This window comes from Spirulina subsalsa PCC 9445 (assembly GCF_000314005.1).
Taxonomy (GTDB): domain Bacteria; phylum Cyanobacteriota; class Cyanobacteriia; order Cyanobacteriales; family Spirulinaceae; genus Spirulina_A; species Spirulina_A subsalsa.
Window position 1 is genome coordinate 4,724,269 of the sequence record NZ_JH980292.1, and the last position, 56,056, is coordinate 4,780,324.

At 48.4% G+C, this 56,056-nt stretch carries 54 protein-coding genes, 2 tRNA genes and 3 pseudogenes (2 of these 59 running past the window's edge); 31 read left to right on the forward strand and 28 right to left on the reverse strand.

Going from position 1 to position 56,056, the window contains the following annotated elements:
* Positions 1–65, forward strand: partial view of a family 10 glycosylhydrolase gene (locus SPI9445_RS0121510; protein WP_017306859.1) — the end only. 1,393 nt of this gene lie to the left of the window's left edge; only the last 65 of its 1,458 coding nucleotides appear in the window; the start codon falls outside the window, past its left edge; it ends in the stop codon at positions 63–65.
* A gap of 106 nt (positions 66–171) precedes the next feature.
* On the opposite strand, the gene SPI9445_RS0121515 is transcribed toward SPI9445_RS0121510, so the two are convergent.
* From SPI9445_RS0121515 to SPI9445_RS0121530, 3 genes are all read right to left on the reverse strand, one after another.
* Entirely contained in the window at positions 172–510 is a 339-nt protein-coding gene (locus SPI9445_RS0121515) for a hypothetical protein (RefSeq protein WP_017306860.1), read from the reverse strand.
* 137 nt (positions 511–647) lie between these two features.
* Positions 648–830, reverse strand: a complete 183-nt coding sequence (psb35, locus tag SPI9445_RS0121525) for a photosystem II assembly protein Psb35 (protein ID WP_017306862.1) — start codon at positions 828–830, stop codon at positions 648–650.
* 410 nt (positions 831–1,240) lie between these two features.
* Positions 1,241–1,768 (reverse strand): outer membrane beta-barrel protein, encoded by a 528-nt coding sequence (locus SPI9445_RS0121530; RefSeq protein WP_017306863.1) that lies wholly within the window; start codon positions 1,766–1,768, stop codon positions 1,241–1,243.
* Positions 1,769–2,022: 254 nt separating this feature from the next.
* On the opposite strand from SPI9445_RS0121530, the gene SPI9445_RS0121535 reads away from it, so the two are divergent.
* Positions 2,023–2,727 (forward strand): hypothetical protein, encoded by a 705-nt coding sequence (locus SPI9445_RS0121535; RefSeq protein WP_017306864.1) that lies wholly within the window; start codon positions 2,023–2,025, stop codon positions 2,725–2,727.
* Here the strand turns inward: SPI9445_RS0121535 and SPI9445_RS0121540 are convergent.
* From SPI9445_RS0121540 to purD, 5 genes are all read right to left on the reverse strand, one after another.
* Positions 2,724–3,563 (reverse strand): MBL fold metallo-hydrolase, encoded by an 840-nt coding sequence (locus tag SPI9445_RS0121540; RefSeq protein WP_017306865.1) that lies wholly within the window; start codon positions 3,561–3,563, stop codon positions 2,724–2,726. The genes SPI9445_RS0121535 and SPI9445_RS0121540 overlap by 4 nt on opposite strands.
* A gap of 39 nt (positions 3,564–3,602) precedes the next feature.
* Positions 3,603–5,846: a CHASE2 domain-containing protein gene (locus tag SPI9445_RS0121545; RefSeq protein WP_026080001.1), complete on the reverse strand. Its 2,244-nt coding sequence runs from the start codon at positions 5,844–5,846 to the stop codon at positions 3,603–3,605.
* A 329-nt stretch (positions 5,847–6,175) separates the two neighbouring features.
* A complete protein-coding gene (locus tag SPI9445_RS0121550; protein WP_164674573.1) occupies positions 6,176–6,919 on the reverse strand; it encodes a DUF928 domain-containing protein in 744 nt (247 codons plus the stop codon).
* A 205-nt stretch (positions 6,920–7,124) separates the two neighbouring features.
* Positions 7,125–9,116 carry a two-component system sensor histidine kinase NblS gene (gene nblS / locus SPI9445_RS0121555; RefSeq protein ID WP_017306868.1) on the reverse strand — a complete coding sequence of 664 codons (1,992 nt, stop codon included), beginning with the start codon at positions 9,114–9,116 and terminating at the stop codon, positions 7,125–7,127.
* Positions 9,117–9,173: 57 nt separating this feature from the next.
* On the reverse strand, positions 9,174–10,613 hold the full coding sequence (purD, locus tag SPI9445_RS0121560; protein ID WP_017306869.1) for a phosphoribosylamine--glycine ligase: 1,440 nt from the start codon (positions 10,611–10,613) through the stop codon (positions 9,174–9,176).
* Positions 10,614–10,976: 363 nt separating this feature from the next.
* Between purD and SPI9445_RS0121570 the strand changes: the two genes are divergently transcribed.
* Complete coding sequence (locus SPI9445_RS0121570; RefSeq protein WP_017306871.1) at positions 10,977–11,516, forward strand: Uma2 family endonuclease; 540 nt, start codon at positions 10,977–10,979, stop codon at positions 11,514–11,516.
* 600 nt (positions 11,517–12,116) lie between these two features.
* On the opposite strand, the gene SPI9445_RS0121575 is transcribed toward SPI9445_RS0121570, so the two are convergent.
* A complete protein-coding gene (locus SPI9445_RS0121575) occupies positions 12,117–12,647 on the reverse strand; it encodes a phosphate-starvation-inducible PsiE family protein (protein WP_017306872.1) in 531 nt (176 codons plus the stop codon).
* A gap of 425 nt (positions 12,648–13,072) precedes the next feature.
* Between SPI9445_RS0121575 and SPI9445_RS0121580 the strand changes: the two genes are divergently transcribed.
* The 5 genes from SPI9445_RS0121580 to SPI9445_RS0121605 all read left to right on the forward strand — a co-directional run bounded on the left by SPI9445_RS0121580 (position 13,073) and on the right by SPI9445_RS0121605 (position 19,281).
* Positions 13,073–14,917, forward strand: a complete 1,845-nt coding sequence (locus SPI9445_RS0121580; RefSeq protein WP_026080002.1) for an NAD(P)H-quinone oxidoreductase subunit F — start codon at positions 13,073–13,075, stop codon at positions 14,915–14,917.
* 165 nt (positions 14,918–15,082) lie between these two features.
* Positions 15,083–16,567, forward strand: a complete 1,485-nt coding sequence (locus SPI9445_RS0121585) for an NADH-quinone oxidoreductase subunit M (RefSeq protein WP_017306874.1) — start codon at positions 15,083–15,085, stop codon at positions 16,565–16,567.
* Positions 16,568–16,588: 21 nt separating this feature from the next.
* Positions 16,589–17,887: a CO2 hydration protein gene (locus SPI9445_RS0121590; protein WP_017306875.1), complete on the forward strand. Its 1,299-nt coding sequence runs from the start codon at positions 16,589–16,591 to the stop codon at positions 17,885–17,887.
* Positions 17,888–18,332: 445 nt separating this feature from the next.
* The gene (locus SPI9445_RS26555; protein ID WP_164674574.1) at positions 18,333–19,049 is read left to right on the forward strand and encodes a DUF4230 domain-containing protein; all 717 of its coding nucleotides are present in this window, start codon (positions 18,333–18,335) and stop codon (positions 19,047–19,049) included.
* 10 nt (positions 19,050–19,059) lie between these two features.
* Positions 19,060–19,281, forward strand: a complete 222-nt coding sequence (locus SPI9445_RS0121605) for a hypothetical protein (RefSeq protein WP_017306878.1) — start codon at positions 19,060–19,062, stop codon at positions 19,279–19,281.
* 9 nt (positions 19,282–19,290) lie between these two features.
* Here SPI9445_RS0121605 and SPI9445_RS0121610 read toward each other — a convergent pair whose 3' ends face one another.
* The 4 genes and pseudogenes from SPI9445_RS0121610 to SPI9445_RS0121630 form a co-directional block, all read right to left on the reverse strand.
* Positions 19,291–21,129 (reverse strand): ABC transporter ATP-binding protein, encoded by a 1,839-nt coding sequence (locus SPI9445_RS0121610; RefSeq protein WP_017306879.1) that lies wholly within the window; start codon positions 21,127–21,129, stop codon positions 19,291–19,293.
* Between the two features lie 233 nt (positions 21,130–21,362).
* Entirely contained in the window at positions 21,363–21,527 is a 165-nt protein-coding gene (locus SPI9445_RS30800; protein WP_017306881.1) for a hypothetical protein, read from the reverse strand.
* 86 nt (positions 21,528–21,613) lie between these two features.
* Positions 21,614–21,769 (reverse strand): annotated as a pseudogene (locus SPI9445_RS32250) (RNA-guided endonuclease TnpB family protein); the annotation flags it as partial.
* A gap of 112 nt (positions 21,770–21,881) precedes the next feature.
* The gene (locus SPI9445_RS0121630; RefSeq protein ID WP_017306883.1) at positions 21,882–22,232 is read right to left on the reverse strand and encodes a sll0565 family protein; all 351 of its coding nucleotides are present in this window, start codon (positions 22,230–22,232) and stop codon (positions 21,882–21,884) included.
* Positions 22,233–22,307: 75 nt separating this feature from the next.
* Here SPI9445_RS0121630 and SPI9445_RS0121635 point away from each other — a divergent pair, with 75 nt between their 5' ends.
* The gene (locus tag SPI9445_RS0121635) at positions 22,308–22,586 is read left to right on the forward strand and encodes a DUF6439 family protein (protein ID WP_017306884.1); all 279 of its coding nucleotides are present in this window, start codon (positions 22,308–22,310) and stop codon (positions 22,584–22,586) included.
* A gap of 57 nt (positions 22,587–22,643) precedes the next feature.
* Here SPI9445_RS0121635 and SPI9445_RS0121640 read toward each other — a convergent pair whose 3' ends face one another.
* The 6 genes from SPI9445_RS0121640 to SPI9445_RS0121665 all read right to left on the reverse strand — a co-directional run bounded on the left by SPI9445_RS0121640 (position 22,644) and on the right by SPI9445_RS0121665 (position 29,477).
* Positions 22,644–23,105: an ATP-binding protein gene (locus SPI9445_RS0121640; protein WP_017306885.1), complete on the reverse strand. Its 462-nt coding sequence runs from the start codon at positions 23,103–23,105 to the stop codon at positions 22,644–22,646.
* Between the two features lie 603 nt (positions 23,106–23,708).
* Entirely contained in the window at positions 23,709–25,079 is a 1,371-nt protein-coding gene (gene rlmD / locus SPI9445_RS0121645; protein WP_017306886.1) for a 23S rRNA (uracil(1939)-C(5))-methyltransferase RlmD, read from the reverse strand.
* A 289-nt stretch (positions 25,080–25,368) separates the two neighbouring features.
* A tRNA-Ala gene (locus SPI9445_RS0121650) sits at positions 25,369–25,441 on the reverse strand.
* A 233-nt stretch (positions 25,442–25,674) separates the two neighbouring features.
* Entirely contained in the window at positions 25,675–27,006 is a 1,332-nt protein-coding gene (gene dnaB, locus SPI9445_RS0121655) for a replicative DNA helicase (protein ID WP_017306887.1), read from the reverse strand.
* Between the two features lie 389 nt (positions 27,007–27,395).
* On the reverse strand, positions 27,396–29,006 hold the full coding sequence (locus tag SPI9445_RS0121660) for an adenosine deaminase family protein (protein ID WP_017306888.1): 1,611 nt from the start codon (positions 29,004–29,006) through the stop codon (positions 27,396–27,398).
* Between the two features lie 135 nt (positions 29,007–29,141).
* Positions 29,142–29,477, reverse strand: a complete 336-nt coding sequence (locus tag SPI9445_RS0121665) for a tRNA-binding protein (protein WP_017306889.1) — start codon at positions 29,475–29,477, stop codon at positions 29,142–29,144.
* Positions 29,478–29,641: 164 nt separating this feature from the next.
* On the opposite strand from SPI9445_RS0121665, the gene psbX reads away from it, so the two are divergent.
* From psbX to SPI9445_RS0121675, 3 genes are all read left to right on the forward strand, one after another.
* A complete protein-coding gene (gene psbX / locus SPI9445_RS28930; protein WP_071525320.1) occupies positions 29,642–29,761 on the forward strand; it encodes a photosystem II reaction center X protein in 120 nt (39 codons plus the stop codon).
* 141 nt (positions 29,762–29,902) lie between these two features.
* A complete protein-coding gene (locus SPI9445_RS0121670) occupies positions 29,903–30,817 on the forward strand; it encodes a Ycf66 family protein (RefSeq protein ID WP_017306890.1) in 915 nt (304 codons plus the stop codon).
* A gap of 60 nt (positions 30,818–30,877) precedes the next feature.
* Positions 30,878–31,429 (forward strand): TolB family protein, encoded by a 552-nt coding sequence (locus SPI9445_RS0121675; protein WP_017306891.1) that lies wholly within the window; start codon positions 30,878–30,880, stop codon positions 31,427–31,429.
* Positions 31,430–31,509: 80 nt separating this feature from the next.
* Here SPI9445_RS0121675 and SPI9445_RS0121680 read toward each other — a convergent pair.
* Positions 31,510–31,580: transfer RNA gene (locus SPI9445_RS0121680), tRNA-Gly, on the reverse strand.
* A 396-nt stretch (positions 31,581–31,976) separates the two neighbouring features.
* On the opposite strand from SPI9445_RS0121680, the gene SPI9445_RS0121685 reads away from it, so the two are divergent.
* The 6 genes from SPI9445_RS0121685 (at position 31,977) to SPI9445_RS0121715 (ending at position 37,260) form a co-directional block, all read left to right on the forward strand.
* Positions 31,977–32,303: a hypothetical protein gene (locus SPI9445_RS0121685; protein ID WP_017306892.1), complete on the forward strand. Its 327-nt coding sequence runs from the start codon at positions 31,977–31,979 to the stop codon at positions 32,301–32,303.
* Between the two features lie 2 nt (positions 32,304–32,305).
* On the forward strand, positions 32,306–32,497 hold the full coding sequence (locus SPI9445_RS0121690; RefSeq protein ID WP_017306893.1) for a hypothetical protein: 192 nt from the start codon (positions 32,306–32,308) through the stop codon (positions 32,495–32,497).
* Positions 32,498–32,896: 399 nt separating this feature from the next.
* Positions 32,897–34,378 (forward strand): glutamate synthase small subunit, encoded by a 1,482-nt coding sequence (gene gltD / locus SPI9445_RS0121700; RefSeq protein ID WP_017306895.1) that lies wholly within the window; start codon positions 32,897–32,899, stop codon positions 34,376–34,378.
* 42 nt (positions 34,379–34,420) lie between these two features.
* Positions 34,421–34,633 (forward strand): hypothetical protein, encoded by a 213-nt coding sequence (locus tag SPI9445_RS0121705; protein WP_193379266.1) that lies wholly within the window; start codon positions 34,421–34,423, stop codon positions 34,631–34,633.
* Between the two features lie 143 nt (positions 34,634–34,776).
* Entirely contained in the window at positions 34,777–36,681 is a 1,905-nt protein-coding gene (gene mnmG / locus SPI9445_RS0121710; protein WP_017306897.1) for a tRNA uridine-5-carboxymethylaminomethyl(34) synthesis enzyme MnmG, read from the forward strand.
* Positions 36,682–36,960: 279 nt separating this feature from the next.
* The gene (locus tag SPI9445_RS0121715; protein ID WP_017306898.1) at positions 36,961–37,260 is read left to right on the forward strand and encodes a DUF5132 domain-containing protein; all 300 of its coding nucleotides are present in this window, start codon (positions 36,961–36,963) and stop codon (positions 37,258–37,260) included.
* Between the two features lie 94 nt (positions 37,261–37,354).
* Here the strand turns inward: SPI9445_RS0121715 and SPI9445_RS0121720 are convergent, their stop codons facing one another.
* From SPI9445_RS0121720 to SPI9445_RS0121730, 3 genes are all read right to left on the reverse strand, one after another.
* Entirely contained in the window at positions 37,355–37,603 is a 249-nt protein-coding gene (locus tag SPI9445_RS0121720; protein ID WP_026080004.1) for a hypothetical protein, read from the reverse strand.
* A 113-nt stretch (positions 37,604–37,716) separates the two neighbouring features.
* Positions 37,717–39,915 carry a heavy metal translocating P-type ATPase gene (locus tag SPI9445_RS0121725; protein ID WP_017306900.1) on the reverse strand — a complete coding sequence of 733 codons (2,199 nt, stop codon included), beginning with the start codon at positions 39,913–39,915 and terminating at the stop codon, positions 37,717–37,719.
* Positions 39,916–40,018: 103 nt separating this feature from the next.
* Positions 40,019–40,552 (reverse strand): HMA2 domain-containing protein, encoded by a 534-nt coding sequence (locus SPI9445_RS0121730; protein ID WP_017306901.1) that lies wholly within the window; start codon positions 40,550–40,552, stop codon positions 40,019–40,021.
* Positions 40,553–40,933: 381 nt separating this feature from the next.
* Between SPI9445_RS0121730 and SPI9445_RS31495 the strand changes: the two are divergent.
* A pseudogene (locus SPI9445_RS31495) lies at positions 40,934–41,494 on the forward strand (RNA-guided endonuclease InsQ/TnpB family protein); the annotation flags it as partial.
* Here SPI9445_RS31495 and SPI9445_RS0121740 read toward each other — a convergent pair.
* Complete coding sequence (locus SPI9445_RS0121740; protein WP_017306903.1) at positions 41,469–42,224, reverse strand: hypothetical protein; 756 nt, start codon at positions 42,222–42,224, stop codon at positions 41,469–41,471. The pseudogene SPI9445_RS31495 and the gene SPI9445_RS0121740 overlap by 26 nt on opposite strands.
* A gap of 176 nt (positions 42,225–42,400) precedes the next feature.
* Between SPI9445_RS0121740 and SPI9445_RS0121745 the strand changes: the two genes are divergently transcribed.
* Together SPI9445_RS0121745 and SPI9445_RS0121750 are read left to right on the forward strand one after the other, a co-directional pair.
* The gene (locus tag SPI9445_RS0121745; RefSeq protein WP_017306904.1) at positions 42,401–42,967 is read left to right on the forward strand and encodes a photosystem I assembly protein Ycf4; all 567 of its coding nucleotides are present in this window, start codon (positions 42,401–42,403) and stop codon (positions 42,965–42,967) included.
* Positions 42,968–42,980: 13 nt separating this feature from the next.
* Positions 42,981–43,733, forward strand: a complete 753-nt coding sequence (locus SPI9445_RS0121750) for a peptidylprolyl isomerase (protein WP_017306905.1) — start codon at positions 42,981–42,983, stop codon at positions 43,731–43,733.
* An 88-nt stretch (positions 43,734–43,821) separates the two neighbouring features.
* Here SPI9445_RS0121750 and SPI9445_RS0121755 read toward each other — a convergent pair whose 3' ends face one another.
* Positions 43,822–45,003, reverse strand: coding sequence for an aldo/keto reductase (locus SPI9445_RS0121755; protein ID WP_017306906.1), 1,182 nt, complete (start codon positions 45,001–45,003; stop codon positions 43,822–43,824).
* 110 nt (positions 45,004–45,113) lie between these two features.
* Between SPI9445_RS0121755 and SPI9445_RS0121760 the strand changes: the two genes are divergently transcribed.
* The 6 genes and pseudogenes from SPI9445_RS0121760 to SPI9445_RS31500 form a co-directional block, all read left to right on the forward strand.
* A complete protein-coding gene (locus SPI9445_RS0121760; protein ID WP_017306907.1) occupies positions 45,114–45,389 on the forward strand; it encodes a TMEM165/GDT1 family protein in 276 nt (91 codons plus the stop codon).
* Between the two features lie 239 nt (positions 45,390–45,628).
* Complete coding sequence (locus tag SPI9445_RS0121765; RefSeq protein WP_164674575.1) at positions 45,629–46,270, forward strand: hypothetical protein; 642 nt, start codon at positions 45,629–45,631, stop codon at positions 46,268–46,270.
* Positions 46,271–47,089: 819 nt separating this feature from the next.
* The gene (locus SPI9445_RS0121770; RefSeq protein WP_017306909.1) at positions 47,090–49,765 is read left to right on the forward strand and encodes an MGH1-like glycoside hydrolase domain-containing protein; all 2,676 of its coding nucleotides are present in this window, start codon (positions 47,090–47,092) and stop codon (positions 49,763–49,765) included.
* A gap of 6 nt (positions 49,766–49,771) precedes the next feature.
* Positions 49,772–50,674, forward strand: coding sequence for an Rpn family recombination-promoting nuclease/putative transposase (locus SPI9445_RS0121775; protein ID WP_017306910.1), 903 nt, complete (start codon positions 49,772–49,774; stop codon positions 50,672–50,674).
* Between the two features lie 29 nt (positions 50,675–50,703).
* A complete protein-coding gene (locus SPI9445_RS0121780) occupies positions 50,704–51,558 on the forward strand; it encodes an Rpn family recombination-promoting nuclease/putative transposase (RefSeq protein ID WP_017306911.1) in 855 nt (284 codons plus the stop codon).
* 4 nt (positions 51,559–51,562) lie between these two features.
* Positions 51,563–51,685 (forward strand): annotated as a pseudogene (locus tag SPI9445_RS31500) (DUF2887 domain-containing protein); the annotation flags it as partial.
* Positions 51,686–51,697: 12 nt separating this feature from the next.
* On the opposite strand, the gene SPI9445_RS0121785 reads toward SPI9445_RS31500, so the two are convergent.
* Positions 51,698–52,288, reverse strand: a complete 591-nt coding sequence (locus SPI9445_RS0121785; protein WP_017306912.1) for a Uma2 family endonuclease — start codon at positions 52,286–52,288, stop codon at positions 51,698–51,700.
* Positions 52,289–52,499: 211 nt separating this feature from the next.
* Here SPI9445_RS0121785 and SPI9445_RS0121790 point away from each other — a divergent pair, with 211 nt between their 5' ends.
* The gene (locus SPI9445_RS0121790; RefSeq protein ID WP_017306913.1) at positions 52,500–53,969 is read left to right on the forward strand and encodes a leucyl aminopeptidase; all 1,470 of its coding nucleotides are present in this window, start codon (positions 52,500–52,502) and stop codon (positions 53,967–53,969) included.
* Positions 53,970–54,528: 559 nt separating this feature from the next.
* On the opposite strand, the gene SPI9445_RS30805 is transcribed toward SPI9445_RS0121790, so the two are convergent.
* Positions 54,529–54,675 carry a hypothetical protein gene (locus SPI9445_RS30805; RefSeq protein ID WP_017306914.1) on the reverse strand — a complete coding sequence of 49 codons (147 nt, stop codon included), beginning with the start codon at positions 54,673–54,675 and terminating at the stop codon, positions 54,529–54,531.
* Positions 54,676–54,694: 19 nt separating this feature from the next.
* Positions 54,695–54,784 carry a cytochrome b6-f complex subunit PetN gene (petN, locus tag SPI9445_RS28940; protein ID WP_071525321.1) on the reverse strand — a complete coding sequence of 30 codons (90 nt, stop codon included), beginning with the start codon at positions 54,782–54,784 and terminating at the stop codon, positions 54,695–54,697.
* Between the two features lie 53 nt (positions 54,785–54,837).
* Here petN and SPI9445_RS0121800 point away from each other — a divergent pair, with 53 nt between their 5' ends.
* The 3 genes in view from SPI9445_RS0121800 to rpmG are tightly spaced (at most 41 nt apart) and all read left to right on the forward strand, a layout consistent with a single transcriptional unit that may run on beyond the window.
* Positions 54,838–55,287, forward strand: coding sequence for a hypothetical protein (locus tag SPI9445_RS0121800; protein ID WP_017306915.1), 450 nt, complete (start codon positions 54,838–54,840; stop codon positions 55,285–55,287).
* Positions 55,288–55,308: 21 nt separating this feature from the next.
* Entirely contained in the window at positions 55,309–55,842 is a 534-nt protein-coding gene (locus SPI9445_RS0121805) for an RDD family protein (protein ID WP_017306916.1), read from the forward strand.
* Between the two features lie 41 nt (positions 55,843–55,883).
* Positions 55,884–56,056: the 5' portion of a 50S ribosomal protein L33 gene (rpmG, locus tag SPI9445_RS28945; RefSeq protein ID WP_071525322.1), read on the forward strand. 22 nt of this gene lie beyond the right edge of the window; only the first 173 of its 195 coding nucleotides appear in the window; the start codon lies at positions 55,884–55,886; its stop codon lies off the right edge, out of view.

The window sequence follows — 56,056 nt, forward strand, 5'->3', positions numbered from 1 at the left end:
GCCATTTTGCCTACTCTTGGCAAGAACCCCAACGCGATCGCGAACGCCAAGCTTGTCGGTTGTGAAAGAGGGAACGGGGGGCAGGGGAGCAGGGGAGAGGGAAAGACGAGGAATTAAGACTTATTCCCTATTTCCCATTCCCTATTCCCCAACCCAGTTATTCAGCAAGCCCTAAATAATACCGGGACCTTTCCCACCGGACTCGTTCACTTCCTGCAATTCCGCCGCACGCTCTTGGATTCGCTCAATTTCTTGAGCGCGTAGATCCCCCGGTTCATCAACATACATTTCTGGTTCCACCGGGAAATTATTCGCTAATCCTTCCCGGTCTACCGTATAACCGCCCGTAGTATCAATTCCACCTTCCGGGGTAGGGGTATTTTTGAAATTTTCCCCTTCTCGTTCCATCCGTGCCGCCGTTTCTGCCGATACTAAATTAGGGTCGTAGTTTGCGCCTTGATTCTGGAGATTTTCGGGCTTGTGAATCTTTTTTTGTTCTTGGTTTACCATAAAGAACTCCTTAATTTTGTTCCAATTCTTGCCAATTTTTCAGGTTAGGTTGCACAGTCTCCCCGGTTTGCATCCGGTTGGGATCTCGCTTGCTCATCATGCTGTGCCATGCTCTTGCACTGAGCAAGAACCTAAGCCTAACGATCTACCTTGGGGAGAAAATCAGGTCGTTCTTTATCTTTCCAACCAATGGGACGCTTAGAATTATACCAAGCTAGAGATCCAAAGGTAATAGCGGCTAAAAAACCAATTAAGGTAATGGCAATTAAACCATAGGGAAATGTCGCTGTCCCTACTGACGTTTCCATTACTAAAGGCATATATTGGATTATCCTCCTTTGCCTTACTTCACTTTCTAGTATGGGGGAAAATCAAAATTATTTCAAGTTTTATTCAAGATTTATAGACATTTTTTATTTTAATGAAGCAATTGTAATCCTTTTATAGCAAGGGTTTTGCTGCCATAAGATATTTTTATAAAAATTGCCGGAAAAACCCCATCCCCTTGTGGGTGGGGCAGTTGACGTTAAAGTTGTTTTTCCAGACTAACTGACAGCGAATCTCCAGACGAAAAAGGCAAGAGAGCTAACAATCTTATGATCGTGGGGGGAATTCCTGAATTCCCTCTACCACAACCTATCGAGGATTGTTAGAAATTCTCTTGCCCGGTAGATTACCCTAAGCGGAGCAAAACTTATCCTAAAAGAAACGCTCTAACTCTCAAACAACCTTAGAAACGATAACCCATCCCTGCTTGAAAACTAAGTGCATCTCCTTGGCTGTTTTGATAGGCATTAATTCCCCATTTCCCATCACCATAGACCACAATATTAGACCCTAAGTGTGCTTCACCCCCAACGGTGACAACGGGGGCGTTTCTGTTGCCCAAGGGAGTAGATTTGCCATCCCGTTCTACGAAAGAATAACCGCCACCCACATAAACGTTGACATTGTTAGCAACGGGAATATCGTAAGAAACAATAGGCATAATGGCACTGGTTTCACTGCTGAATAAAACAGCACCCCGAGCGGAAATGGGAACATTAGGAATCGCTAATCGTCCTTGGATGTTACCCCCGAATGTGGCTGAATTTCCGGGCTGTCCATCATGGGTAACACCCGCAGAAATCCCACCCCCAACATAGCTGGCATCTGTTCCTTTTTGTGGAGCATCTTGTGCGGCGGCCATCGTTGCAGAAACAGCAAGAATGGAGGCAGTAGACATCACCATTGCAGCATTTTTCAATAATCCTTTCATCTTCACACCTCAATTTGTAGAGTGAGCAGAACACTGATGGCTTAATAGTCGTTGGACGGAAGGAAAAAGTTCCGAGATTAAGTTTTTTGCCGCAAAAAAGACTGTACAGGTTGGGGAAACAGGCTTTGAATTTAGGAATGTATGAACAAGGAAATGATGGTTTTGAGTAATCTAGCAACCACATCTTCCCCTAGGGTCAGGAAGGATTGTATACTTTCGGGATATTGTAACAATTCAGCAAGGAGAAAACTCGAATGATTTCCTTTTCTTGGGTTTCTATGACAGTCCATCCGCCCAGAATGGCATCGTGGGGATTAATCACTCTCCTCCTGTTGGGGGGGATGGGCTGCACCATTAACCTGGATTTAGGGGGGAATAGCCCCGTTTCTGTCTCACCCGCAGAGGAAACCACCCGCAATAATGGAACGCCGGGGATAACTCCCCAAGGGGAAACATCCTCTCGTCCATCCGGAAACCCCTCTGTGGCAGAAGTCGCCAATCTGCCTGATGATAACCCCCAATTGGTAGACGGGGGCCCCATGATCTCTATATCAACCCGCTATCAGAATCAACCCTTTTCCAGAGAGCTTTATCAACAAATTCCCTGGTGGGGTGAGGCCTGCACAGTCTATCCGGTCAAAGAAGTCGTCGGGTCTAATATTTGCAACTATAGCCGAGATTATGAATTTGCCGATGGGCTGTTGTTGATGGCGGGCTATGGAACAGAGGGAGTAACGGCCACCTTCCGACCTCACCAACCCATGACCCTAGAAGCTGCCAAAAATTTAGGCTGGATTCTCGCTAGAGGTGAAATCAACGAAAACCAGATGACCGAACAAAAGGAAAACCAGATTGTCTACAGTGACCTAAGTCCCCTAACAGAGGCTGGCCCCATGTTGGTTTTTGACTTAGAAGGAGGTCAAGTGGTAAAAATTATTTTTGGTGTCTCAACCCCCTAGGTTATCCTGAGTGACGAAGGTCGGGTTTTCTCTCTCTCCCCCGAAGAATCTAATAAGCACATTGTCCCCTGTTCAAAGCCAAAACGCTGGCCTTTCTTCACAAACCCCAGAAAACCATCCTGTTGGGCATCGGGCAGCTTGCCGGGTTGATAGCCATATAGCCACATTTTTTGTTTAAGATATAGGGGGAGTTGTCGCAGTTCTTGATAATGGACATGAACCGGACTGGGAAACTGAGAGGTTTCGCAATCATGGAAAATAATATCTGCGGCTTCGTAATAGTTCCCGTTTGTATCTAGGTGTAATTGAGTATCTGTGGTTAAAAAAACTTTCACCCCGGCCAGTTCGACAAATAAGCCATAACTGGGCATTAAATACTCATCGGTTAAAATATGAACCACTTGGACTAACTGAAAGGTGAAACCTTGCCAGTTAAAGCATCCAGTATTCTCAATAAAATGTGGATTAAAATAAGTGTCAAAGGTGGCACTTTTGCCAGAAATTGCCTCCATTCCTCCCGCCAGTGTTTTCGACCACAGATCCTGACCTACATCCTGACTGGTGTATAAATTCGGTCGGGAACATTGGGAATTAAATAAAGTCGTAAAGCCTACATACTCCAATCCCCCTACATGATCGGCGTGGAGATGACTAATATATATATCTGTAATATCTAAATGGGAAAATCCCGCATCATGGAGGGAAAAGCGAATATCTGAACCGCAATCAATTAAGAGTTTATTTTTTTCGGAATCAATTAATAAAAGGTTAGAATGATAATTGTCTTCGCCGACGGTAAATGCCGAGCCAGAGCCTAAAAAAAGCAGTTCGATCATGGGAATGATTGGTGAGAAAAATCTAGGGAAGGGACAGGGTTAGGGTTGCATCTGATGATAAAGGTCTTGCAAAATTTGGCTAACGTTAGGGGGTTTCGATGTAAATTGGATGTAAAATTTACCCGGTTCTGAATCTTTTTCTAACACTTTGGCATAGACATCTTCACTCAGCACAGGAAAGCGGGGAGAAGCCAAAAAGTTTAACTTGATGTTGGTTAGGGGGAGGGGGGCGGTGTGGGCATCCATATTATAGGTAATTTCTCCACGATTTTTAGACAGTTGGCTTAAGTGACCCTTAAAGTCGGCTTGTCCTACATCTTTACCGGAAACAATGGCATATTGTAGAGGCAGTGGCTCAGGGAGAACAAACAATTCTTCTTCGTCTTGCTCTAAAAAGAGGTTGTATTCTCCTCCGATGCCGCCAATGTCGTAGATGGTGATGGGTTTTTTGACTCCTTTGGGGGAGACTTCTTTTTGTCCGTTGATTTTGATCTCGTCTCCGGCGGCTTGGAGGGTGGTTTCTGAGACAAGAACTTGTCCGCCGATGGTGTAGCCTTCAATGCGATAGGTGAGGTTAACCTGAGAGCCGACAACGCCGTATTTTGTGCGTTTTTCTGAGCCAATATTCCCGACGACGACTTCTCCGGTATTGATGCCAATCCCCATTTCCAGCAGGGGTAAGCCCCATTCTTCCATTTTCTCGTTAACGGGAGTCATGGCTTGCTGCATGGCGATCGCACAAGCAATGGCTCGACGGGGATCATCCTCCCGTACCGTCGGCGCACCAAATAACACCAGAATCCCATCCCCCATAAATTCATCAATAGTGCCTTGATAAGCCGTGATGGTGTCGGCCATGTATCCCAGATAGAAATTGAGGATTTTGACCACTTCTTCCGGGGGAAGGCGTTCCGATAGAGCCGTAAAACCCCGTAAATCCGAGGTGAGGATGGTAATTTTCCGCCGTTCTCCCCCCATTTTCAGCCCTTCGGGGTTTTCCAAGAGGGTGGCCACCACTTCCGCCGTCAGATAACGCCCGAAGGTTTTGCGGATATCTCCGGCACTGCGGGCAATATAGGTCGTAATGGCGGCGGTACTGCCCAAAAAGGCGAGGAAAGGAGGAACAACAGGAATCCACCAGCCATAGAGGAGAGCAACGTAGGAACTTCCTACCAAGACTAAACCTAAGCCGAGGAGAACCGCTATCCGTTGTAGGGTAAAAGTTTGAGTTCCCCCAGTATGACGCATTAACCAGGTGCTGGTAGACCCGAATAAAGCCCACAAAGCAATCCACGCCCAATCCCACGGTTCCGCCCAACTGGTGATAAAAGTGCGGCCCTCCAGAACTGTGCTGAGGATTTGGCTAATAATATGACCATGGAGTTTCACACCGGGGATGGGAACGGGGGGAGAGAGGAGATCACTACTGTAGGGCGTGAAAAAGAAGTCTTTAGAACTTTCGCTAACGCTGCCAATGAGAATAATGCGATCGCGTCCCCAATCCTCCGGCAGTCGATCCTGTAACACATCCCGGAAAGGCACCACCTCAAAGGGCTGGGGATGGGCGCGATAGTTCAGCACAATCTGATATCCCCCCACATCCGCCCCCACATAGCCCCCAATATTGCCCCCAATGCGTCGAAATACCCTGTCCTTAAACTTCCAGTCCCCCGTGGCCTCCTCCGCTTCCGGTGCAATGCCTTCTGCGGCGAAATATAAAGCGGCCAAATAGGTGGCAAAGGAGGGCATCGTGTTCCCCTCCTCATCCTCTAGGGAAATCAGCGCCCGTCGGACTCGGCCATCTGGGTCTAAAACCAAATCATTAAACCCCACCCGACCCGTAGCGGCCAAAGCAGGAGGGGGAGGAACCGTTTCGCGATCGCGATCGCCCACCACCTTCTGAATCCCAATTAAATTCGGAGTCGTCTCCAACACCTCCACCAACTCCTCATAGCCCGGATTCACAGGCTGATCCCGGTAAATATCCCAACCAATCGCCCGAGGATTCTGCTCTCGTAACTTGCCAATCAACTCCGCATAGACCGCATCCGGTACAATTCCCTGACCGATTGCCTGAATATCCCCCTCATCCAACCCCACCACCACAATCCGCTCATCCGGCGGTTCCCCCGGTCGCCAGCGCAGAAACTGGTCATACACCCCCCACTCCCAGGCCTGCAATACTCCCACAGTCCGCAATAAAATCACCAACACCGTCACCGTAGGAGTTGCTATCCAAACACCGCGCCATTGCCAAGCCAGTTTCTTCCAATTTTTTGTCATCATGGGAAATTTCGGGGGAAAAGCAAAAACGACACCTAAACAAATCTTATCCGCTAGGTTGTCTCGATTTTTAACAAAAATGTTGCGGAATTCCCCTTCCTCGCTTGCAGGGACCGGATGGACTTGACCACTAACTCCCAAAGCGAAAACCAAGCTAAAAAGGGCTGTGTTGCAAGAGAAAATTTGGGTCTTAGGAACTAGGACTTCTGCCTGGGGAGGGAAGATAAGACTCGCTATATTTCGGTATAGAAAGCACTTCCCATTGAATCAGGAAGCTCCACCCTCGCGCCTAGGCAGGGTGGGGTAGTTCACAAGAACAAGCTGGAACCCTAATTTGCAAACGGAATATTAGCCAAATCCTCTAACTCCACCGCACTTAATAAATTCGCCCACTCTTGGGCATTAAATTCCCGCAATTGAGCCGCATAAATCAGGGTTTCATTCCAGATCCCGGCTTGAGCAAAACGAGTCGCTGCACTGGCCAGTTCCGCCGCCCCCAACTCATCAGGACTCGGAGTTGCTAGATTGCTCTCCACTCGTTCAAAAACCCCCGTCACCACCTCATCATTACTGCGGTCATCAACATTACACATAAGCGAGAAAATCCATTCATACTTCTGCCCAGCTTGTAAGTCCGCCCCCGTCACTTGGAAGCGAACAATACCCCCTTCCGTCTTCAAGGACTCAGGTAAGGTAAACTCATCATTAAAGTAGACCTCTTCTCCCGCCTCATCTAAAATCACCACTTCCCCACCGACAGCCGTTGTCGGGGGAACATATAAAAATAACGTTGGTTCAGCCGCCACAGTTTTACCAACATTATTACTCGGAACAATCACCGTCAGGGGTTTATCATTAGGCCCTTTGGGAACACAAGGCTGTCCGGTGCGAGTAGCCCCCCCAGCCGTCCGACTAGGACTGCCACTGCCAGCCGGAGCATTAGGGAAGTTGACGCTCACTTGTAAAGGAAACAAGCCCGGACTCGCCATTGCCGGAGCAATGAGGCTTAAACTCATCAACAAGGGCGCACAGCAGCGACCCATCCATCCTGATTTAACTTGCGGAAAACCCATCTTTTTCATTACCTCTACCTTATGTCTTACCTTGTGTCTGCTTAGTCTCACCTCACCGGATTCAGTGACGAGTCCGGATAGATCAAGACCTGAAAATTTAAGACGAACAATCCTGATCAATAGTTGCCTACTTCTCATTGTAGGGTTGGTTTTCCGTCGGTGTCATCCCTTGATGCCCCCCAAGCCCGGTTTTATTCAGCAAACCCTAAATTACACTCGAATCCGTCACATCAATGGGAATCCCTGCCTGCGCCAATAAATCATCATCTTTGTACACTTCTAAATCAAACCAGAAAGTACTGCCTAGACCCACTTCACTAATTAAATGAACGCGGCTATGGTGTTTTTCTATAATATTCCGCACAATGGATAAACCTAACCCCGTTCCTTCTAAAGTATGCACGCGGTTTTCCACCCGGAAAAAGCGTTCAAAAATCGCCTGTTGATCTTCCGGATCAATGCCTGTCCCGGTGTCTGAGACTTCCACCCGTACCTTCTGCACCTCTTCCCTCACGCTAGTTTCCGGCTCAAGGGTATAAGCGCGAATGGTCACTCTCCCCCCCTCATCGGTAAACTTCAAAGAATTGCCCACTAAGTTAGCGAAAACCTGCAACAGTAAATCATAATGCCCCAAAACCGAGGGAAGTTCCTCCTCAATTTCTTGGGTTAATTCAATGCCCTTATCTTTGGCGTTCAACTGATACGTTCTGAGGGTTTGCTCAATCGGTCTAGCTAACTCAACGGCCTCTAATTTGTAGGTTTTAGATGACTCTAACCGGGATAAATCTAACACATCATTCACTAAACGGGTGAGTCGATCGGTTTCATTATTAGCTGTGTGAAGGAACTCTCGCCGTTCTTCTTCACTTAAATCCTCGCCATATTCGTAGAGCGTTTCGATAAAGGATTTGATATTAAATAAGGGCGTGCGCAATTCATGGGAAACATTACTAATAAATTGGCTTTTAGCCTCATTTAACTCGACTTCTCGGGTAATATCCTGAACCGTCATGGCAATCCCTTTGATATTTTCCCGATATTGATCAAAAACTTGGGTTAATAAAATGCGAATCGTGCGTTCTGCGGGTTCAGATAACGTAATGCGGAACTCGTCCCCCTCCCGGTCGCGAGTCATTCCCTCGCCCACTTCTTCCGATTTATGGGGGAGACGATGGGCAATTTGATAGAGAGGACGGGTTAATTTTACCGTGACGTTAGGAGGGAGGTGGTGCAAGACATTTTTTCCCGCGACTTCTTCCCCTTCCCAAGCAAAAATCCGGCGAGCCGTTGGATTAACTAAAATAATTTGTAGGTTAGTATTTAATAGCACCGCACCGTCAGCAATGGTGGAAACTAAGGTTTCTAATTTGGCTTTTTCGGCGGTTAATTCTTCAATATTTTGTTCTTCATACCGTTCCAAACGTTCGGCCATGTCATTAAAACTATTGATTAATTCTCCCAACTCTCCTCCGAAGGGTAAATTAATCCGTTGTTTAAAGTTGCCCGCCGCAATATTTTTCACTCCCACTAATAATTCTTTAATAGGTTTGGTAATGGTCAGGGCATTAAACACCACTCCTAACATCACCATTGACCAAATGGAAATAAACACAGCAATGGTGACATCGCGGGTTAAGTTAGAGGAAACCACGACGGTGGGATTGGGGTTAATGCCTACTGCTAACACGCCTAAATATTGCCCTTCGTGATGAATGGGAACAAAAACATCTGTCACTTCTCCATCCGGGGTTAAATGTTGCCGCACCATTGGCAAGTCGGAATTCGCCGCATAGGTTTCGGGGAGTTGAATCCGTCGTTGAATGGTTAAGGAGTTTTGAACGGCGGCCTCGGAGTAGGGGATGCCAAAGAAAATCCGGCCTTCTCCATCGGCATAGAGGAGGTAGCGCACGCTGGAGGTGCTGCTATAGAACCGACTGGAGAAGCGGGACACTTCAGTTAGGTTGTTCTCGGCAATCAAGGGGGCAACATTGGCGGCCAGTAATAATCCTAAATCTCGACCGAACCGAGTATCATTCATCCGGGCATCTTGTTGGATGGTGTTGACAGCCCAAAAGGTCAAGCCGCTCATGACGAGGGACACAACCAAGGTTGCGCCAGCCATGAGGCGGGTTTGGAGGGTGAACTCTGACCACCAACGATTGATGACTTGTCGAATCGTCTTGAGTAAGGTTAACAAGATCGTCTGTGGGAAAGGAAAGAACTATAAGGTATGATTACGCTGCATTATACCGAATTAATCGGGGGTTGCTGGTGGTTTGGGGGGGGTGGATTCCTCGGGGATAGAGGGGGTTTCTGATGCCGGGGAGGGGGTTGGGGGGATTTCTTCGGTTTTGCTGTCTTCCTCTGTGATTTCTGGGGTTTTGATGGCTTCGGGGGTGGGGTCAACAACGGGGGGCGGGGTGACTTCGGGGGGTTTCGATTTGACCCGATAGGCGATGTCGGGGCGGTAATAGATGCCTTCAAAGTCAATCTGGTGGATAGTCCGATAAGCTTTGGCGATCGCACTATCAAAATCCTCCGCCAAAGCGGTCACCCCCAGCACGCGCCCCCCATCGGTTACAAAGTCCTTGCCCTTCTGTTTAGTTCCTGCATGGAAAATAAACACATCCTCGGCCTCTAACTCTAATCCACTAATCCCTTTTCCCTTTTGGAAACCCCCCGGATAGCCCCCAGAGGCAGCCACCACACAAACAGACCGTTGCTCTTTCCACTCAATGGGCGGGAAGTCGGCCAGTTTCTGCTCCACACAGGCGAGGAGAAGTTGATGTAACGGGGTTTCAAGCAGGGGTAAAATGGCCTGAGTTTCCGGGTCGCCAAAACGACAGTTAAACTCTAAAACCTTGATATCTCCTTGGGGGCTAATCATTAACCCCGCATATAAGACCCCACAATAAGTAATTTTCTGCCGTTGGAATTCCGCCAAGGTAGGATCCAGCACCTCCCGTTCAATGCGCTGCATTAACTCGGGAGTTACAAGAGGAGCCGGAGAATAGGCCCCCATGCCTCCGGTATTTTCCCCCGTGTCCCCTTCCCCGATGCGTTTATGATCTTGGGCGGTTAATAGAGTGCGATAGGTTAGACCATCCGTGACCGCAAAAACCGACACCTCTTGCCCGGTGAGATATTCCTCCACCACCAATTTCCGCACCCCTTGATCCCAGAGGGAATCAACGGCCCCATAGGCTTGAGTAATGGTTTCGGCGACAACCACCCCTTTACCCGCCGCTAAACCATCGGCCTTGACCACAATCGGCGCGCCCTGTTGAGTAATATATTCTCTCGCCTTAGCGGTATCAATAAAGGTTTTAGATTGAGCCGTGGGAATCCCCGCTTTTTTCATGAAGAGTTTCGCCCAGGACTTGCTCGATTCAATTTGCGCCCCGGTTTTCGTCGGGCCAAATACCTTAAGGTCTTGGGTTTGGAGAAAGTCCGTAATTCCCCCGGCTAGGGGAACTTCCGGCCCCACCACTACGAGGGACACCCCTTGCACATTGGCAAAACGGGCAATCCCTTCAAAGTCATCCACACGCATAGGCAGATTTTGGCAACGTTCTAGGGCGGCAGTCCCCCCATTCCCCGGCACACAAATCACTTTGCTTACCTTGGGGGATTCTAATAATTTCCAGACCAAAGCGTGTTCACGACCGCCATTTCCGACCACTAGAATTTTCATTACCTTTTTTCACTCCAGACGAAACACATTAAACCCCAAGGGTAGAATTTTGATTTTGAGCAGACTATGCCCCACTGTACCCGCAAGTCACTATAAAACGGTTCTTGGGGAAATTCAAGCGTCCCGATATGGGGATCGGGGAATCCCGAGGAGGAAAGGGGAGAAAAGGGTTGAACGGTCTTGATTTGGGGCTTTTTTTAGCTGGGGAGGAAGGCCCAAGCCAAAAACGTTAAAATAGGGCTTGCTAAATAAGTCGGAGAGTTGGGGAGTTGGGAGTCGGGAATAGGGAATTGGGAATAGGTAATAGACATCTCCCCTGCTCCCCGTTCCCTGTTCCCTGTTCCCTGATTCAGCCAGAAAGATATGTCGCCCTCCCTCACCACAACCCCTCTCGCAGAGTTTTTGACTCAAGAAAATATTGAGTCTTCGCCCGCGTGGGAATTGATTGATGGGCGTGTTGTTCAGAAACCCATGCCGACTCTTTTTCATTCCCGCTTACAGCGCAATCTGATGAATTACATCAACGAGCAAACCGATCGGTTTGAAGCCATACAGGAGTTGCGCTGTATCATCCCACCCTACTCACCTGTTCCCGATATCGTGGTGATTGCCACTGAACGTTTATCCAATGAGGATGGCCCATTTAATGGCTCTCCCGACTGGTTGATTGAAATTCGCTCCCCAGACCAAAGCACCTTAGACCTACAGAATAAGATTCTCCACTGTCTTCGCCACGGGACACAACTGGCTTGGCTAATCGATGGCAACAGTCAGCAGATTTGGGTCTGGGAAGGTGAGAGTTTGCCGCGCATTTTTTCCGGCACAGACCTTTTACCTGATTGTGGTCTGGGTCTAGAACTCACGGTGGAGCGCATTGTGGCTATGACTCGGCAAAAATCCTGAGTGAGTTTATATAATTTTTATTTATATAGGGTCTGCTGAATATCCCTCTAATCACTGTTACTAGGACTTTCGATTGGGAGCGAGAACGTGCAAGGTTTTAGTGATAAAGAATCAAAAAGGCTTGCCTTTTTCCGGCTCCCCCTTCCTGTTCCCTGTTCCCTAGCCCCACGAGCAGAGTTATTCAGCAAGCCCTACATAGGGTCTGCTGAATAACACCAGATGCTAAGCTAGGCTCAACAAGGGAACAGGGAACTCTTAACAGGGAACAGATCATCTAAAACTGGCACGATTGCCTATTCCCGACTCCCGACTCCCGACTCCCGATTCCCCAACTCTCGGACTTATTCAGCAAGCCCTACATAAAAATTATGGGTTTCTCTCTCTCGAAAGGGACAACTCACGGTAGAGCGCATTGTGGCTATGACCCAGCCAATCAGGAAACCCGTGTTATATGGGTAGAATTAACGTCTGGTAGTTCACAATAGCCATTCTTTTACTGGAGTGCAATACTTGGGGCTTTGGCGCATTTTTTGTTCAAAAGGGCAGCAATCCCGGATTTTAGCAAAAACCGGGTGGCTGGTCTATCTTTATGGGTTTAACTTAGTCCAAGTCTTGGGGGCGTTGTTGGTCTGAGATTATCGACTTTTTGACCGCTTTTTGGTAACGCTTAGTCACGATTCTTTCTGGGTCGATCCCTTCAAATGTTGGTGGAATCCAAGCCCGCACTAAGAGCAGTCCGGCTAAAACGATTAAAAATGAGCCTGTGGCCAGAATTTGCACCCAAGGCGTTTCTAGAGCTCCTCGCACAATCACTTCTCGGAGAACCGAAACAATCGAAACCTCCACTGCAACACCAATTGAAACCCGTTGTTCTTGTAGGTAAATAATCAGTAAGCGGAATAATTCAACTAAGATTAATAAAAACAGAATATCAGCCGTTACCGCTTGAAATTTTATGGGAGGCAAAAGGGAGAAAAACATTTCTCGCAATTCCAAGACCATGAAACAGAATAAACCAATACACAAAGAAATCACGATTAAGTCTTGGATCGTTTCTAAAATTCGCACAATTTTGGTGCGATTTAACCAAGCGTAGGATTTAGCAGAAGGATTATCTAAGAAATTTTGCATGGATGCAACCTTGAAAGCAGGATGATTTGATCATAATTCAAGGGGTGGTTATTTTTTATAGGTTGAATGTTTAATTTAGTTATAGGTTTGATTACCAAATAACAACTTTGTGTTCGCTTTTGTCCCGACCGCTCACCTGTTATGCCTGACTGTGAAACAGGGCTTTCTGGGGTTTCTCGCGCCTTCCCCCACCTGCGAGGGAGCGAGGCGGGGGGTAAGGAGCGGTGGGCGAGAATCATTAATTAATGGCTAATTTGTTTATTGATAAGTTTTAATTATTTAAAAAATAGTGGGTTTCTTTCTATCGAAAGAGACAAAAGTCTAGACGATTGTCTATGATAAAACCATTAAAATTTCCTAAAATTGTCCCCATTTATCCCCCAAAGTGGTGGATTCCCAGCCCCAAATCATGAGGTAGTGATTCTATGCCTGATTTTTTCAGCCAGACCATTTGGCTCATTCCCTGCTATGCGCTAATTGGCGCGGGACTTGCTCTGCCGTGGTCGCCGGGATTTATTCGCCGAACTGGACCGAGGCCGGCCGGATATGTGAACGCCCTGATGACGTTTATGGCGTTTGTTCATAGTCTGATTGCCCTGATCCAGACTTGGAAGCAGCCCCCTTATAGTCTTTCCTTCGAGTGGCTCAATGCCCCCGGATTAACTATTAGCCTAGACTTGGAAGTGTCCAGCGTTGCTCTAGGGGCTTGTGTTTTGATTACGGGCTTAAACTTGGTCGCTCAAATTTATGCGATCGCCTACTTAGAGATGGATTGGGGCTGGGCGCGTCTTTACTCCCTCCTCGGACTGTTTGAAGCGGGAATGTGTCTGCTAGTCCTCTGTAGCTCCCTCTTCTTTAGCTACGTCATCCTAGAAATCCTCACCCTAGGAACTTATCTCATCGTCGGGATTTGGTACAATCAATCCCTCGTGGTCACTGGGGCAAGAGATGCTTTCCTCACCAAACGGGTGGGCGACCTCATTCTGTTGATGGCCGTGGTCGCCCTCTTGCCCCTCTCAGGAACATGGAACTTTAGGGAACTAGCCCTCTGGGCGCAAACGGTAGACCTTGACCCTACCGTAGCCACCCTGTTGGCCTTGGCGCTAATTGCCGGCCCGGTGGCAAAATGCGCTCAGTTTCCCCTCCACCTCTGGCTGGATGAAGCCATGGAGGGGCCTTATCCTGCCACCATTCTCCGGAATACCGTCGTGGTGTCTACCGGGGCTTGGGTATTAATTAAAGTGCAGCCCATTCTCGCCCTTTCTCCTTTGGGGTCTAGCGTTGTGTTCGCCATTGGGGCGGCGACGGCGGTAGGAACTAGCCTGATTTCTGTGGCTCAAATTGATGTGAAACGGGTCTTGTCCTATCTGACCAGTGCCTATCTGGGAATTATCTTTATCGCGGTGGGTGTTGGGGCCACTCAAGCGGCACTGGTCTTACTACTCGCCTATGCTCTGGCCATGTCTCTGTTGATTATGAGTACCGGGGGAATTGTTCTCAACAACATTAGCCAAGACCTCACCCAGTATGGGGGCTTATGGTCCCGTCGTCCCATTTCCGGCCTCTGCCTGATGGTGGGGGGTCTTTCCCTGATTGCTCTCCCTCCCTTTGCTGGTTTTTGGTCGTTAGTCCCCATTGCCGATGCACTCTGGGACAATCATCCCCCCCTGTTTGCTGTGGTGTTGGCGGTTAATGCCATCGTCGCCTTTAGTGTGACTCGTCTGTTTGGGCGGATGTTTGCCGGAGTCGTGACGGACTTTACCCGTCGTTCCCCGGAGGGGCTTTGGTTGCTAGTTCTGCCCATGACCGTGGTTGCAGGTGTCACCCTCCATCTGCCCTTACTGTTTGTTCAATGGCAAATGCTCCCCGATTGGGCGGTGGTCAATCCGGTTCTGGCGGTCTTGCTTACGGGGTCAAGTGTAGCGGGGATTGGTTTAGGGGCTTTGGTTTATCTCAATCCCAACTGGCCTAAACCTGTCAAACTGAGTTCCCAAGCCTTACAAGATTTCTTTGCCTATGATTTCTATACTCCCCAACTGTATAAGGGAACGATCATTTTTGCGGTGGATCGGATTTCTCGGGCGGTGTATTGGTTAGACCGCTACATCATTGATGGGGCGGTGAATTTGGTGGGCTTGGCGACGGTGTTTAGTGGGGAAACGCTCAAATATAACACCAGTGGGCGATCGCAATTTTACGCCTTCTCTATTATCCTCAGCGTCGCGATTTTCATTGTTCTAACCATCTTCCCCTATGTTTCCAGCCTCTAATCCCCATCTTGTCCCCCCCCATCTTCTTCCCCCCTTCCAAAGGGGGGCTAGGGGGGATAAGTCCCTTGAAAGGGGGGCTAGGGGGGATAAGTCCCCAACGTGGCAACTAGGAGGGATACTCCCTTAGCAATCCCGCTCATCTCTATCACATCTTGTTAATCAACCATGCTCACAATCCTAATCCTGATTCCGTTAATCGGAGCGTTACTGATTAGCTTCGTCAAATCTGGCACCACAGCCCGCAAGGTTGCCCTAGGGACAGCTACAGTAGGGTTCTTCTGGACACTCTGGCTCTTAAGTCAATTCGACTTGAACAATAGCGGCCTGCAATTTTCTGAATATATCCCCTGGGCCAATACCATTGGCTTAAGTTATAGCCTCGGTGTAGATGGTCTGTCTCTGCCCTTATTAGTCTTAAATGCCTTTTTAACGGCTGTTGTGGTTTATAGTAGTACCGCCGCCATTGGACGTTCTCAACTCTACTATGCCCTCATTCTTTTAGTGAACGCCGGAGTGGCTGGCGCCTTCCTCGCCCAGAATCTGCTGCTTTTCGTCCTCTTCTTTGAATTGGAGTTAATTCCCCTCTACCTGCTCATTGCCATCTGGGGGGGCGAAAAACGGGGCTATGCGGCGATGAAATTCCTCCTTTATACGGCGCTGTCGGGAATTTTAATCCTAGCGGCGTTCTTAGGGGTGGTCGTCCTCAGTGGTCGCCTCAACTTTGATTATGATAGTCTCGCCAGTCAAAACCTCTCCCTCCAAGCCCAATTGATTATCCTAACCCTCCTATTAGTGGGGTTAGGGATTAAAATTCCCTTGGTTCCCCTCCATACTTGGTCACCCGATGCCTATGTGGAAGCTTCTCCCCCGATTGCCATTCTCTTGGGGGGGATTCTGGCTAAACTCGGCACCTACGGCTTAATTCGCTTTGGCCTCCAGATGTTCCCTCAAACTTGGTCAATTGTCGCCCCCGGATTAGCCGTTATTGGGGCAATTAGCGTCATGTATGGGTCTTTGAGTGCGATCGCCCAACAAGATATCAAGCGCATGGTTGCCTATAGTTCCATCGGTCACATGGGCTATATTCTCGTGTCGGCCGCCGCCGGAACCGAATTGAGCATTTTAGGTGCGATCGCCCAAATGATTGCTCATGGTCTAATTCTCGCCCTACTCTTTAACCTCGTCGGTATCGTAGAAGCCAAAGTCGGCACCCGGGAACTCTCCAAACTCAATGGTTTAATGAATCCCATTCGCGGCCTACCCCTCGTCAGTGGTTTACTCGTGGCGGCCGGGATGGCCAGCGCGGGAATTCCGGGGTTAGTGGGATTTGCGGCTGAATTTATCGTGTTTCAGGGCAGTTTTCCCGTCTTTCCTCTGCCTACCCTCGTTTGTATCCTCTCTTCTGGGTTAACCGCCGTCTATTTCGTCATTCTGCTCAATCGTACCTGTTTCGGCAAACTCGACAACAACCTAGCCTATTATGATCGTCTGACTTGGGCGGAACGCTGGCCGGCTCTCGTGTTGTGCGCCACGATCTTCTACTTTGGTCTACAACCCAACGCCCTAATTCGTTGGATGCAGCCCACAGCCGTGGCCATTGCCTCCACCGTACCCCCCACCCCGGAACTCATCGCCCAACAGCCCCAATAACCTTATTTTTCCCTAAACATTATGGTTCAATCCCCTCCCCAACCTACCAAAAACCCCCTCCCCCCCTCCCAGCATCCCTATGCTGAGATTGTCCACCGTCTGGAAGCCGGGGGCTCCATGCTTCCCGACACCCCAGAAAACCTGATGCAAATTATCGGCATTTATAAAGCCTATGCCGTCCCCATGGACTTCTACTGGCGGGACTTACTCTATATTGCCGAGCAAGTCTTTCTCAATCCCCTACCCGCCTTTAAATATTTTCTCCCCCAATCCTACTTAGACCGTCCGAATAGTTATGCTGGAGAACAGTCAGAACTGCGAGTCTGGCGGGGGGAAGCGGGGGCGCATCCTGAACTGTTGGAATTTATGCAACGGGGCGAAACGCGCCAGATGCCTAAGCTATTCCATCACCTCTGGCATGATCGGATTAACATGGAATTTGCAGAAGCCTGTATGCGGGCTATGCTGTGGCATCAAGGCATGGGGGGCGGCTTTTATGACTACCTCGAAAGTGAAGAGTATATCGCCAATTGCGATCGCGCCATCCGAGCCTACTTTAAAGGGAATCCCTTGATGCTCGGACTCTATAAACTCTTCCCCACCCTGTTCTTAGAACAGGTGCGCCAACTCTCCTACTATGCCAATCTCGGACTCTTCTGGGAAGTCATGGCCCCCGTCTTCTTTGAAATGTCCGACCTCTACGACGAAGGCCAATTAACCAGCGTCCCCGCCGCCATGGAATTCCTCGTCAACGGGATTTTTGCCGTCGCCAGTCGTCCCATTTACCATCACGTTTATATCCGAGGGGAATGTTACGAAATCATCCCCAAATCCCAAGGATTTACTTGGCTCTATGAAGCCGCCCTGCCCTATGTAGAAGCCGTGTTTTACCGCACCGCACCCTTCCGAGGCACAAAATCCTACAACGCCCAAGCCAAACAAGTTCCCTCAGAACAAAAAGACTTTCACTATGGCATTCTCTACGCCGATGTTTTCCCCGTCGGCAGTGCAGGCATTCCCCCCACCTTACTAATGCAGGATATGTCCCATTTCCTGCCCTCCTATTTACGGGACTATTACCAACAACATTGTCGGGGAGAAGATGACCAATTAATCCAGTTAGGGATTACCTTCCAGCGTTCCATGTATAACGTCACCTCCGCCGTCATCCAAGCCCTACGTCAAGCCACCTGCTATCCCCTTGATGACCCGGATCCTGAGCATTTACAAAAAAATCGGGAATTCTTCGAGGCCCAGTTAGATCGTTTTCTGCGTCCTGAAGCTCGATTAGCCGATATCCAGCGTCCCGACTATCGTTAAAATTCCCTATTCCCTATTCCCTATTCCCTATTCCCTATTCCCTCTCCCCTGCCCCCCTGTTCCCCGTTCCCCGTTCCCTGTTCCCTATTTTGAACAGATAGAGACGTTGCTGCTACAATGGTTGTGGAGCGACGTGGACTTACAGCCCTTGAACTGGGGGTCAAACTGCTTGAGTCCGAAACGGTGATTGCTACGCAACGCTTCGCTACGCAACGCTTCGCGTTCGCGAAGCGTCACGAAGTGAACGCGAACGGGGATCTCCCGAAAAAGGCATCTAGAACCTCCCGTAGAAGCAGGAAAGCCTCATAGCAATATGAGGATTCCGCCCTGTACAGCTTGCGGTCAACGTCGAGAGGAAGTTTACAGCAAGTTGGGTCTATGAATGAAGAATCCCCTAGCCTTTAGGCTCGGGAGTGTCAACAAGCCCCAAGTATTAGGTAGAACCATGAATACTACTCCCCCCCCTCCCACTCGTTTCCCTCAAAAATTGCTCCTGAGTTTCGCTAAAGCGGGATTTAATACATTTTTAATTATCTTGACGGTGACAGTTTGGCAATCTGGCAGCAGTTTAGTGAATGAGGTGGGAAAATTCTTCTCATGGCACAAAACAGAACCGGAAATTGATATTTCTAACCTGCTGATTGAAAAGTTGCGTAGTGCCAGCGAGTTGACTACAGCAGTCTATGCCATGGAAACAGTAGTTCCGGCCTACCAAAGTCGTGAAATTTTGGGCGTTACCCTAGGCACGACACGACTCCTCTATGTGGCCTATGGGGAAGTGAAAGCCGGGGTGGATCTCAGTCAATTAACGACTGAGGATGTTCAGGTGGAAAATGGCAGGGTTATTGTCACCCTGCCCGCTCCTGTAATTTTAGATAGTAAGATTGATGTCAACCGTTCACGGGTCTATGATTATAGTCGAGGGTTTTTAAGTCTCGGGCCGGATGTGGGGCCACAACTGCAAAGTCAGGCCGCCCAGGAAACCCTAGATCAGATGATAGCGAGCGCCTGTCAAGAGGGGGTTTTAGTTCAAGCAGGCGATCGCGCCGAATTAGCGGTAAAAGAACTGTTAACTCTCTCGGGTCATGAACAAGTGGAGATTACAACCGCCCCCCCGAATCTCAGTGCTTGTCCGACCCTAACATCTTTCTCTAGTCGGTAACTTGATAACTATGCAAACGACAGGAAAAATTGAACATCGCGGCATGGGGCCGGGTGCTTGGGCATTGGTTGCGGATACGGGAGAAACCTACGAACTGCGCAATGCCCCTTCTGAACTGTGTCAAGCGGGATTAAAAGTGAAACTCAAGGGGGAGGTGCGACGGGATATTATGACCTTCGCTATGATTGGCCCGGTGTTTGAGGTGCAATCCTTTGAGGTGATAGGGGAGTAAGTTCTGAGGTTAAACACAAACTTCTCCCAAAGGAATCGAAGCAATAAGTTGACGAGTATATTCGGTTTTAGGGTTCTCATAAATCTCGTCGGCCCGGTCGAGTTCTTCAATTTTCCCTTGATTCATAACCATAATGCGATCGCTCATAAACTTAACCACACTCAAATCATGGGAAATGAAAATATAAGTTAACCCGAACTCCCCCTGTAACTCCTTCAGAAGATTTAAAACCTGCGCTTGCACCGACACATCCAAAGCCGACACCGACTCATCACAAATAATAAACCGAGGATTCAGCGCCAAAGCCCGAGCAATACAAATCCGTTGCCGTTGTCCCCCAGAAAACTCGTGAGGATAGCGATTCACCCAATCTGGATTTAATCCGACCCGTTCCAATAAATAGACCACCCGTTCCCGACGTTCCTTGTCTCCTTTCCCCACTTGATGCACTTCCAAGGGTTCTAAAATCGCCTTGCCGATACTGATCCGGGGATCTAGAGAATTATAGGGATTCTGGAACACAATCTGCATTTCTCGACGCAGACGACGCAAACGGCGCTTAGAACATTTCGTAATCTCTTCCCCATCAAAATAAATCCGACCTTGTAATTCCGTCGTCAAGCGTAACAACGTGCGCGCTAAGGTCGATTTCCCACAGCCTGACTCTCCCACCAATCCCAACGTCTCCCCAGGGTACACCTCAAAGGAAACCGCCTTGACGGCCATCAAATAACGCTTTGAGAAACCAAACATCCCCCGCACCGGAAACCCCACGCTTAAATCCTGCACCTCCAACAAGGGTTTCGTCGTGGGGGGAATCGTCGTGACTTCCTCCACCTCTGGAGAAATGACCGTAAAGGGTTTTTCCTGAATCACCTCCTCCCCATTGTCCCCCCGCACCACTTCCATAAAATCCGACACCGTGGGGAGAAAGGTAAGTTTTTGATCCAAACGCGGCCGACAAGCTAATAAACCTTTGGTGTAGGGGTGTTGAGGATGTAAAAAGATTTGACCCACCCGGCCTCGTTCAACCACCTTGCCTTTATACATCACCGCCACCTGATCCGCCACTTCCGCAATCACCCCCAAATCATGGGTAATAAAGATTAAAGACATCTGACGCGCTCGGCAAAGCTCCCGCAAAAGGTCTAAAATGGTCGCCTGCACGGTCACATCCAGCGCCGTTGTAGGTTCATCGGCAATTAACAGGGTAGGATTGCAGGAAATGGCCATAGCAATCATCACCCGTTGTAATTGTCCCCCCGAGAGTTCATGGGGATAGCGCTTGAGAATCGTCCGTTTTTGGTAGTTGATAGACTCGCTGATGTCACGCTCCGGAATCCGGGTGGGATCTCCCCCCACTTCTTCGAGATATTGCGCCCTTAACTGCTCATCAGAAGGCAATAAGCGCACTTCTTGCAAGGTCAGAATCGCTTTGCGTCGAGCGTCGCTTTCAGATACCCCTTGATGGAGTTGAATCGCTTCGACCAGTTGAAAGCCAATGTTATAAACGGGGTTTAAAGAACACATGGGATCTTGGAAAATCATGGCAATTTTCCCACCCCGTAAAAGACGGCGTTTTTCTTCGCTGAGGGTTAATAAATTAATGGGATCTTGGTTAGGTTCTGGGGTAAACCAAATTTCTCCCTCGGTAATGCGTCCGGGTGGGGGAACTAATCCCAATAAAGCCAGAGAGGTGACGGATTTCCCCGATCCTGACTCTCCCACAATCCCCAAGGTTTGACCCCGTTTTAATTCAAAATCGATCCCATCTACAGCGTTGATGGTTTCTTCTTCGGCGAAAAATTGAACTTTGAGGTGACGAACATCTAATACGGAATCAGTCATTGGGGATTGATCAGTTTAAGGTTTAACAGGACAAAGGTTTCTAGCCCCTCTTCCCACAGACTCAACGGGAGGGAATTTGTATCGGACAAAAATCCATGATTTATCTTAGCAATCGTCGGAAAAAACCGCTCGGTTAACAGGAGCTCGTCCCCCATTGTCCTACACCCTGCTCTCCCTTAGATCCTTCTCCCCAATGCTCCTGAACTAGCGGGGAGGCTTGGAGGGAGGGTCGGTCAAAGTTCCGGTTCTGGTTTAGAATCCGGCAATTCTGGGCAATGTTGAATCTGATTGAAGGAATACCCCTGTTGCTGGAGTTGTTCGACAAATTGAGTATTGCTGGGGGGGGGTGGGGGTGGGGTGACGCTACGGTTTTTTTTCAGTTTGGCTTTTCGTCCCATAAGGCTTGCTCCTGTCGTGACATCCTCCCGACACCGACCCTACGGGTACGGTGCGGGCTTCCCCATATTACTATGAGGTCTTCGGTGCTTCTACGGGAGGCTCTAGATGTCTTTTCAGGGACATCCCTGATAACCTTGTCCTCAACAGGCAGCTTGACCCCCAGGGCTGCAAGTCCACGTTGCTCAACAACCATCGCCGCCGCAACGTCCCTATCCGTTACAAACCCACAATGAGAACATTTGCTACGCAACGCTTTGCTACGCAACGCTTTGCGTTCACTTCGTGACGCTTTGCTACGCAACGCTTCGCGAACGTGAACGCGAACGTACAGTGCGGGGCTTCCCGACGATGAGCTAACTGGTACAAGATTTTAGCAACCAGCCTAGCACAATCCCTAAGCCCCCAAAGCGGACGGCTTGCCAAAAGGGTTCTTGTAAGGATTGCCAACGGAATAGACGACTTTCGAGTTGAACTTCAAGGAGATGTATCTGCTCCTCGATTTGCTCTAGTTCGGTTTTGAGGGGATGGTGTTTGGGGAGTTTTTGCCCTTTTAAGGCCTGTTGTTGCTGTTGGAGGTCTTTTAAGGTGTCGCTGTCCTGTTGGACTTGTTGGCGGCGCTGTTTGAGGTCTTGGAGACTTTGTTCTACTTGAGCGAGGGCGGTATTAAATTCTTCTTCCCAAAGGGGTTCGTCGGTTGGGGGCATCTTACATTACACTGGAAATCTAACCCGTGGATGGGTGTTTTTAAGCCTAATGTTATACCTATTTTGAGGTGTTTTATGTCTTTAGTTCCTCCTTCGGTTCAGTCGGAAGCGTTACAAGAAGTCAGTACGTTGGAGTTGGCGCAGGTTTTGGCGGAACGGTTAGCGATCGCACCCCAAGACTGGCATCGTCTCAAAGCTAATCGTAAAGCCCAAGCCAGCCAACAAATCGCCGCCGCGTTGGTGTTTCTGCTCAAGGATCAACCCCAAGAGGCGATCGCACGACTCCAACAAGCGACAGGATGGTTAGACCGCTCAATCTCGGCCCCCCCCTGTCCCACTCACGGCAAACCTTAACCCGCCTTTGGGTGATTCCGATTTCCCAAAACAATTTAAGGAAAACTTAATAGAAATTTAGGAAACTAAGGCTGTATCTTGGGGTTTGACTTCCTTCGAGAGTCGGAGTTGAGTTCCTCCCAGATTCCAGTGGACGTGATCAAAAATTTGGTATAGAATGCACAGACCTCGACCATGATCAAAGTCTTCTGGGGGTAAGAGGTCTTCCGGTTCAGGCCAATGGTCATAATTGGGACAGGTACAGGTGGGGTTAAAACCAGAACCTTGGTCAGAAATCACCCAAGAATAGAGGTTTTCGGTCACGGAAAACTGTACAGAAACGGTCTTACTGGGGTCTAGTTTGTTGCCATGTTTCGCAGCATTCACTAGCGCTTCTTGCAGTCCTAAACGGATTTCAGGTTGCCATTCTGGGGGAATTTTGGCTAACAGGAGGTCTAGGATAGGACATAAATAAAGCGTAGATGCGAAGCTCATGGTTTCCCAGTTCTGTTTCTTCGCCGGTAAAGAGATCGCAATCACAAAACTTACCTCTAGCTTGTTTCAAAATGAGCGGGTTGCAAAATTAAGTTGCATCATCTACGTTTGACCCCTACGTTCGACCCCTACGTTCGAGTGAATTGCTATGGGGTGAATTGCTATTGGATAACTTGGTAGTGGGTGGTCTACAGGCATGAGGACTCATAAACTATCACCAAAAAGAAAAAACACTAAGAATAAACAGGAAAGTGTTAAAAGCTAACCCATTTGAAAACGGATCCATCCCACATTTATGAGCGTTGATTGAATTGAGCTTGATTGAGCGGTACTCACGGCATGATTTAGGTTATCGTGGTTATCGGGTAACAGGGGGGTCAAAAAGCCCCGTGCTTGACCCCAGAGAATTGTTAGTGTGAGGAAATAGTGCCATTGCGGGTTTCGTGGTCAACCGAGCAATCGACGGCGAAATCCCTAGCCAAAAACGAACAGTTTTTAAAATCTTGTGTCTGCTCACGGTAAGCAAACCTTATCTAATGATTATTATAGCAAACTTTCAAGCCAAGATTGTCGGTTTCCCGTCTTGACAAAAAGTCTTAAATAAGCATTAAGATTTGATGAAGGGGGTCTAAAATGGACGAAAACCGCCTAATCTCGGCTTAGAAAGGCAACGGATTCAACGTGAGCAGTTTGGGGGAAAAAATCCGCAGGTTGAACTTTTGTCAGGTGATAGCCTCCCTCACAGAGAATTTTCAGATCCCGGGCGAGGGTAGCGGGTTTGCAGCTAATGTAAACAAGGCGAGAGGGGGAATAGGCTAGGAGAGAGTCTAAAACCCGGCGATCGCATCCCTTGCGGGGGGGATCCAAGATTACAACGTCGGGGATCACGTCTAGATGGGGGATCACCTCCTCCACCGCCCCCGTGTAAAACTGAACATTTTCAATCTGGTTTAACGCCGCATTGGTTTGAGCTTGGGCAATGGCAGCAGGCTGTAACTCAATGCCAATTGCTTGTTTAACATAGCGAGCAAAGGGGAGAGTAAAAGTCCCAATCCCACAATAGGCATCCACCAAAACCTCGGATCCCCGGAGATTTAACTCCCCTAAAATCGCCTCATACAACGCTTCTGCCCCCTCTGTGTTGATCTGAAAGAAGGGATCCGCCCCCAATTGGAACACTAAACCCGCGAATTCCTCCCGCAAGTAGGGTTTTCCGGCAATGCAACGGGTTTGTGAACCTAAAATCGTATTCGTGCGTTCTGGGTTGCTATTCACACAAACTCCTACTAAATTCGGATACCTTTGCATCCATGCTATGGATTGATCCCCAATGTGTTTTAGTTCAAAGTTAGTGGTTATTAGTGTAATTAGCATCTCTCCTGTCCGGCGACCAATCCGCAAAGAAAGATGACGCAAGCGCCCTTGATGACGTTCCTCGTTATAAATTGACCAGCCTTGAGCTTGAATATCTTGTTTAATCTCCGCCAGCAGAGGGTTTAACCGCTCATCCTGTACCGGACATTGATTCAAATTAACCAACAAATGGGATCCCTTACGATAATAGCCCGCTTGTACTTGACCTTGGCCCGAACGAGCGAGGGGATAGGTGGCCTTGTTGCGGTAGCCTAACATAGCAGAGGCAGGGAGGAAGGGCTCCAGAGGGGGATCACTAAACCCCCCAATTCTTAGGAGGGCTTGACGGATGATATTGAGTTTCAGGGTGTGTTGATAGGAGTCCTCAATATGTTGCCACTGACAGCCCCCACATTTATCCGCCACAATACACCGGGGACGAATGCGGTGGGGGGAAGGGGTTAAGATTTCTTGCAATTTGCCCTGAGCATATTGGCGTTTCACCTGAACTAGACGCACTAAAACCTGATCCCCCGTGACAGTATCCGGCACGAATACCACTCGATCCTGCCAACGTCCGACTCCTTCGCCGCGATCGCCCACATCCTCAATTTCCACCTGCAACAAGCTCCCCTGTTGCCATTCCTTAACGGCTTCCCCTACCATAATTTCTCCTCAATGTGATGCAGTATCTCAAAATTGTTAACTTTTCCTTGTCCTCAAACGGCGAAGATTTCCCGGATCCCAATCGAGAAACAAGAGAATCTAGGGAACACCAATAGGCCAATTCAAACAGATTACCTCAAACTCTTGTTCTCTCAAGAATGGAGGTAAGCATCCCCTTGACAGAGCAATTGTCCAGTGCCACTATGAGGAGTAAACATTGAGTAATTTAGGGCAAGTAAGGATTGAGTAAATCCCTTCAGCCCCAGATTCTATAACGTTCCAAGTCTCATGGAGGTAAGCGGACTCGAACCGCTGACATCCTGCTTGCAAAGCAGGCGCTCTACCAACTGAGCTATACCCCCGAAAAAAACCGCGCTCTTTTTTTGCGCGCATTTACTATTATACATCCTCTCTCAAAAATGTCTAGAGTTTAAGCAAAATTTTTTAGATGTGGGCTGTGGGGAGAGGGGGAGAGGGGGAATAGTGGCTAGTAGCTAGTGAATAGCCAAAACTCCTGACTATTGCCAATTCCCGATTCCCGACTCCCTAGGGCGCAAGCATTGCGCCCCTACACCGATTCCCGACTCCCGACTCCCTAAGCTAAATTGGCAAACTTCGTTAACTCCGGTTGGAATAACAGCTTAATTGTTCCCGTTGGACCATTGCGGTGTTTCGTAATAATCACCTCAGCCAGATTGCGATCTGGAGAATCGGGATTATAGTAAGAATCCCGATACAACATAATCACCATATCCGCATCTTGTTCAATAGATCCCGATTCCCTTAAATCTGACATCATAGGGCGTTTATTCGTCCGAGACTCCACACTCCGACTCAATTGAGAAAGAGCAATCACAGGAGCATTTATTTCCCGAGCTAACCCTTTTAAAGAACGGGTAATTTTTGCAATTTCTTGTACCCGATTATCTCCTCCCCCTTCCATTAACTGTAAATAATCCACCAAAACTAAACCAATTTTACCCCCTTTTTCAGCCTGTAATCGACGCACCTCTGAACGCATTTGCATGACGCTCAACGTTGCACTATCGTCAATATAAATAGGCAAATCTACTAATTCGCCAATCGCCCGAGAAATAGCCTCCATTTCTGTTCCCGAAATAGTCCCTGAACGTAAACGATTGCTTTCAATTCCGGCTTCCCCAGCTAAAACCCTTTGAGCTAACTGTTCTTTAGACATTTCTAAGCTAAAAACGGCCACAGGTAATTGATGTTGTTTTGCCACATTCGTGGCAATATTTAAAGCAAAACTGGTTTTCCCCATAGATGGCCGTCCAGCTACCACAATAAAATCCGACCGTTGGAAACCACTGGTCATGGCATCTAAATCATAAAAACCACAGGTATATCCGGGGAGTGATGTAGCCTCCTGTAAGCTAGATAATTCAGAAAATGTCTCAATTAAGGCATCAGAAAGAGGAGCTAAACCTTGTTGTGGGCGTTTTTGGGTAATTTGAAAAACTTTCTGTTCTGCTTGGTCTAGAACTTGTTCTAATCCTTGGGTAGTATCAAAACCCAATGTGCCAATTTCATAACTCACGCTAATGAGTTGACGACGGACATATTTATCCATCACAATGGCAGCATAACGGTCAATATTGACAGCAGAAACGGTTCTTTCTAACAGTTGGGTTAGTTTGGCAATACCGCCAATTTTATCAAGCAGACTGTGATCTTGTAACCAACTGGTGACGGTCATTAAATCCGTCGGTCTACCTCCATTATGTAAGGCAACGGCTGCTTGATAAATGGAACGATGGGCTTCTATATAAAAGGCATCGGCTTGTAGGGTGTCTAAAATCCGTCCAATGGCTTCAGGATCTAGTAAAATTCCCCCTAAAATAGCCTCTTCGGCTTCAATATTTTGGGGAGGGAGAACATCCCCAAGACTACTTAAATTGCTAATCATATCAGTAATTAGGGCTTGCTGAATAAGTCGGAGAGTCGGGGAATCAAGAATTATTACTTATTACCCAATCTTGACAAGTTAAGGCTCAATGTTAGAAGTCTAGGGAACGGGGGAGTCGGGAGTCGGGAATCGGGAGTCGGGAGTTGATTAGTATTCTCCATTACCTATTACCCAATCTTGACAAGTTAAGGCTCAATGTTAGAAGTCTAGGGAACGGGAAGGAACAGGGGAGGTGGGAAAATCCGGTTGTGTCCAAAATTGAAGTCAAGGGAACAGGGAACGGGGAACAGGGGACTTGACAAAATGCACACAAGCTTAACTTGTTCAAGTTGCTTATTACCTATGACCTCTTGCCTCTGGCCTGTTCCCAGATCCGGCGTTCCCTGTTCCTAGGGCCAAGGCGCCGCTTCAAACTGAGAAAATTGAGCTTCCAACAACCATTGTTGATTGGCTCGTTCATGATTGGCTAAAAAATTAGCACATCCGCTTGATATAGTCCCACTGCCGGGATTATCGCCTTGACAGGGAGCAACCAAAGAACGGTACTCTGGACTAGACCAGAGACTGTCTCCGGGCAGAAAACTATATTCCAAACTATTGCGAGCTAAACGTTTTAATTCTACATAACCTAAACCGTAGTGAATGGCGGCCTGCCAATACTCATGGCTGAGATCAATCCGGCCAATTCCTTCGTCATCTGTGGCTAACGTTACGGGGACTCCAGCTTTTAAATAATCGAGGAAGGGATGAGCGGGTCCGGTCACATTTAAAATCACGTCGTTACTGGTGAGACAAATTTCTACTAGGACTCCCCGTTGTGCCATAGTCGCAAGGAGATCCCAAGGATCATTTTCATAAAAAATGCTCACCCCATGCCCAATCCGCTTGGCTTGGGCGACTTCGACGGCTTCACGAATATGAAAACGTAATTCGCTGGGGGGGACTAAACCAAGGGTCAATTCTCCGGCATGGAGGGCAATATTGAGATCAGGTTCTTGACGATGGAGAAAGCCTAACATGGCCATCTGGAGGCTGTAGTCTCGTAGGGCGACGGGATGATCTTCTGGGGCGACTAGGTTTAAGCCGACGATATCGGGATGGGCTTTGATTAATTCTACGGCATAGACGAATTGAGCAAAAACCTGTTCGGGGGGGTTGAGGCGGTTGGTTTGCTGGATGTAGTTGACGGTGACGTTACAATGGCTGGGGCGGTTGGAGTGGTGACAACCGAGGGTTAGAAATAAGTCTTGTTGGAGGGTGTCGAGTTCGGCGACTCCCTGTTGAATGAGGGCTTGAAATTGGGGATTTTGTAGGAGTTGACGACGGGCGAGGGCAAAGGCTTGTTCGTCTCCTCGGCTGAGTTGTAATTCTGGGGCTAGGTCGCGGATGGCACGTCCTTGAATGGTGAGCATTAGCTCTAAATATTGGATATTTTGGGCGGCGGCGCGACGAATGACTTCGGCTACCATTCTAGGACGCATGGCGGTGTCACTGGAGAAGGCATCAAAGCCATCAAAGGCGGAGAAAAATTGGTTGTGTCCGGTTTGTCCGGCAAAGGGGAGATTGCGGACGGACCATCGGTCAATGAGGGCGTTGTAGAGGGGGATGTTGCGGAACACTTGGTCGGCTTGGATGTGACCGTTGGTGGAGCGGCAATCGGCGGGGGCGACTAAAACGAGGGCGTTGGGATCGACGCAATAGTTTTCTGAGGCAGCCCATCCAAGATAACTTTCGGCATAGACGGCTCCGGAGAGGTGGGAGTGGAGATCGGCGCCTTTGGGCATCCGCTGGACAAAGGCGCGGATTTGGGTGTGGCGATCGCGGTTGGCTTCAAACCAGTTGGCAATGTCTCGCTCTCTGGGGGTTTGGGGGGTTTCCTGGACTAGGGTGGGGGAGGGGGTTTCTGGGGTTAGGGTGCGTTGGGTGAGTGCGGGGCGGGGGGTTAATCCGGTGGTGAGGAGAACGGTCAGGAAGACCAGAAGGTGATGGGGTTTGAGCATGGATGTCTTGGATCAAGAGATGCTTTAGTTTAGCTCATCGTCGGGAAGCCCCACACTGTAGGAATGTCAGTGTCGGGATGAAAGACGGTTAGGGGAAGCCCGCACCGTACCCCTAGGGTCGGTGTCGGGAGGATGTCACAGGATTCTTTGACCGGGGGGAACGGTTTGATCCGGTTGCAGGAGAACCACTTGTTGATCGTCTAAAACTACTCCAAGCACTAGGACTTCTGAGCGAAAATCGGCGATTTGTCGGGGGGGGAAGTTGGTAACGGCGACAATCAGGCGATCGCGTAAATCTTCCTTAGAATAGCGTTGAGTAATTTGCGCACTGGATTTTTTAACCCCCAACTCCCCGAAATCAATCCACAGTTTATAGGCAGGTTTGCGGGCTTTTGGGAAATCCTCAACGCGGATAATTCTCCCCGTATGGATTTCGATTTTCTCAAAATCAGCGTAGGTGATGGTGGACATAAGCGGTGATTCCTGAGCATCACTCAATCCTACACAAAATCAGAGAGCGTTTCTGTCCCCTCTCTATGAGATCGGGGAGAGTCCAGTAGCCCTCCCCACCCCCCATACGTTAAAATTGGCGAAGTAATGTTTCACTCCTTAACAAAACAAAGGTCAAGAAGACTATGACACCATCTTTAGCTAACTTTCTGTACAGCCTACTGGCTGGTGCGTTAATCGTTGTTATCCCGGCAACGGTTGGTTTGGTCTTTATCAGTCTCAAAGATCGAGTGATCCGCTCTTAAATGGGAGTCAGGGTGCGATCGCAGATCCCCCAGAGATCCTGATCAGCTATACCTAACAGGAGTTGGGGAATCCTCCCAAACTCCTGATTTTGTTGTCAAGACTTGCTAGGATAAGAGTGACCGAGGAGAGCAGTAGTAATAATGGTTAATTTTGGCTGGAATTCCGCAAGCATCTTAGGGTTATTTTTAGCAGTGGCCGGGGCAGGTCTTTATTTTTTGCGCTCTGTCCGCCCTGAACTGTCGCGAGATTATGATATTTTCTTTTCGGCGGTGGGTTTAGCCTGTGGGATTATTCTCCTAACCCAAGGTTGGCGACTAGACCCGATCCTACAATTTGGGCAGTTTTTACTGGCCCTATCTACCGTCTTTTTCGCCTTTGAAACCATTCGGTTACGGGGTTTAGCCACAGAACAAGCCAAACGCAGCACTCCGGTAGTGGATGAAGATCGTCCCGTGAGTCGGTCTTATCAGGCCTATCGAGAACCGGAATATGACCAAATCGAGGCCTACGCGGAAGAACGCTATACCAATCCCCGACAGTTACGGGGGACAAAAGACCCTCGCAGCAATCGCCGAGATGCCTATGAAACGGAACCACCCCGCAGTCGGCGCAGTCGTCCTTCGGAGCGCCCGAGTACAGAACGACCCAGCGCAGAACGTCGCTCCCGTCGGTCGTCTCGTCCCACTCCCCCCACTTCTGAACGCTATGATCGCACGGATTCCTATACAGAGCCTTACAATAGCCCAGATGCCTATGATGCTTGGGGGGATGATTACAGCACCAGCGAGGAGGGCTATTCCTCCCGTCGTCCCCGTCGTTCTCCCTCGGAAGACTCTCCAACGGAACGACCGACTCGTTCCCGTCCCAGTCGCAGCAGTGAAGCCCCCAGTCGTCGTTATCAAGACGAGGAACCGGCTCCCTATGTGGATTATGTAGATTATCAACCCTATGATTCCGGTGAGGATGATTATTCTGAATCCGGGGAAGATAGGGATTCTGGCGGGACTTCCGGTTATGAGGAAGAACCTCGCACTGGGGGGAATTTTGATTATTAAGTCTGAATTTGTTGGGTATCCGCAACTTGGGCGCTAAAGCGCAATTACGAACCTTTTTCTGTGCAATCCTCGATCGGCTCTGGACTCTGGCAAACTTTCCGCTTTTGGGGGGTGGGAGTCTCTCTCCTAACGCTTTTAACAGCTTGTGGTGAGGCTCCCGCCCCACCTTCGGCGGTGTCTCTCAATAGTTTGTATAATGACGAGCAACCTGCTTTAAGTGGAGATGGTCGTCTGTTGGCGTTTATTACCAATCGTAATGGGGGGACGGAAATTGCGGTTTATAACCTACAAACCCGGCAATTTGTACAATTACGGGGGTTAAATCGGACGGGTGCGATCGCCCAAAGTCCAAGTCTGAGTCGCACGGGTCGTTATATTGTGTATTTAGTGAGCGATCGCGGTCGTCCAGTCATTGCCCTTTATGATCAAGCCTTAGAACGGTCAGAAATCCTCAACAATAGTTATCGTCACTGGATTCGCAACCCTAAAATTAGCCCCGATGGTCGTTATATTGTCTTTGAAACCTCCCGACGGGGACAATGGGATATTGAAGTGTTAGACCGTGGCCCCAACATTGAATTTGATATTGAGGATGGTAGTTTACTGCCATGACCTCCTCCCGACGACATCCCCCAAAGGTACCGTGCCAGACTTCCCCCAGCAAAAGCCAAGAGCAATATTCTTGAATCTTAAGCGGGTGAGGGGAATCGAACCCCTATTATTAGCTTGGAAGGCTAAAGTTTTACCACTAAACTACACCCGCTGGTTTTTCACTGAATTATCACTATAGCACAAGACTGAGCCGCAGACAACCCCTTGACCAACAATTTGGGTGCAAGCCCCATCATAAAAGTTTAGCGCAAGAAGGCTTTCTAGTTTAGCGGATCTGCGATAGGGTTGTGGAGTCAAGCGGCTTGTAGAAGAAGGATTGATCGGGGATGTCCCTAAAAAGCGGAAAGCCCCCACGCCATCGCACGGCACAAGGGGACGTACCAAGCAGAAATCTAGAACCACCCGTAGAAGCAGGAAAGTCTCATCATGATCGGGGGAAGCCCACGCTGTACCGCTTGCGGTCAGCGTCGGGAGTAAGTCACCTTCTCAGGAACAAGTCCCCTGCGGACTGTAGTGACAGATAGGGCTATTCTAGGGGATTGTTGCGATGTCAGATATTTTCATTATGGTGCGAAATCAAAGAAATAACGCGCTGACCTCAATTAGTGGGATTCCGTTTGTTACTATGTTGGAGCAAACGGGAATAATATTAGGAACAGAAACGGTAGATTTAGTATACGCCGATGCAGGTTTTGATGACTTACCCCAAGGACAGTACACTGTAATTGTCACCCATGAGAAGGTTACTCCTCAGTGGGTAAAACAGGATGTAGTCATTCAAGACATTGATGATGTTGTCTTATTAACGTTTATTTATTACGAACCTGAGCGAATTTTCCAGGGTGTAAAAGCGACTACCGAAAAACGATTATAACTATGACCATTAAGAGCATTCCTTCCTATTCTATTAAGGCTTTTCGCTATCGCGTCCATTGTTTAGGACAGGAATTATGGCGGGAAAAAGATCCCCAATCTCGGGCAAATTTGGCGTTACAGTTAGCAGATGTTGCCACCAGTTTAGCCCGTTTAGAAGCCCAAGAATTAGAGCGTTTGCTTGAGGAAGATTGAGTGAAGCGAGCCACCCCAACCGCAAGGGATGGGGAATTTTTGGGAATTTTTTTTAACAAAAATGTTGCGCAATTCCCCGTCCTCACCAAGAGAGGGAGGGGATGGATAGCACACCAGCCAACTGAGCGACAGTAAATCCAAAGGCAGCATTATAACACAATTAACCGCGAAAGTCAAAGCCAATAAACTTAAAAAAATCTTAAGAAAGTAACAAGAATTAACAGATTTCTCCGGCAAAATCTAAAACTTTGTTGCAGAAATGAAGCCCTTCCCAACAAACTGGCTAAACTGACTAAGTAACCCCATTCTGAATAGAGAATTGGTCAAACTAAGACTTGATCAAGGGGAATCGACCATTCACTGACCTTCACTATAGAGGACACACTAGAGGATATAACTATGGGAAAACCAACGGGTTTTATTGAATATCTACGCGAAGTCCCCTCAGAACTCTCCCCTTCAGAACGTATTCAAAACTGGGACGAGTTCCATTTATCCATGCCCGAGGAGAAACTCCGCACCCAAAGTGCGCGGTGTATGGACTGTGGAACGCCCTTCTGCCATACAGGTACAATTATTAGTGGGATGGCCAGTGGTTGCCCGATCAATAACCTAATTCCCGAGTGGAATGATTTAGTGTATCGGGGTTTGTGGGAAGAAGCCCTCGATCGTCTGCACAAAACCAATAATTTCCCCGAATTTACTGGCCGTGTGTGTCCCGCCCCCTGTGAGGGATCTTGTGTGTTAGGGATTCATAACCCCCCTGTTACTATTAAGAATATTGAATGTTCTATTGTTGACAAAGGTTGGGATGAAGGTTGGATCACCGCAGAACCGCCCAGCAAACGAACCGGGAAAAAAGTGGCTATTGTCGGATCGGGTCCAGCAGGTTTAGCCGCCGCTGCTCAGTTGAATAAAGCCGGGCATTGGGTCACAGTGTATGAACGGGCAGATCGTCCCGGTGGATTGTTAATGTATGGCATTCCTAATATGAAACTGGATAAGCGGGACGTGGTGTTACGTCGAATTGAACTCCTCGAACAAGAAGGGATTAAGTTTGTTTGTAATACCGAAATCGGCAAAGATTTATCGGCCGAAACCTTGCTCAATGAATATGATGCCGTTGTGCTTTGTACTGGAGCAACAAAACCCCGAGATTTACCCATTGAAGGGCGGGAACTATCGGGGATTCACTTTGCTATGGAGTTCTTAACGGCGAACACACAAACCTTGCTCGATGGAACCGGAATTCCCCCCATTTCGGCACAGGGGAAAGATGTAGTGATTATCGGGGGGGGTGATACGGGAACTGACTGTGTGGGAACTTCGATTCGTCATGGCTGCAACAGCTTAGTTCAGTTGGAAATTATGCCTAAACCCCCCAACGAACGGGCGGCGAATAATCCCTGGCCGGAGTGGCCGAAGGTTTATCGGATGGACTATGGTCAAGAGGAAGCGGCCGCTAAGTTTGGCGATGATCCTCGTTTTTACCTGACGACGGCCACGAAGTTTGAGGGGGACGAACAAGGTCAGGTGAAGGCCGTGCATACGGTGGATATTGAATGGCAGAAGGACGAACAAGGTCGTTTTAGCCCAAAACCGATTGCGGGAACTGAAAAGGTGATTCCTACCCAGTTGGTGTTACTGGCGATGGGTTTCTTGGGACCAGAACAACCATTGTTAGATGCCCTGGGACTGGAACGAGATGCCCGCAGTAATGTTAAGGCAGACTATGGGCAGTATGAAACCAGTTTACCCGGTGTGTTTGCGGCGGGGGATTGTCGGCGTGGTCAAAGTTTGGTCGTGTGGGCGATTAATGAGGGGCGGGGTGTTGCCCGTCAGTGTGACCTGTATCTGATGGGAGCTTCGGATCTACCGTAGCTTTTACTGATTATTTGTTTTATTGATTTTTGGAGGGATTGGATGATGTTATTATCTCCGCGCAAGGTTTACCATAATTTGGCGTTGTTGGAAAAGGTAGATGTGGCGACGAGCGCCCTTTACCGTCAACAGGCCCAAGAGGTGTTAGCGGATGAGTCGGTTAGTTTGACTTGGCGGCAGGCGATCGCACATCGTTTGAATGACGCGAATCATCGTCTGGAACTCAAGGTGGTGAGTCCTAACGATAGTTACTAATCAAAGACGGGGATTCTTCATTCATAGACTCGCCATAATTTGGCAGGATTTCTCCAACCAAACTAGAGGGCAAATCTTCTGAAGCGTTTGGGGTGTGGCAGAATTGATAATTAATTCCCCACACCCCCTATTCCTCATCCCCTATGACAAAACCCAACTTTCAAGACGAATTCGACATCATCGTAATCGGAGGCGGTCATTCCGGTTGTGAAGCCGCCCTAGCCGCCGCCCGCTTAGGCTGTCGGACTCTCATGCTCACCCTCAACCTCGATAAAATCGCCTGGCAACCCTGCAATCCCGCCGTCGGAGGCCCCGCTAAATCCCAACTGACCCATGAAATCGATGCCTTGGGCGGGGAAATCGGGAAAATGGCCGACCGTACCTACCTCCAAAAGCGCGTTCTCAATATCTCTCGCGGCCCCGCCGTTTGGGCCTTGCGCGCTCAAACCGATAAACGACAATATGCCCGCGTGATGAAAAATATTGTCGAACATCAAGAAAACTTGGTCATCCGTGAAGGCATGGCCACCGACCTCATCCTAGGCAAAAACCAAGAAATCCTAGGCCTAGAAACCTATTTCGGAACCTGTTTCGCGGCCAAAGCCGTTGTTCTCACCACCGGAACCTTTTTAGGGGGGAAAATTTGGGTCGGGACTAAATCCATGCCAGCCGGACGCGCTGGGGAATTTGCCGCCGTCGGTCTGACCGAAACCCTCAATAAACTAGGCTTTGAAACCGGACGACTCAAAACCGGAACCCCCGCCCGCGTCGATAAACGCTCGGCGGACTACTCCAAAATGGAAGTCCAACCCCCTGATGAACAAGTCCGTTGGTTCAGCTTTGACCCAGAGGTGTGGGTTGAGCAAGAACAAATGAATTGCTATCTCACCCGCACCACCCCAGAAACTCATCGTTTAATTCGGGAAAACCTGCACCTTTCCCCAGTTTATGGGGGCTTTATTGATGCCAAAGGCCCTCGCTATTGTCCCAGTATTGAGGACAAAATCGTGCGTTTTGCCGATAAGGAATCTCACCAGATATTCATTGAACCGGAAGGCCGAGATATCCCAGAACTGTATATTCAAGGCTTCTCAACAGGTTTACCGGAAACCTTACAATTGGCGATGTTACGCAGTTTACCCGGCCTAGAAAACTGTGTAATGTTGCGCCCTGCCTATGCGGTGGAATATGACTATCTCCCGGCGACTCAGTGTTATCCAACCCTGATGACTAAGTATATTGAGGGGCTATTTTCGGCGGGACAAATTAACGGGACAACGGGTTATGAAGAAGCGGCCGCTCAGGGGATTGTGGCGGGCATTAATGCGGTGCGTTTTGTCCGAGGGGAGCAGATGATTGTTTTTCCTCGGGAGCAAAGTTATTTAGGAACGTTAATTGATGATTTATGTACAAAAGATTTGCGTGAACCCTACCGGATGTTAACCTCTCGGTCTGAATATCGGCTCTTGTTACGGTCTGATAATGCCGATCAACGGTTAACGCCTATTGGTCGAAAAATCGGCTTAATTGATGACCGTCGCTGGGCATTATTTACGGAAAAATATGCCAAAATTGCGGCGGAAAAAGAACGGCTACAAACCACTCGGGTTAAGGAGAATGACCCGGTAGGATTGAAAATTGTGGCGGATACTCAGCAAAAAATTAAGGGGTCTATTACCCTAGGAGATTTACTCCGTCGTCCCGGTTTCCACTATGAGCATTTAGAACAGTATGGCTTAGGAGATACTGGGTTAAAACAAGCGGAAAAGGAAGGGGCGGAAATTGATCTTAAATATTCCGGTTATATCCAACGTCAGCAAAATCAAATTGATGAAATTGCTCGTCATGCCAATAAAAAACTACCGGAAGATTTGGACTACATGATGATTGATACTTTGTCAATGGAAGCCCGAGAAAAATTAACAAAAGTTCGTCCTTTAACGGTGGGTCAGGCTTCTCGCACGGGGGGCGTTAATCCGGCGGATGTTAACGCTTTGTTGATTTATTTAGAGGTACAAAATCGTCAGGCTGTAGCGGGGGCGAAATAATCGGTTCTATGAGGGGGGATTCATGGATTCCCCCCAAGATAGGGGCTGAAACTCTACAATCTCTCTCCCAGTCTCGGCGAAGGAATTTTAGGGCGTACTCCATTGTTGCTGAAAGAGTTATATAATAGAAAGAATGGGTCATCTGCTGGGTTGATTTATTCGGTTAAGTTCTATGAATAAATAAAGTGAAAGTCTTACACGGTTGTATGTGGGGGGACTCCCCCCACACCCCCCAATAAGCAGACTCCCTACCCTATCACTGTATTCTCCACAAAACCCATGTTAGAACAAGCTAGACACATCTATCAGAGAACCTCTCCCGCTAAAGCCATTGCTTTGGGGATTGGTGCGCTCGTCTTAGCCCCTACTGTCGCCTCATTACTAAAACCTGTGGCTAAGGCAACCATTAAAACGGGTTTGGTTTTATACGATAAAACGAAAGGAACTATTGCCGAGGCCGGAGAAGTTTTGGGGGATATTGTGGCGGAAGCTAAGGCGGAAGTGGTGGCGGAACAAGCCCAAAAAGAATCCCAAAATGCTCAACTGACAAGTCAAGCGAGTGGCGGTGAATTGTCTTAGTTCTTGATTGTTTTTTACCAGTTTTCCAATCAATTTTAGAGGAGTAGAATGTGCCAACACACTTTCGTTCTACTCCTTTTTTGTGTTGGTTGGCCTAGGATGCGCTACGGGACGCATTTCCTGCCGATTTAGGGGCTTGGGACTCCTGATAGAGAGATAAGCCACTTTTGATAATTCCTTTCAATACGGGTTTACCGAGTTTGACGGCGGCTGGTAAAACAATTGTTCCGGCGACGAGCGCTCCTAAGCCGAGTAGGGCGGTGGGGCTGCCTGTCTGACGATCTTCGATCATTTCCCTTAAATGGAAGGTTAAAACAGATTTATCCCAGTGAATCAATGACATGGTTAAGCGCGAGTATAGAATGGGTAAAGAGTAATTTAAAGCTTGGGGAGAGTTCCCCTTTGCTCCATATTATTGCATAAGTTTCTCAACAATTAACCGAGATCAGGAAAGATTTACAGGACTATATTGGTTTCGATGTGATGCTGGACGAGGGGGCGTAAACTGTTCAATCCGGCGGCGATCGCGGTTCCATTGTGGATAATCGTTGCCCAGAGGGGATTGAGTCCCACCGTTGCCGCCAAACCTAAGCCCAAGAGATTGGGCGCTACAACTAAAAAGGTATTCTGTTCAATCAAAGCGCGAGTTTCTTGGGCAATGGCGATCGCCTCCAAAACACTCCCGAGATCATTATTCATCAACACCACATCCGCCGTTTCCCGCGCCACATCTGACCCATCCTCAAAAGAAATCGACACATCCGCATAGGCCAAAGCCACCGAATCATTCAACCCATCCCCCACAAAAGCCACCGTCCGCCCGCCCCGGTGCAAATCCCGCACAATCTTCGCCTTGTCCTCCGGAAACGCCTCCCCATGCACCTGAGAGGGCGGAATATTCAACACCTGAGCCACCTCCCGCGCCCGTTGTTGCTTATCCCCCGTCAAGAGATGAATCCTCATCCCATAGTCCTCCTGCAACTTCTGAATCACCCGCGCACTCTCCGGCCGGAGGGGATCCGTGAACTGCATCACCCCCTCCAACCTGCCATCACAGGCCAGATAAATCAACGAGAACCACTCCGAAAGACCGCCCAGGGGAAAAACATCCTTTTGGGCCTCTCCCCAGTCCAAGCCCTGTAAATCCCCCAGCACCACACCCTGTTCTTGTAAAAACTTCTCACTCCCCACCAACACCCACACCCCATCAACCACCGCATCCATGCCTAACCCCAGTTCATAATGCCAGTGATCCCGAGGTAACAGATCAACCCCCTGCCCTTGGGCATACTCTACAACCGCCTCAGCGATGGGATGGGTAATTCTCTGTTCCGCCGAAGCCGCCAACTGAGCCAAACGCTCAAAGGAAAAACGGTCAGTCAGTCGCCCCAACCCTACCACCTTAACCTGACCTTGGGTGAGGGTTCCGGTTTTATCAAAAACCACCGTATCCACTTCCGCTAATAACTCCAACGTCCGCCCACTACGGACTAAAATCCCGTGACGGGTAGTATGACTTAAGGCCCCTAAAAAGGCCGTCGGCATCGATACCCGAATCCCCGTCACAAAATCCAACGTTAGAATCGAAGCCGCCCGCGCTGCGTCTTGGGTCGTCAGCCACACCAACCCCGCTAAGGTCAGAGAGGGCAGAATCAACCGATCCGCCACCTTAGCCGCATAGTTCGCCATACGGGTATCATGGACGGGGGCTTTTTGTAATAACTCAATACTGGCGGCCGCCCGGGTTTTTTCTCCCACCCGCTCACAAGTTAGGCGAATTTGACCAGACCGGACTAGGGTAGAAGCATAAACTAAGGTACCAGGCACCGCCACAATGGGCATAGATTCCCCGGTGAGTTGTTGCTGGTCAATGGTCGCTTCTCCTTTGATGACAACCCCATCCACGGGAATCCGTTCTCCGGGATAAACCACCACCGTTTCCCCCACCTGCACCGCATTACTGGGGATTTGGGTAATTTGTGCGTCTCGTTCCACCCAAGCAAAACGCCCAATGGTATCTAACAAGTCGGCTGTTTCCTTTTCTGTCGAACGGGCGGTTTTTTCTCGGATCAAGTCCCCCAGTTCATGGAGGGTAATCACGAGGGAGGGGGTGATTAATTTGCCTTGAAAACTGCTTAAAATCAGGGCGAGGAAGTCCAGACCGTCAATATTTAGTTTTCGGTCTACCCATAAGCTCTTAAAGGCTCGTTGGGAAACGGGAAAGGCGGCGGCAACGAGGGCGGCACGGGCGAAGAAGCGTAGGGGTAAGCTTGCCCATCGGTAACTGGCAAAGGCTAAGAGGGTGGCTGTGGTGGGTAGGGCGAGACTAGACCATTGTTCTAGACCCTCGAAGCGGGGGGGATTAAGTTTGGGGGGGGATGGGAGGAGGGGGAACGCCTCAAGGACGGGTTGCAAGACTTGCCAAAATCGCCGACAAACTTCTGTCGGGTCTGAGGTGGAGTGATAAATCACCACGGAGGCGGCGGAGGGGTTAATTCGGCAGTTTTCCACCCAAGATTGTAGGCGTAACTTGGCCTGTAAGGACTCGGTGAGGGGCTTATTTTTTTGGACTTGCGGCACTCGTAAGCGTACCCGACCGGGGACGGTGTGAATGAGGGTGGGGGCGGTTAGGTCAGGGGAGGAGGGGGAGGACATGAGGGGGGGAGGGGGAGCAGGGGAGTGGGGAGTGGGGGGTAGGGAGTGGGGGGTAGGGAGAGGGGGAATTAAGACTTATTCCCTATTCCCTGTTCCCTATTCCCTAGTTAGATTCGGAATCTTGACTAGCGGTTTCTAGAATATTCATTAAACGCAGACCTAGTTCTAATTCGCTCAAATTACCCGTGTGGTAATGAATGACGATGGAGGAGGCTGCACGGTTGACGCGCACATGGATCACTTGCTCCTCGGCGTTGAGGAGTCGTTCTAAGCGTTTGGCAAAGGCGGAATTACTACTCAGTTCGGGGATGCGTAGGCGAATGCGGCCGGGGACGGAATGAATAATCGTAAATCGATCATCGCCAAAGCTGGGGGGAGTTGGAGTGGGGGCGGGTTGAGGAGGGGTGGGGGTGGCGGCGGAGGGTTTTTTCAGTTCTCGGAATACCTGTCGAGAAATACTTGCAACAGCTAGGTTCACGAGGAGGGCATTGGCTCCCCGCAGTTGAAAACGACTGGTAACAAATAATCCTAAGATGACGGGTAGAATCATCTCGACTTCTCCGTGTTCTTGGAGAAACTCAGAGATTTGCTGGGAGTTGGGGGAGGTTTGTTCTAAGGTGGCAATGGTTTGTTCCATAGTTCGGCTAACTGAATCTGAGGGAGTTTCTGGATTATAATCCAGAGAGCAGGCTGGGCTGAATCTTGTCTTAAAGCTTGTGCTACAAGGCTTTGGGGCAAAATTTAGACCGTTTAAAACGACAGGTTTTTAACAGATTTTTGGGTTTGTATTGAGAATCTATTGCAAGAGTCTTTCCTGAGAATAGCAGGAATAATTAGCAAAAAGCAAGTTTTCCTTATTGAGAAATATTGCAAAAATGAATAGGTCTGAACCGCCGAGAAGCGCCGCGCTATATCGTGAGGTGATTACGGGAAAATAGCGGGAGCATGAAAGCCTCCCTTTTAAGTGGGGGATGAAATGCGACACGAGCGGTTTTAACCGCCGTGATGTTAATTTCTTTCCAACGATGTGATAGCCTACGTTGGCGCAGCCTGCGCGAAGCGCATAGATTTAAGAGTCAAGAACTTAGTCAAGAATCATTGTCTAGCTAAATCAATCAATGATGCGGCGTGGTATCAGTTTCGAGAATGGATAGAGTATTTTGGGGCTAAATTTGGTAAGATAACGATTGCTGTCGCACCGAACTATACAAGCCAAAACTGTTCAAATTGTGGTGAAACTGTTAAAAAATCTCTATCGACTAGAACCCATCAGTGTAAATGTGGGTGTGTTTTAGATAGGGATGAAAACGCCGCTATCAACATTCTTAAGAAGGGGTTGAGTACCGTAGGGCATACGGGAACTTTTGGGATAGACCCAATAAACGCTTGGGGAGAGAATACCTCTACTTTTTCAGAAGTGATTTTGTCTAAGCAAGTAATCTCAATGAACCAAGAATCCCCGTCTATGCAAGAGCGGGGAGTGTCAATGGGCAAGCAAAAAGCCTTGGAAACTCATGTTTTCAAGGCTTTAAGGGGGATTGCTGCGAGGAGGGTTAGGAGCCTAATTCTAAAGTTTTAATACTTTGTTCAAATTCGGGTAATAAGCGGTTAAATTCTTCGGAAGTGGCGGCGTAGGTGACGATCCAAATTTGCTCGCCTTCTTGAATCATGTAGAAAAGCTGTTTAATTTTGGCGCTGTCGGTGTCAATTTCTCCCACGAGTCGGCCGGCTTTTTTTCCATTTTGAAGATCGACCATTTGGGGTTCTTCTAGGGTGTAGAGGGCGGCTAATTGTTCTTTGGCGGCTTCCATGTAGGTTTCGATGCCAATTTCTGAGGGGATGTTTTCGGTGGCGATATTTACATTGGTTAGAAAGCCCGAGGTGGCGGCACTTTGGGGGTCAAAGGCGAGGAAGGCGATCGCATCGGGATTTTCCTTAATCCCGGCCAATCGGTCGGCATAAGCGGGATTAATGGCGGTTAATTGGGCTTCGAGTCGGTTTAAATCGGTTTTAGGATTGCCCCCTTGATACCGTGCGGGGAGTTGGAGGGCTAAACCATTGCCTTGTATGGTTTGCCACCCATTTTGAGTTCCTTCCTCCTCGGTGGGGGTGCTGTCTGCTGCGGTGGTGTCAGGATTGGTCAGTGTGGCACCTGTGTTAGGGGATTCCACCTCTGAAGGGGTTGCACCATTTTGGACGGTTTCCCCCGGAGAGGTAGCGTCGCTGGTGTCTGGTGTATTGCCACTACAAGCGACTAAGCTGGCTAACACGAAGGTACTCAAGAGCGATCGCTTAACAAATTGAAGCATAAAAAAATGTCCTCGCTGGGTTCAACTCTTCTCAGCTTAACCTTTCTTCAGAAAAATTATCATTTTGAGACTAGGGGACACAAGAGTTGCACCCTTGGTCGAGAGGATGGATTCGCACCAGATGTGTCAAACTAATTAAGGTGAGTTTTTAAGCCTGAAGCGGCGATATTTCATAGATGACAGCAGAGACAATCAATAATAACGATTTGATATTACGCAAGGACATTTTAGGCTCCCGTCGGTTTAGTAATTACTTTTGGGCTGTGATTTCCGCTATTGGTGGCATTGGCTTCTTACTGGCGGGACTGTCGAGTTACTTCCACGTCAATCTTTTAGTGGTCAGTGATACCAGTGGATTGATTTTCTTTCCCCAAGGCGTAGCCCTTTTGTTTTATGGTTTGGCCGGAACTTCCGTCACCTTGTATCTTCTGACGGTGATCCTGTTAGATGTGGGCGGCGGTTACAATGAGTTCAACAAAAAAACCGGACAGGTTAAAATTTTTCGCTGGGGGTTTCCGGGCAAAAACCGTCGCATTGAACTGGTGTATACACTGGAAGATGTCCAAGCGGTGCGGGCGGAGATTCGGGACGGACTGAACCCGAAACGGGCGTTGTACTTACGAGTGAAAAAACAACGGGATCTCCCCCTAACACGGGTTGGAGAACCTATGTCCTTGTCTGACTTAGAAAATCAGGGTGCTGAGTTAGCACGTTTTTTACAAGTTCCTCTCGAAGGACTTTAGTTCAGAAATACTGATGAAGACTATTCAAAAACCTTGGTTAAAATCTCTGTTGCTGGTAATGGTTGTAAGTGGTTTAATGTTGGCGGGTTGTGCCGATTCCGTAAACAATTCGACCCAAGCCAGTGCAGAAACCAATAATACAATTACAGCCCAAGCGAGCAATCCAGAAATGAGTACATTACCCAGATTAGAAGGCAAAGCCACTGTTGTGATGACGGTGAAGGGTTCTCCCATTACGATTGAGGTAGATGGAGAGAATGCACCGATTACGGCGGGGAATTTCGTGGATCTGGTGAGCCGTGGGGTCTATGATAACTTGGTGTTTCACCGAGTCGTGCGGGACCCTCAGCCTTTTGTGGTGCAGGGGGGGGATCCTCAAGGCAAAAACCCCAATGTTTCGGTGAATCAGTTGGGAACCGGGAGTTTTGTGGATCCCGATTCAGGGCGGCCGCGTTATATTCCTTTGGAAATTAAACCCCAAGGTGCCGATGAACCCCTGTATAGTAAGACTTTTAAGCAGGCTCGGGTTTCTGGGGCTCCGGTGTTAAATCATACTCGGGGAGCGGTGGCGATGGCGCGTTCTCAGATGCCGGATTCGGCTTCGGCTCAATTCTATTTTGCCTTAGCGGATCTATCTTTCTTGGATGGAGATTATGCGGTGTTCGGCTATGTGACGGAAGGGATGGATGTTGTGGATGGCATTCAACAAGGCGATCGCATTGACTCGGCCCGTGTAACCGCAGGTGCAGAAAATCTGAAGAGATAATTAATCCTCAATTATCAAGACTTCAAAAGCCCCGTCTCGACACTCTCCTATTAGAAGAGCGCGGAGCGCGGGGCTTCTTGGCCGAAAACTAAGACTGAGACAAACGTTGAACCGCTTGCCCTCCCAATAACCGATCTGTTTGGGCTAACAAAAAGGGGATTTTCTCCTGATGGGGACTATGGCTTAAACAGGCTTTCAAATCATAATCCAAGACCCGATCGGCTTTATTTCCTGGAAACCAATGACTCCCATTTCCTAACAAGTTATAGCGCATCTTGCCATACTCTACTAAATCATAGGCTAAGGCTAAATTTCTTAACCATAGAATCGCCGGAATATTGATTTCTCCCGGTGTTTTGTCCCATGAGGGTAAACCCTTCTGCCAAGAATAATACCAGTCCGCTCCTAACACTTCAACCGCCCTTGCTTCTAAGCGGTCTAGAATGGGCGATAAGACCTCCTTAGCCCGTTCTAGGTGATCCAAGGTTTTGAGGTGTTCATCAAAGTCAGACGGCCGCGTAGCCCCCACAGAAAGGGTGTGAATTTGGGGGTGGGATAAACAAAATAAGTCATTAAAGACCATCGGACTTAAAGGTTGGCATAACTCTACTAATTTCTGGGGAGGTTCATACAATCTTCCCCCCTTATCCGAAGGACTAATAATAAATACCCCCATATCCTGACGAGTGGCGGCCTCAATGGCTGGCCAATTGTTTTGAAAAATGTAATACCAATGGAGGTTAACATAATCAAATTCCCCCGTATTAATGGCTTGTATAATAATATTTGTGGGACCATGAGTAGAAAACCCAATATAACGAACTTTGCCCTCGGCTTGCAATTTTCGCGCTTCGGCTAAACAGCCATTGGGTTTAAAGGTATTTTCTGCAGTTTCCGGGGTATTAATACCATGAATGCCTAATAAATCGACATAATCTAACTGGAGAAAGGCTAAAGATTGCTCAAACATCCGGCGAAATTCTTGGGCATCAGGTTTAGGAACGACCTTGGTTTGTACAATGAGTTCCTCGCGAGGAAATTGGGGTAAAATTCGCCCTAACTGCATTTCTGATGTGCCATACCCTCGCGCTGTTTCAATGTGGTTAATGCCTAATTCTAAAGCCTGGCGAATGGTGGCCTCTAGATTGTGTTGACTCTCTCGGGGAATTTTCCCCCAAGGTAAATCTTGCCATTGATGTTGATAGCGCATTCCCCCACAGGAGAATAGGGGCATTTTTAACTCAGTGCGTCCAAAACGTCTATAGTCCATGTTTTTTGGTAAAGCGTTCCCTGTTGTACAAGTTATGGATTTTGGCGACATTTAGGGATTCCCCATGTCATAATGAATTATGAATCAAGCGTCTGTTTTAAGTAAGACTCATGGACTGGCAACTCTTAAGTTTAAGTTTTATTACCGTGTTTTTAGCGGAAATTGGGGATAAAAGTCAATTGGCGGCGATCGCTTTAAGTGGGAGTTCAAGATCCCCTCGGGCGGTGTTTTTCGGTACGGTGGCGGCCTTATTATTGGCGAGTTTGATTGGGGTGCTGCTTGGGGGCGGTTTGGCTCATTTCCTCAGTGCTAAACTGATTAAGGCGATCGCGGCTATAGGGTTTGCGATTTTAGCCTTGCGCATTGTTTGGACTCAGGACGAGTAAACTGCTTGAGTTTTTTCCCGACGAAGGAGATAGATGAGCAATATCCCTCTCCTTTCACTCTGGAAGATTTTAACGAATCTTCGCCATCACAGCCAACGAGAGAATCAGGATTTGAACCGGATCTGACAGAAGAGGGTGAGGAGGGACTTTAGAGCGAGGGAACTTTTAGGCGGGGAAACCGTCTAGAAGCGTTCATCCTGTCCCTTTGTTGTCTCCCATTAGCACGAGAGAAGGTGAGTATGAAATCATTCTGGACTCTGAACTATGGCTCAACGCTGCTGGGGGTGGTTATGAGTGCGATCGCCATCTCACCCGTTTGGGCTGTAGACCCGGCACCCATCACCTACAACACCCGCACCGATTGGTCTACTCCCCTCTACAATGAGTTTGATGGTTTCCATGTTAATGATCGTCATGACCGAATTAGCGGCCTTAATGGGCATTTTGTCAGCCAATGGAGTCGTTCCGGCATTCGTCTAACGGTGCGCAATTTTTGGGTCACTGGAGAAAGTTTAGTTCCCCGCACTCGTTACCGTCGCCGTTATTTTTATAATCGTCGCACGGGACACCGCTACAGTCGTTATATTCCCTACACGGATTATCAGCGCGTGCAACATTGGAGTCATCGGGATGTTTCCCCCGATGTGATCCATTTTCGTATTAATGGTGAGGCCTATGAGTACAGTGGGGGGGAAGTTCCCCCGGATTTAGCGGCCGCTTTAGCCAATGCACCCCGAGGAAATATGACCATTCGCCTTGAATTTCAAGACCCAGAAAGTGGCAGAAGACGGGCGAGTTATGATGTGGAAATTGGCGCGGGTACTGTGGCAGCATGGCGGCAGGTGTTCGGGGAGGAACGAGGCAGCAGGAGCGAGAATTAAGGCTTGATAGCAGGGGAAAGGGTCGAGAGGGTGAAAAAGAGAAGTTCCTCCATTTTCTGTGCTTCTGGGGGGCTGGCTGTGCTGTGTTTTGTTAAGAAGATTACAAGATGAATCCTTTGGGGTTGCTAAGGGCTGTGAACTACCCCACCCTGCCGAGGCGCGAGGATGGAGCTTCCTGATTCAATGGGAAGTGCTTTCTATACCGAAATATAGCGAGTCTTATCTTCCCTCCCCAGGCAGAAGTCCTAGTTCCTAAGACCCAAATTTTCTCTTGCAACACAGCCCTTTTTAGCTTGGTTTTCGCTTTGGGAGTTAGTGGTCAAGATATATTTATCTTAGCATGGATTCGCTGTCGCTCAGTATATTGCTGGGTTGCTATTCATCCCCTCCCTGCAAGCGAGGAAGGGGAATTCCGCAACATTTTTGTTAAAATGAGGACTGGGGCATAACACTGTTACTTGGTATCTCTTCTCCTGCGACCCACAATTTCGGACTAAAACTCTTTGTCACTTCTGCCAACTCTTGGAGATAGTTGGGACTGGATTCTACGGGGAAACTATTTTCTGGGGTTGCTTGGCTGTTTTGGGTGGAAAACTCGCCTGCAAATTGTTTGTTTTGGGGGGATTAACTCAGGAGTCTTTCGGAGTTGAGATGAAAAACCGGAAGGGTTAGTTAGGGTTTTGCGGTGCGTTTGACTAGGGTTTGCTGAAAAAGTCGAGGAGTGGGGAATCGGAAAGAATTATCACTTTCTTCAGCAAGCCCCAAATATTGGAGGCGCTGACGCGCAACTAGGAACTTTTTTGAAAGGGCTTTAAAAAAATGAATACAGAACAACGTCGCTTACAAGAAATCAAAGACCAAAATATCCCTTGGAAAAAATGGGGGCCTTATTTAAGTGAACGACAGTGGGGAACGGTACGGGAAGATTATAGCCACGATGGACAAGCTTGGGACTATTTTAGCCATGATCAAGCCCGTTCCCGCGCCTACCGTTGGGGGGAAGATGGCTTGGGGGGAATTAGTGATGATCACCAACTCCTCTGTTTTGCGATCGCACTCTGGAATGGTCAAGATCCGATTTTGAAAGAACGTCTTTTTGGCCTCACAGGTACAGAAGGCAATCATGGGGAAGATGTTAAAGAATATTACTTTTATCTTGACAATATCCCCACTCATGCCTATATGAAATTCCTGTATAAATACCCTCAACATCCCTTTCCCTACAGTCATTTAATCCGAGAAAATGCCCAGCGCGGACGGGAAGGAATGGAGTTTGAACTACTCGACACGGGGATATTTTCTGAAAATCGCTACTTTGATGTTTGTGTGGAATATGCTAAAGCGTCCCCCGAAGATATTTTAATTAAAATTACGGTAGATAATCGCGGGTCAGATGAGGCAACCCTGCACGTTTTACCGATGCTTTGGTTTCGCAATACTTGGTCATGGGAAGGGGGTAAAGAAAAGCCAAAATTAGAGCAAATTTCTAGCACGAATGATTTTCGCAAAATTGCCGCCCATCATCCGCAATTGGGAGAGTATTGTTTATATAGTCAGGGCAACACCTGCGTTTTATTCACGGATAATGAAACTAATTTAGACCGACTCTTTCACGTTCCCAATGAGGGAGATTATGTAAAGGATGGGATTAATGATTATGTTGTGAACCGTCAAAAAGAGGCGGTTAATCCCCATAAAACAGGGACAAAAGCCGCCCCCCATTACTTTATGGATCTACCCGCAGGAGGTCGCAAAATTATTCAATTGCGGCTCAGTCAAAACCGAGATATCGCCCAACCTTTTGGGGAGGAGTTTGAGCGTATTTTTATCACCCGCCAACGAGAAGCTAATGAGTTTTATGATCAACTTGCTCCCCGTTCTTTAACGGTAGAACAACGGCAGATTCAACGACAAGCTTTTGCGGGGTTGTTGTGGAACAAACAATATTATAACTACAATGTTGCCCAGTGGTTAAAAGGGGATGAAACCATGCCCGCCCCTGCACCAGAACGGGAATTTATTCGCAATCGGCAATGGATTCATCTGGAGAGTGAGGAGATTATTTCCATGCCGGATAAGTGGGAATATCCTTGGTTTGCGGCGTGGGATTTAGCGTTTCATTGTATTCCCTTGGCGTTAATTGATCCGGATTTTGCGAAACAGCAACTGGATTTAATGACGCGGGAATGGTATATGCACCCCAACGGTCAAATTCCCGCCTATGAGTGGAATTTTAATGATGTTAACCCCCCTGTGGAAGCTTGGGCGACTTGGCGGGTGTATAAGATTGAAAAGAAATATAGCGGAAAAGGCGATCGCACTTTTCTAGAACGAGTCTTTCAAAAACTGCTGTTAAACTTTACTTGGTGGGTGAACCGCAAAGATACCGACGGAAAGAACGTCTTTGAGGGCGGGTTTTTGGGCTTAGATAATATTGGCGTGTTTGACCGCAGCGCACAACTCCCCACGGGGGGACACTTAGAACAAGCTGATAGTACCAGTTGGATGGCCATGTATTGTTTAAATATGTTGGCTATCGCCCTAGAATTAGCCAAAGAGAACCCAGTCTATGAAGACATGGCTACTAAATTCTTTGAACACTTCCTCTATATTGCCGATGCACTCAACCATATTGGCGGCGATAAAACCCAACTCTGGGACAATGAGGAGGGATTCTTTTTTGATGTTCTCAACCTCCCCAACGGCGAACAAATTCCCCTTAAAATTCGCTCCATCGTGGGGTTAATTCCCCTCTTGGCCATTACCACCCTTGAACCCGACCTATTAGAGCAATTTCCGCGCTTTAAAGCCCGTTTAGAGTGGTTTATAGGCCATCGTTCCGACCTCAAGCGTAATGTGGCCTGTATGGAAACGAGCGGGGAGAAAGCACGGCGGATGTTAGCCTTATGTTATGCTACACGCGATCGCCTCGTCCCAGAAGACAAACTCAGACGCATCCTCAACAAACTCCTCGACGAAAACGAATTTCTCAGCCCCTACGGAATTCGTTCCCTCTCTCGTTACCACCACGATAACCCCTATAGTTTTTGGGTAGGAGACAAGGAATATCGCGTCAGTTACGAACCAGCCGAGTCCACCAGCGCCTTATTTGGCGGCAATTCCAACTGGCGCGGCCCCATTTGGCTCCCCCTCAATTTCCTGATTATCGAGGCCCTGCAACAGTTTCACCACTATCTCGGAGATCAATTCCAAGTCGAATGTCCCACCGCATCCGGTCAATGGATGAACCTCTGGCAAGTATCCCAAGACCTCTCCCAGCGTCTCATCCGTCTCTTCCTCAATAACCCCTCCGGTTGTCGTCCCGTATTTGGGGGCAATAACAAATTCCAATATGACCCCCAATGGCACAATGCCCTGTTATTCTACGAGTATTTTCACGGCGACAACGGCGCAGGCATTGGAGCCAGTCATCAAACCGGGTGGACAGGATTAATTGCCAAGTTAATCCAACAAATGGGTGAGTATGGAGGATAAAAACCCATGAAAACCGACAGCATCTTTTACCGTATCTTTCAACAATATCCCCGCAGTTTCTTTGAACTCCTGAATCGTCCTCCCACAGAAGCCAATAACTACCAATTCACCTCCGTAGAAGTCAAACAACTAGCCTTTCGCTTAGATGGTCTATTCCTCCCCGTCTCAGAGGATGCCACCCAGCCTTTTTATCTAGCCGAGGTTCAATTCCAACCCGACGAAACCCTGTACTATCGCCTTTTCGCCGAACTCTTCCTCTACCTTCGTCAATACCAACCCCCTCACCCTTGGCGAGTTGTCGTGATTTATCCCACTCGTACCATTGAACGGGAACCCCCCCAACACTTCAGGGAGTTATTGCGCTCTAGTCAAGTGACTCGGGTTTATCTCGACGAGTTAGAAGGAGTACAGGAACGTCTAGGAGTGAGTATAATTCAATTAGTGGTGGAAGAAGAGAGCCAAGCAATGGAACTGGCTCAAAGACTGATTGAACAAGCTCAAGAGGAGTTATCCCCAACAACCATTCAACGAGATATTATTGACTTAATTGAAACAATAGTCGTTTACAAATTACCCCAACTGAGTCGAGAGGAAATAGCGGAAATGTTAGGACTAACCGATTTAAAACAAACTCGTTTTTATCAAGAAGCCTTTGAAGAAGGTCGCCAAGAAGGTCGTCAAGAAGGTCGTCAAGAAGGTCGTCAAGAAGGTCGTCAAGAAGGTCGTCAAGAAGGTCGTCAAGAAGGTATAGAACAGGGCTTACAGCAAGGCATAGAGCAAGGCATAGAACAGGGGTTACAGCAAGCGCAAAGAAACCTAGTTCAACGTCTTCTAAGTCGTGGTCAGAGTCCCTCAGAAATTGCTGAGTTGCTAGACTTACCCCTAGAAAGAGTTCAGCAACTTCTCTAGGAGGGGGAGAATCAGGAGGATAAAAACCCATGAAAACCGACAGCATCTTTTACCGTATCTTTCAACAATATCCCCGCAGTTTCTTTGAACTCCTGAATCGTCCTCCCACAGAAGCCAATAACTACCAATTCACCTCCGTAGAAGTCAAACAACTAGCCTTTCGCTTAGATGGTCTATTCCTCCCCGTCTCAGAGGATGCCACCCAGCCTTTTTATCTAGCCGAGGTTCAATTCCAACCCGACGAAACCCTGTACTATCGCCTTTTCGCCGAACTCTTCCTCTACCTTCGTCAATACCAACCCCCTCACCCTTGGCGAGTTGTCGTGATTTATCCCACTCGTACCATTGAACGGGAACCCCCCCAACACTTCAGGGAGTTATTGCGCTCTAGTCAAGTGACTCGGGTTTATCTCGACGAGTTAGAAGGAGTACAGAAACATCTAGGAGTGAGTATAATTCAATTAGTGGTGGAAGAAGAGAGTCAAGCAATGGAACTGGCTCAAAGACTGATTGAACAAGCTCAAGAGGAGTTATCCCCAACAACCATTCAACGAGATATTATTGACTTAATTGAAACGATAGTCGTTTACAAATTACCCCAACTGAGTCGAGAGGAAATAGCGGAAATGTTAGGACTAACCGATTTAAAACAAACTCGTTTTTATCAAGAAGCCTTTGAAGAAGGTCGCCAAGAAGGTCGTCAAGAAGGTCGTCAAGAAGGTCGTCAAGAAGGTATAGAACAGGGCTTACAGCAAGGCATTGAACAGGGCTTACAGCAAGCGCAAAGAAACCTAGTGCAACGTCTTCTAAGTCGTGGTCAGAGTCCCTCAGAAATTGCTGAGTTGCTAGACTTACCCCTAGAACGAGTTCAGGAACTTCTCTGATGACACCCAGCCTTTTTATTTAGTTGAGGTTCAATTCCAACCCGATGAAACCCTGTACTATCGACTTTTCGCCGAACTCTTCCTCTACCTCCGTCAATACCAACCCCCTCACCCTTGGCGAGTTGTCGCTACACCCAACCTACGGGACTAGGGGACTGTTTGGGGTTAAATCTAGGGTGGCGTAGATTTGGGCGAGGGGGGCGGTGATTGCTAGGCTCTCGATCCGGGCGATCGCATCTAATCCTTGATAGGTGGCTAAAACCCAGTGTTGTTCGTCAATACGGTGAAACACTTCCACACAATAATCTTGAGAACTGACTAAAACATAATCTTGTAAACTGGGAATCCTTCGATAACTTTGGAACTTTTTCCCTCGGTCAAAGGACTCGGTTGATTCTGATAAAACTTCAATAGTGACTTGAGGGGTATCGACGTAAACCAAATTGGCATCATCACTAGGATCACAAGTGACCAACAAATCAGGATAAAAAAACCGCTTTCCCTCCTCAATTCTAACCTTAATATCTGCCATGAAGGTCTGACAGGTGGGATTTCTTAAACCACTGCGTAAGAGGAGAGCCACGTTTAAGCTAATAATATTATGAGCTTTAGTTGTCCCCGCTATTGCATAAATATCTCCCTCCCAATATTCATGTTTAATTGGGCTGTGTAGTTCACGCTCTAGGTATTCTTCGGAGGTAATTGGAGCATGGGATTGAACAGCAATCATAGTTTTTTTGGGGCTAGTAATGAGTGGGGATGGTTCTGTAATGTCTGGTTAAACGTGGGGAGTTGATAATTATTACCTATTCCCTATTCCCTTGTTGGGTTTCGCTGTCGCTACACCCAACCTACGGGATAGCGAGGAATATGATTCCTATGTTACCCCAGTCCTCAAAACATCCGATAATGGATTAGTCGTCCGTAAAGAACAGAAAAGAATGCAAATTCAAGCCCTAGATACCACCCGATTGGATTGGACCGGAGATGCACTGGCGATCGCAATCTGGGAAGGACAAACCGAAATCACCGGGGAACTCGCGACCCTTAACGAACGCTTCCAAGGCACTCTACAAGAACTCATCACCGAAACAGCATTTGAGGGCAAGTTAGGCACCCTCGCCACGGCACGCATCGGCAGTAATAGTCCCGTGCGGAAACTGATCCTCGTCGGTTTAGGCCAAGAAGAGAGCCTAGAATTAGATCATCTGCGCACCAGTGCGGCCACCATTGCCCGCACAGCCAAACAGCAAAACGTCAAAACCTTGGGCATTGCCTTACCCATCGCCCAAGATGCGGTCTTATCCGCCCAAGGAATTACAGAGGGGTTACTCCTCGCCCTCCATGTGGACAACCGCTTTAAATCAGAACCAGATCCTAAACCTGCCCAAATTGAAACCGTCCATCTGTTGGGGTTAGGGGAACAAAGCGCCGCCATTGCTCAAGCTGAGGCCATTGTTTCTGGGGTGATTCTGGCGCGGGAATTAGTGGCGGCCCCGGCCAATGTTGTCACTCCGATTACCCTCGCGGAAACGGCGACCCAATTGGCGCAAGACTACGGCCTGACGCTGGAAATTTTGGAACAGGCGGACTGTGAACGTTTGGGTATGGGTGCCTATTTAGGGGTGGCGAAAGCGTCGGATCTCCCGCCCAAATTTATCCACCTCATTTATACTCCCCAAGGCAATCCTCGGCGCAAATTAGCCATCATTGGTAAGGGGTTAACCTTTGACTCTGGGGGGTTGAATATTAAAGGGGCTGGGAGTGGTATTGAAACGATGAAAATGGATATGGGAGGGGCTGGGGCGACGTTTGGGGCGGCAAAGGCGATCGCCCAACTCAAGCCCGATGTTGAGGTTCATTTCATCAGCGCGGCGACGGAGAATATGATTAGTGGGAAGGCCATGCACCCCGGCGATATTCTCACCGCGTCTAATGGCAAAACTATTGAAGTGAACAACACCGACGCAGAAGGGCGTTTAACTCTCGCCGATGCCCTAGTATTTGCCGATAAACTGGGAGTTGATGCGATGGTAGACCTCGCCACCCTCACCGGAGCCTGTGTGATTGCCCTAGGGGATGAGATTGGGGGATTATGGACGGCGGATGACGGTTTGGCCGGGGAACTGCAAAGGGCGGCTAAAGTCGGCGGGGAGAAGCTTTGGCAAATGCCTTTAGAAGATAAGTATTTTGAGGGGTTAAAGTCTCCTATTGCAGATATGAAGAACACCGGACCCCGACCCGCTGGCTCGATTACGGCGGCGCTCTTCCTCAAGCAGTTTGTGGAAACGACTCCCTGGGCCCATTTAGATATTGCTGGGCCGGTTTGGGCGGATAAGGAAAGTGGGGTGAATAATGCCGGGGCAACGGGGTTTCCGGTGCGGACTTTGGTCAATTGGGTGTTGAGTTAAGTCTCTTTGACTGGGATTAAGACGGAGGGGAAATTACAGGGAGGACATTGATTATGCTTTCCCTACCTCTCCTGTTGAGTAACACCCCTCCGACACCCACCCTAAAGGGCAGGGTGTTGGAGAAATTCTGCAAGTGGAGATTTTCCAGAGAGTAGCGAGGTCATGGAAAGATCCAAGAAATATTACATCCGTTTATACTCTGGGGTCTCCATTTCTTTAGAAAGAATTTTTGTTAAAGATGTAAGCTCATCACCAAAAACAACCTTAATTTTGTTGTTTTTGGCTTGATTTAGAAAATTTTTAGATGACGTTGAATCGCTTTTTATTTCGCTAGTGATAAATATTTTAACACAGTGATCTTTTGAAAATATTTGAAGTTTTCATTACATTTTACTTTATAATTGCAGGGTGGTCATTGCCCACCCCACGGGGGGTTAGTGGTCGCCGACAGTGCAGACCTAAGTTGTCAAGGGGGGTGATACCCTCCCTTAACAAGCAAAAGTCATCCCCCCTAGCTCCCCTTTGGCAGGGGGGAAATACGGGGGGATGGGGTTGGGAATCAGGGTTTGTTTAGTTTTTTGTCACTGGACTGACGACGGCGATCGCGCCATTCAATCACAGAGAGGTAGAGGATTCCCCCACTGATGATGATCAGGAGGGCGATCGCCGCTAAAAAAAGAACATCAAGAACCGGAAAATTTTCCATCGTCCAATTTTCCACACTCTTAGAATCCGTTACGCGCCCACACCACCATCGCAATCGACCAAGTGAATAAAGCCAGAACGCCAACCCAACCTAAGCTTAAGATATCCATAGCAACTTCTTAAAATAATTTCATTTGCACAACTGCAAATACTATCATAACCAATGGTGTTCCCTCAAAAGTCAGACGTGGATAATTTAAACGGAGAAAGACAAGAATCCTTGAAAGCGGGGGTCTTGGGTGCGGTGAGTTTTAGTATCATGGCGACAGGGATTGCCCTGTTGCACGGTTTGTGGGTCGAATCCTTGATCTGGGATATCACGTGGCTAGTCAAAGGTGCGATCGCCCTCTTGACGGGTTTTCTCTTCGGTGTCACCTACCGCTACATCATCCGAACCGATCAAAATTCCCACCTTAACGATGGGGCTGTGTTAGCCTTTGGTTTAGTCCGGGCCGGTGCCAGAATCGAAATAGAAGCCCGTTTTACCGACAGTTTCGCCCTTTTTATCGTTTTAGGAGTTGAGAGCGTGTTTTGTTTCCTCTTCGCCCGTCTAGCCCTCGATCTGGCCTTAAATCAACAGTGGGTCAAGCCATTTAAATCTTATAATGACTAATAGTAAGCCTCTTCCCTAGCCATGACGAGCGATCGCCCAGTTCCCAAAAGATTCCCCAAAGTCCCCTTTGAACGCCGCTTTTACGGCTTTCTAATTGATTTTGTCTGTGTCTGGGTGATCAGTTCCTTAGCTGGCCCCCCGCTTCTACAAATGCTGGTATTTTTGGGTGCTTGGTTTACCCTGCGTGTGGTGGTGGTGGATCGCAATGGAGGACAAAGTTTAGGCTCTTGGTGTATGGACATTAAGGTGATGGATGTGCGCTTTCGTAAAGTCCCGGAATTATTTATCTTGCTCAAACGGGAGGCCCTACTAGGGGGAGCAGCCTTGCTGGCCATGATTGGGCTAAACCTGTTTTTTGTCAACCCTTTCTCTACCCTGTTGTTAGTATCCCCTCTCGTGGCAGGTTGTGGGGTGGCCTACGCTGATGAGGACTATAATCAAGGATTGCACGATCGGCTGTGTAATACAGTCGTCATCCAAACCAAGCGGGGTTTCTCTTTAGATATTCGTCTACGTCGATGGCTTGCCGAAGTGCGCTTTCGTATGCGAAAATAATAAATTGTGTCTTAAATACCGAGAATGGTCAGACTGGAACTATGGCAAGTAAGAAGGGCGTTAGACTAATCATTACCTTAGAGTGTACAGAGTGCCGATCCAATCCTGAAAAGCGATCGCCCGGTGTCTCCCGTTACACTACCATGAAGAACCGTCGCAACACGACCGGACGCATGGAACTGAAGAAGTTTTGCACCCACTGCAATAAACACAC

What these genes read in the sequence shown, in the direction of transcription:
- SPI9445_RS0121785 (WP_017306912.1), bottom strand. Translation starts at nt 52,288, where the DNA reads ATGATTGCTGTTCAATCCCATGCTCCAATTACCTCCGAAGAATACCTA.
- SPI9445_RS30800 (WP_017306881.1), bottom strand. Translation starts at nt 21,527, where the DNA reads ATGGGACGAAAAGCCAAACTGAAAAAAAACCGTAGCGTCACCCCACCC.
- mnmG (WP_017306897.1), top strand. Translation starts at nt 34,777, where the DNA reads ATGACAAAACCCAACTTTCAAGACGAATTCGACATCATCGTAATCGGA.
- dnaB (WP_017306887.1), bottom strand. Translation starts at nt 27,006, where the DNA reads ATGATTAGCAATTTAAGTAGTCTTGGGGATGTTCTCCCTCCCCAAAAT.
- SPI9445_RS0121730 (WP_017306901.1), bottom strand. Translation starts at nt 40,552, where the DNA reads ATGGAACAAACCATTGCCACCTTAGAACAAACCTCCCCCAACTCCCAG.
- psb35 (WP_017306862.1), bottom strand. Translation starts at nt 830, where the DNA reads ATGCCTTTAGTAATGGAAACGTCAGTAGGGACAGCGACATTTCCCTAT.
- SPI9445_RS0121575 (WP_017306872.1), bottom strand. Translation starts at nt 12,647, where the DNA reads ATGCAAAATTTCTTAGATAATCCTTCTGCTAAATCCTACGCTTGGTTA.
- SPI9445_RS0121775 (WP_017306910.1), top strand. Translation starts at nt 49,772, where the DNA reads ATGAAAACCGACAGCATCTTTTACCGTATCTTTCAACAATATCCCCGC.
- SPI9445_RS0121720 (WP_026080004.1), bottom strand. Translation starts at nt 37,603, where the DNA reads ATGTCATTGATTCACTGGGATAAATCTGTTTTAACCTTCCATTTAAGG.
- SPI9445_RS26555 (WP_164674574.1), top strand. Translation starts at nt 18,333, where the DNA reads ATGAATACTACTCCCCCCCCTCCCACTCGTTTCCCTCAAAAATTGCTC.
- purD (WP_017306869.1), bottom strand. Translation starts at nt 10,613, where the DNA reads ATGAAAATTCTAGTGGTCGGAAATGGCGGTCGTGAACACGCTTTGGTC.
- SPI9445_RS0121750 (WP_017306905.1), top strand. Translation starts at nt 42,981, where the DNA reads ATGAAGACTATTCAAAAACCTTGGTTAAAATCTCTGTTGCTGGTAATG.
- psbX (WP_071525320.1), top strand. Translation starts at nt 29,642, where the DNA reads ATGACACCATCTTTAGCTAACTTTCTGTACAGCCTACTGGCTGGTGCG.
- SPI9445_RS0121755 (WP_017306906.1), bottom strand. Translation starts at nt 45,003, where the DNA reads ATGGACTATAGACGTTTTGGACGCACTGAGTTAAAAATGCCCCTATTC.
- SPI9445_RS0121670 (WP_017306890.1), top strand. Translation starts at nt 29,903, where the DNA reads ATGGTTAATTTTGGCTGGAATTCCGCAAGCATCTTAGGGTTATTTTTA.
- SPI9445_RS0121630 (WP_017306883.1), bottom strand. Translation starts at nt 22,232, where the DNA reads ATGCCCCCAACCGACGAACCCCTTTGGGAAGAAGAATTTAATACCGCC.
- petN (WP_071525321.1), bottom strand. Translation starts at nt 54,784, where the DNA reads ATGGATATCTTAAGCTTAGGTTGGGTTGGCGTTCTGGCTTTATTCACT.
- SPI9445_RS0121725 (WP_017306900.1), bottom strand. Translation starts at nt 39,915, where the DNA reads ATGTCCTCCCCCTCCTCCCCTGACCTAACCGCCCCCACCCTCATTCAC.
- SPI9445_RS0121740 (WP_017306903.1), bottom strand. Translation starts at nt 42,224, where the DNA reads ATGCTTCAATTTGTTAAGCGATCGCTCTTGAGTACCTTCGTGTTAGCC.
- SPI9445_RS0121605 (WP_017306878.1), top strand. Translation starts at nt 19,060, where the DNA reads ATGCAAACGACAGGAAAAATTGAACATCGCGGCATGGGGCCGGGTGCT.
- SPI9445_RS0121780 (WP_017306911.1), top strand. Translation starts at nt 50,704, where the DNA reads ATGAAAACCGACAGCATCTTTTACCGTATCTTTCAACAATATCCCCGC.
- SPI9445_RS30805 (WP_017306914.1), bottom strand. Translation starts at nt 54,675, where the DNA reads ATGGAAAATTTTCCGGTTCTTGATGTTCTTTTTTTAGCGGCGATCGCC.
- rlmD (WP_017306886.1), bottom strand. Translation starts at nt 25,079, where the DNA reads ATGGTAGGGGAAGCCGTTAAGGAATGGCAACAGGGGAGCTTGTTGCAG.
- SPI9445_RS0121705 (WP_193379266.1), top strand. Translation starts at nt 34,421, where the DNA reads ATGATGTTATTATCTCCGCGCAAGGTTTACCATAATTTGGCGTTGTTG.
- SPI9445_RS0121685 (WP_017306892.1), top strand. Translation starts at nt 31,977, where the DNA reads ATGTCAGATATTTTCATTATGGTGCGAAATCAAAGAAATAACGCGCTG.
- SPI9445_RS0121545 (WP_026080001.1), bottom strand. Translation starts at nt 5,846, where the DNA reads ATGACAAAAAATTGGAAGAAACTGGCTTGGCAATGGCGCGGTGTTTGG.
- SPI9445_RS0121610 (WP_017306879.1), bottom strand. Translation starts at nt 21,129, where the DNA reads ATGACTGATTCCGTATTAGATGTTCGTCACCTCAAAGTTCAATTTTTC.
- SPI9445_RS0121535 (WP_017306864.1), top strand. Translation starts at nt 2,023, where the DNA reads ATGATTTCCTTTTCTTGGGTTTCTATGACAGTCCATCCGCCCAGAATG.
- SPI9445_RS0121800 (WP_017306915.1), top strand. Translation starts at nt 54,838, where the DNA reads ATGGTGTTCCCTCAAAAGTCAGACGTGGATAATTTAAACGGAGAAAGA.
- SPI9445_RS0121760 (WP_017306907.1), top strand. Translation starts at nt 45,114, where the DNA reads ATGGACTGGCAACTCTTAAGTTTAAGTTTTATTACCGTGTTTTTAGCG.
- SPI9445_RS0121515 (WP_017306860.1), bottom strand. Translation starts at nt 510, where the DNA reads ATGGTAAACCAAGAACAAAAAAAGATTCACAAGCCCGAAAATCTCCAG.
- SPI9445_RS0121585 (WP_017306874.1), top strand. Translation starts at nt 15,083, where the DNA reads ATGCTCACAATCCTAATCCTGATTCCGTTAATCGGAGCGTTACTGATT.
- SPI9445_RS0121770 (WP_017306909.1), top strand. Translation starts at nt 47,090, where the DNA reads ATGAATACAGAACAACGTCGCTTACAAGAAATCAAAGACCAAAATATC.
- SPI9445_RS0121790 (WP_017306913.1), top strand. Translation starts at nt 52,500, where the DNA reads ATGCAAATTCAAGCCCTAGATACCACCCGATTGGATTGGACCGGAGAT.
- SPI9445_RS0121660 (WP_017306888.1), bottom strand. Translation starts at nt 29,006, where the DNA reads ATGCTCAAACCCCATCACCTTCTGGTCTTCCTGACCGTTCTCCTCACC.
- SPI9445_RS0121715 (WP_017306898.1), top strand. Translation starts at nt 36,961, where the DNA reads ATGTTAGAACAAGCTAGACACATCTATCAGAGAACCTCTCCCGCTAAA.
- SPI9445_RS0121745 (WP_017306904.1), top strand. Translation starts at nt 42,401, where the DNA reads ATGACAGCAGAGACAATCAATAATAACGATTTGATATTACGCAAGGAC.
- SPI9445_RS0121580 (WP_026080002.1), top strand. Translation starts at nt 13,073, where the DNA reads ATGCCTGATTTTTTCAGCCAGACCATTTGGCTCATTCCCTGCTATGCG.
- SPI9445_RS0121550 (WP_164674573.1), bottom strand. Translation starts at nt 6,919, where the DNA reads ATGGGTTTTCCGCAAGTTAAATCAGGATGGATGGGTCGCTGCTGTGCG.
- SPI9445_RS0121540 (WP_017306865.1), bottom strand. Translation starts at nt 3,563, where the DNA reads ATGATCGAACTGCTTTTTTTAGGCTCTGGCTCGGCATTTACCGTCGGC.
- SPI9445_RS0121530 (WP_017306863.1), bottom strand. Translation starts at nt 1,768, where the DNA reads ATGAAAGGATTATTGAAAAATGCTGCAATGGTGATGTCTACTGCCTCC.
- gltD (WP_017306895.1), top strand. Translation starts at nt 32,897, where the DNA reads ATGGGAAAACCAACGGGTTTTATTGAATATCTACGCGAAGTCCCCTCA.
- SPI9445_RS0121690 (WP_017306893.1), top strand. Translation starts at nt 32,306, where the DNA reads ATGACCATTAAGAGCATTCCTTCCTATTCTATTAAGGCTTTTCGCTAT.
- SPI9445_RS0121590 (WP_017306875.1), top strand. Translation starts at nt 16,589, where the DNA reads ATGGTTCAATCCCCTCCCCAACCTACCAAAAACCCCCTCCCCCCCTCC.
- SPI9445_RS0121635 (WP_017306884.1), top strand. Translation starts at nt 22,308, where the DNA reads ATGTCTTTAGTTCCTCCTTCGGTTCAGTCGGAAGCGTTACAAGAAGTC.
- SPI9445_RS0121805 (WP_017306916.1), top strand. Translation starts at nt 55,309, where the DNA reads ATGACGAGCGATCGCCCAGTTCCCAAAAGATTCCCCAAAGTCCCCTTT.
- SPI9445_RS0121570 (WP_017306871.1), top strand. Translation starts at nt 10,977, where the DNA reads ATGTCGCCCTCCCTCACCACAACCCCTCTCGCAGAGTTTTTGACTCAA.
- SPI9445_RS0121665 (WP_017306889.1), bottom strand. Translation starts at nt 29,477, where the DNA reads ATGTCCACCATCACCTACGCTGATTTTGAGAAAATCGAAATCCATACG.
- SPI9445_RS0121765 (WP_164674575.1), top strand. Translation starts at nt 45,629, where the DNA reads ATGAAATCATTCTGGACTCTGAACTATGGCTCAACGCTGCTGGGGGTG.